A 42937-nucleotide genomic window follows, 5' to 3' on the forward strand; every position below is an offset into this window, starting at 1 on the left:
TTTATGCCCCCGCGCGCCCCCCCCCCACCCCCCCCACTAACCCGGGCGGGGGGGGGGGGGCGGCCCGGGGGGGGCGGGGCGGCCTCTGCCGCCCGTCCGCCCTCGGCGGTCGCGACCGTGAATTCCCTGAATGCCCGAACGGGGCTACTCGCCGCCCTTTTGCACGAATTGGCGCACGAAATCCTCCGCGTTGGACTCGAGGACCTCGTCGATTTCGTCGAGAACCGCGTCGACGTCGTCGCTCAGCTTTTCCTGGCGCTCCTTGAGGTCGTCGGAATTCTGCGCTTCCGCAGCCTGCTCCTCGACCTCCTCGGAGGAGCGGTTCGCCCGCTGCTGGCCGCCGTCGGTGTCCTTGCTCGCCATTTCCCTCACCCCGCTCGATCGTCTGGCACGGTTTGGTCGCTGCTTGCTGCACCGACCCTATACACAGGGTGCGACTACCGCTTCCGGTTTGCCGGTGGCGCTTCCTGTCCAACACCCGCTGTCACCCCGGATGATTCCCATTCGGCGGACGTTCACCCGTGGTGATCGAAAAGTTACCCGCCGGACAGCACCCGGAGCAGGTCCTCCGCCGTGCGGCAGCGGTCCAGCAGCTCCTTGACGTGGTTGCGGGTGCCGCGCAGCGGCTCCAGTGTGGGGACCCGCTGGAGCGAGTCCCGGCCGGGCAGGTCGAAGATCACCGAGTCCCAGGAGGCGGCCGCCACGTGATCCGCGTACTGCTCCAGACAGCGCCCGCGGAAATAGGCCCTGGTGTCCTCCGGCGGCTTGGAGACGGCCCGCTCGATCTCCGCGTCGGTCAGCAGCCGCTCGAACCGGCCACGGGCCACCAGACGGTTGTACAGCCCCTTCTCGGGCCGTACGTCGCTGTACTGCAGGTCGACCAGGTGCAGCCGGGAGTTGTCCCACTCCAGTGCGTCGCGGCTGCGGTAGCCCTCCAGGATCTCCCGCTTGGCGATCCAGTCCAGCTGCCGGGAGAGCGACATCGGATCGCGCTCCAGCCGCCCCAGCACGTCCTCCCAGCGCGCCAGCACGTCCACCGTCTGCTCGTCGGCGTCGGTGCCGAAGCGGTCCTCGACGTACTTGCGGGCCAGCTCGAAGTACTCCAGCTGGAGCTGGACGGCGGTGAGCCGGCGCCCGTTGCGCAGCGTGATCAGGTGCTTCAGGGACGGGTCGTGGGAGATCCGGTGCAGGGTGCGCACCGGCTGGTCGACGGCGAGGTCGGAGGCGATGAAGGAGTCCTCGATCATCGCCAGCACCAGCGAGGTGGTGCCCAGCTTGAGGTAGGTGGAGATCTCGGAGAGGTTGGCGTCCCCGATGATCACGTGCAGTCGGCGGTACTTCTCGGCGTCGGCGTGCGGCTCGTCCCGGGTGTTGATGATCGGCCGCTTGAGCGTGGTCTCCAGGCCGACCTCGACCTCGAAGTAGTCGGCGCGCTGGCTGATCTGGAAGCCGTTCGCCGAGCCGTCCTGGCCGATGCCGACGCGGCCGGCGCCGGTGACCACCTGGCGGGAGACGAAGAACGGGGTGAGGTGGCGGACGATGTCGGCGAACGGCGTCGCCCGTTTCATCAGGTAGTTCTCGTGGGTGCCGTAGGAGGCGCCCTTGTTGTCGGTGTTGTTCTTGTAGAGGTGGATGGTCTGCCCGTTGGGCAGTTCCAGGGCGCGCTGGGCGGCGGCCGCCATGATCCGCTCGCCGGCCTTGTCCCAGAGCACGGCGTCGCGCGGGTTGGTCACCTCGGGCGAGCTGTACTCGGGGTGCGCGTGGTCCACGTAGAACCGCGCGCCGTTGGTGAGGATGATGTTCGCGAGGCCGATGTCCTCGTCGGTCAGCTGGCTGGCGTCCGCGACGTCGCGCGCGAGGTCGAAGCCCCGGGCGTCGCGCAGCGGATTCTCCTCCTCGAAGTCCCAACGGGCCCGCCGTGCCCGGTGCATCGCCGCCGCGTACGCGTTGACGATCTGGGACGAGGTGAGCATGGCGTTGGCGTTGGGGTGCCCGGGTACGGAGATTCCGTACTCGGTCTCGATGCCCATCACGCGCCGTACGGTCATGCGGCCCTCCTTGCCCGGTGTGCCGCCCCCCACGGGCGGGACACGCTGACGTACCGCTGAACAACACCGACGCCGGCGGTGTGCCCGCGAACGGTGGGTCGAGCCTAGAACGCGGCACCGACAGGCGGGCCCCGAGACGCGCCGTCCGGCTGCGGGGCCGCGAGGCGCCACAGCCGGACGGGGTGCGTGCTGTTCCGGGGGCCGCCGCCGGCGGCCCGGAATGGTTCGGTTACAGGTACTGCCCGGTGTTGGCGACCGTGTCGATCGAGCGGCCGGACTCGGCGCCCTGCTTCCCGGTGACCAGCGTGCGGATGAAGACGATCCGCTCGCCCTTCTTGCCGGAGATCCGGGCCCAGTCGTCCGGGTTGGTGGTGTTGGGCAGGTCCTCGTTCTCCTTGAACTCGTCCACGCAGGCGGCGAGCAGGTGGGAGACGCGCAGACCGCGCTGACCGTGGTCGAGGAAGTCCTTGATGGCCATCTTCTTGGCACGGTCGACGATGTTCTGGATCATCGCGCCGGAGTTGAAGTCCTTGAAGTACAGGACCTCCTTGTCACCGTTGGCGTAGGTGACCTCCAGGAAGCGGTTCTCCTCGGTCTCGGTGTACATCCGCTCGACGACCGCCTGGATCATCGCCACCACCGTGGCCTCGACGGAGCCGTCGTGCTCCTTGAGGTCGTCCGGGTGGAACGGCAGCGAGTCCTTGAGGTACTTGGAGAAGATGTCCTTCGCGGCCTCGGCGTCCGGGCGCTCGATCTTGATCTTGACGTCCAGACGGCCGGGCCGCAGGATCGCCGGGTCGATCATGTCCTCGCGGTTCGAGGCGCCGATGACGATGACGTTCTCCAGGCCCTCCACGCCGTCGATCTCGGCGAGCAGCTGGGGGACGATGGTGTTCTCGACGTCCGAGCTGACGCCCGAGCCGCGGGTGCGGAAGAGCGACTCCATCTCGTCGAAGAAGACGATGACGGGGGTGCCCTCGCTCGCCTTCTCCCGGGCCCGCTGGAAGACCAGGCGGATCTGCCGCTCGGTCTCGCCGACGTACTTGTTGAGCAGCTCGGGGCCCTTGATGTTGAGGAAGTAGCTCTTGCCCTGCGGCCGACCGGTGACCTCGGCGACCTTCTTCGCGAGCGAGTTGGCCACCGCCTTGGCGATCAGCGTCTTGCCGCAGCCGGGCGGGCCGTAGAGCAGCACGCCCTTGGGCGGGCGCAGCTCGTACTCCTTGAAGAGCTCGGCGTGCAGGTAGGGCAGCTCCACCGCGTCGCGGATCAGCTCGATCTGGTTGCTGAGACCGCCGATCTGGCGGTAGTCGATGTCCGGGACCTCTTCGAGGACGAGCTCCTCGACCTCGGACTTCGGCACGACCTCGTACACGTACCCCGAACGGGGTTCGAGCAGCAGGGCGTCCCCCGCCCGGATGGTGAGCTCGCGCAGCGGTTCGGCGAGGCGCACCACCCGCTCCTCGTCCGTGTGGCCGACGACCAGGGCGCGCTCGCCGTCCTCCAGGACCTCCTTGAGGGTGACGATGTCGCCGATGCGCTCGAAGGCCATCGCGTCCACGATGTTGAGGGCCTCGTTGAGCATCACCTCCTGGCCGCGCCGCAGCTCGTCGAGGTCGACGTTGGGGCTGACGTTCACGCGGAGCTTGCGGCCCCCGGTGAAGATGTCGGCGGTGCCGTCCTCGTTCTGGCTGAGGAAGGTGCCGAATCCGGCCGGGGGCTGTGCCAGCCGGTCCACTTCCTCCTTGAGGGCCACGATCTGGTCGCGGGCCTCGCGCAGGGTGGAGGCGAGCCGTTCGTTCTGGGCGGACACGCCGGCCAGGTTGGTCTGGAGCTCGACGATCCGCTCTTCGAGGATTCTCGAATTGCGCGGCGAGTCGGCGAGCTTGCGGCGCAGCACGGCGATTTCCTGCTCAAGGAACGAGACCTGAGCGGCCTCGTCGGAACCACGAGCGGGCCTGCCGGTGCTGCGGTTGTAGTCGTCATCGTGGGCTGCCACGGTCCTCACCTCCTCCGGGGAGCTGGACGCTTCCAGACCCTACCTGGGACCAGGGGTCCGTAAACCCCTAGATCAAGAAAGATGGAACGGGCGTGTCCGATCTTCGCCCTCGCGTGCTTCCCCTCTGCTAAGGAGATACCCAGCGCGCACCACCCAAAGCCGACCAGATGTATCGTCGAACGAGTCGATATCCGATCGCGACCGTCGGTCGCGGTCCGATCGTTGTACGAATGGCGGGATTGCCTCCCAATAAGGGGCGACCCGGGACAGAAACGGCAGGGGACCATGTCGGTGACCGAAGAGGCGACGACCGGCGAAGCGCTGGAGGTGTGGATCGACCAGGATCTGTGCACCGGCGACGGCATCTGTGCGCAGTACGCGCCGGAGGTCTTCGAGCTCGACATCGACGGCCTCGCCTACGTGAAGGGCTCGGACGACGAACTGCGCCAGCAGCCGGGCGAGACCGTGCCGGTGCCGCTGACGCTGCTTCAGGACGTGGTGGACTCGGTGAAGGACTGCCCGGGCGACTGCATCCACGTGCGCCGGGTCTCCGACCGGGCCGAGGTCTACGGCCCGGACGCCGAGTAACCCTCCCTCAGGCCTGCGCCAGCGGGGCGGCGGTCTGGGAGCGGTCCCAGCCGCCGCCCTTGCGCGTCCAGGTGAGGTCCAGTGAGATGTCCGGGCTGAACCGCGGCACGTCGTCGCTGGAGTACCCCTGCGCGTGCCCGGTGATGACGCCGTCGCTGCGCAGGCCGAGCCGGCCGACGGTGAGGTTCTCGCGCTCGGAGAGCAGGGTGGCCACGACGGCGGGCCGGCCGTCGGCGCCGGGGCCGAGCAGGTAGACGGCGTCCGGCGGGGTGCCGTTCTCGGCCGCGCAGTGCGCGGCGGCGACGGTGCCGGGTCGGCCGTCACCGAGGTCGGCGGCGAAGCTGACGGATATCTTGACCGGGAACGGGCCGCAGTCCAGCGGGAGTTCGGCCTTGGCCGGATCCGGCGCGGCGGCGGCCGGGAGCGCCTTCGCGGTGGGCCGGGCGGGCTTCGGGGTACCGGTGGCCGGGTCCGCGGCGAGCGCGGTGGCCACCACGGCGGCGCAGCCGCCGATCGCGAGGGCCCAGTGCCAGGGGGCCGACCGGGCGTGTCCGGGCCCGCTGCGGGCCTGCGGTGTCTGCTGCTCAACCGTCGCCGTGACCGCGGTCTCCACCAGGCGTCCCCTCCAGTGGGTCGTGTGAGCGAGCATCGTCCCACACCGGGGTGGCCGGGAGGCGGCCCGGGTGCGGAGGTAGCACGAAGGGGTGGTACGCGGGCGTGGAGCCCGCCGTACCACCCCTTGCCGACGTACGGTCAGCCGAGCTCGGACTGCTCCGGCTGGTCGGTCCCGCCGGAGCGGGCGGCGGCCCGGGCGGCGGCGCGCTCCTGCAGGCTCGGCTCGGTGCCCGAGCCGTTGTCGTAGTCCTCGCCGTACGCGCCCTTGGCCGGGCGGCGGCGGCGCAGCGGCGGCTCGACGCCGTCGGCGAGGCGGCGGGAGGTGAGGAGGAAGCCGGTGTGGCCGATCATCCGGTGGTCCGGGCGGACGGCGAGGCCCTCCAGGTGCCAGGTGCGGACCATGGTCTCCCAGGCCTGCGGCTCGGTGAAGGTGCCGTGCTCGCGCAGCGCCTCGACGGTCTTCGACATCTGCGTGGTGGTGGCCACGTAGCAGCAGATGAGGCCGCCGGGGACGAGCGCCTTGGAGGCGACGTCCAGGCACTCCCAGGGGGCCAGCATGTCGAGGATGACGCGGTCGACGTCGGACTCGACCAGGTTGTCCTGGAGGTCGCCGACGGTGAGCTTCCACGCCGGGTGGGGCCCGCCGAAGTAGCGCTCGACGTTGCCCTGGGCGATGTCGGCGAAGTCCTGCCGGCGCTCGTAGGAGGCCAGCATGCCGGTGTCGCCGACGGCGCGCAGCAGGTAGGTGGAGAGCGCGCCGGAGCCGACGCCGGCCTCGACGACGCGGGCGCCGGCGAAGATGTCGGCCATGGCCAGGATCTGCCCCGCGTCCTTGGGGTAGATCACGGCGGCGCCGCGCGGCATGGACAGGACGTAGTCGGGGAGCAGGGGGCGCAGCGCGAGGTACGGGACGTTACCCGTGGTGCGCACGACCGTGCCCTCGGGGGCGCCGATCAGCTCGTCGTGCGGGAACGCACCCTTGTGGGTGTGGAACTGGTTCCCGGCCTGGAGCGTGAACGTGTAGTGGCGGCCCTTCGGGTCGGTCAGCTGGACCTGGTCCCCGACCTGGAAGGGCCCGCGTCGGCGGGTGGCACCGGTCGGTTCGGACATGCGGACAATCCTAAGGGAAGCGGGCGCTCCGCCCGACCACGATGATCACCGGCCGGCGATGGCGGCGGTCAGCCGCTGCTCGATGTCGCTGAGCGTGGCGACGCCGTAGACCCGGCCGTCGGCCTCCACGACCAGGTACTCGGTGGCCGGGTTGGCGCGGATGGCGCGCAGCAGGTCCTCGCCGGCGAGTTCGGCGGGCAGTCGCAGGCCCGGTTCGAGGTCGCGGGCCAGCGCGCCGACGGCGACCCAGGGCCGGCGGTGCTCGGGGACCTCGCGGACCTGGGACTCGCGGACCAGGGCGATCGGGTCGCCGCGGCCGTCGATCACGACGAGGGCGCCGGCCTGCTCCTCGCGCAGGCGGCGCAGCGCCTCGCCGAGCGGGGTGTCGGAGGTGACCTCGACGACCCGGCGGACGAGGTCGCGCAGCCGCAGATCGGGCAGGACCTCCTTGAGCCGGGCCTGCTGCACGCCGGCGCCGGCGCCGTTCCAGATGATCACGGCGAGGACGGCGGCGAGGACGGCGTCGACCAGGGTGTCGGTGGTGGTGCGCTCGACGTCGCGGGCGGCGCCGAGCAGCGGCAGGCCGATCAGGACGGCGACGGCCAGCACGCGGCCGGCCCAGGCGGCGGCGACCGTGCCGGTCATCGGCCGGCCGGTGACGGCCCAGACGACGGCGCGCAGCATCCGCCCGCCGTCCAGCGGGAGGCCGGGCAGCAGGTTGAAGGCGGCGACGACGAGGTTGGAGACCATCAGGCCGGTGAGCAGCACTCCCGGGACGCTGGAGAGCTCGACGGCCTGGACGCCGAGGTAGAAGACGCCGCCGAGCAGCAGCGAGAGCAGCGGGCCGACGAAGGCCAGCCAGAACTCCCGCCAGGGGCTCTCGGCCTCCTTCTCGATCTCGGAGACGCCGCCGAGGAACTGCAGCCGGATGCGGCGCACTCCGAGCCGGTAGCGGAGCGCGACCACGGTGTGGGCGAGTTCGTGGATCAGGACGGAGCCGTAGAAGGCCACCGCGAAGAAGAACGCGACCAGGTAGCGGGTGGCACCGAGCCCGGGCAGGACGTGGTCCAGCTGGCCGCCGAAGACCCAGGTGATCAGCGCGGCGATGACGAACCAGGAGGGGGTGACGTAGACCGGCACGCCGAAGGGCCGGCCCATCAGGATGCCGTTGCCCCGCTCCGGCTCCTCGGGCGGGTGGGGGCCGGACCGGGCGCCGCCGTCCTGCGGTGGCTGGTCGGAGGTCTGTCGACCCCTGCTGTCGCTCACCGTGATCCCTTCGGTCGGTTCCCCCGTCGTGCACCGTTCGCCCACGCTACGTGATCAGGGCGGCGTACCGTCGCGCGCCCCTCTCGCAGGCTTCATACCCACTGGGAGGGCGGTGTGGCAGCAGCGTGGCAGCGGGATGACAGCTCAGGGCAATAGGGTCGGGGTATGCAGCAGACCGACACCAGCAGCGCCGTCGCGGCCCCGGCGCGTCCTCCCGCGCCGCCGACCGGGCTGTCCCCGTCCCGCGCGGGGGACTTCCTGACCTGCCCGCTGCTGTACCGGCTGCGGGTGATCGACAAGCTGCCGGAGCCGCCGAGCTCGGCGGCGACCAGGGGCACGCTGGTGCACGCGGTGCTGGAGCGGCTGTTCGACAGCCCCGCGGTCGAGCGGACGCCGGAGCGGGCGCTGGGCCTGCTGCGGCCGCAGTGGGAGCGGCTGCTGGGCGAGCGCCCGGAGCTGGTCTCGCTGTTCCCGGAGGACCCGGACGGCGCGGCGCTGACCCGCTGGCTGGCGGACGCCGAGAAGCTCGTCGAGCGCTGGTTCCGGCTGGAGGACCCGACCCGGCTGCACCCGGTGGAGCGGGAGCTGTACGTGGAGACGGCCCTGGAGTCGGGGCTGCTGCTGCGCGGCTACATCGACCGGGTCGACGTCGCGCCCACCGGCGAGGTGCGGCTGGTGGACTACAAGACCGGCCGGGCGCCCTCGCGGGACTTCGAGGGCAAGGCGATGTTCCAGATGAAGTTCTACGCGCTGGTGGTGTGGCGGTGGAAGGGCGTGATCCCCAAGCGGCTGCAGCTGGTCTACCTCGGCGGGGGCGGGGACGTGGTCAGCTACGACCCGGACGAGGCGGACCTGCTCGCGGTGGAGCGCAAGCTGCAGGCGCTCTGGGAGCGGATCTCCGAGGCGGTGGCCACCGGCGACTTCCCCGCGACCCGCAACCGGCTCTGCGACTGGTGCGACCACCAGGCCAGCTGCCCGGAGTTCGGCGGCACTCCCCCGCCGTACCCGCTGCCACGCCAGCACGTGGCCCGTACGTCTGACGAGGACGATCCCACGGGGGATCCGATGAGCAAGGAGTCCTAGGTGACGATCCGAGTGCTGCTGGTCGACGACCAGCCGCTGCTTCGCACCGGTTTCCGGATGATCCTGGAGGCCGAGGCCGACCTGGTGGTGGTCGGTGAGGCCGGCGACGGCCAGCAGGCGCTGGACCAGGTCCGGGCGCTGCAGCCCGACGTGGTGCTGATGGACATCCGGATGCCCCGGATGGACGGCGTGGAGGCGACCCGCCGGATCGCCGGCCCGGGTCGGGACGGCCCGGCGAAGGTCCTCGTGCTGACCACCTTCGACCTGGACGAGTACGTGGTGGAGGCGCTGCGCGCGGGCGCCAGCGGCTTCCTGCTGAAGGACGTGCCGGCCGAGGAGCTGGTGCAGGCGATCCGGGTGGTCGCGGACGGCGCGGCGATGCTGGCGCCCAGCATCACCCGGCGGCTGCTGGACATGTACGCCACCAAGCTGCCCTCGGGCGAGGAGGCGCCGCCGCAGGCGCTCAACGCGCTGACCGAGCGTGAGCTGGAGGTGCTGAAGCTGGTGGCGCGCGGCCTGTCCAACGCGGAGATCGCGGCGGAGCTGTTCGTCAGCGAGACCACGGTGAAGACGCACGTCGGCCACGTGCTGACCAAGCTCCAGCTGCGGGACCGGGTCCAGGCGGCGGTGTACGCGTACGAGAGCGGGCTGGTGCGCCCCGGCGCGCTCTGAGCCCGCCGGGCCCGGATGTGACGGTGGCCCGTCCGCTCCCCTTGCACCCTGGGGGGAGTGGACGGGCCACCGTGCTGAGGGTCGCCCGGTCGCCCGGGTTACTTGCCGAGCCGGCCGATCTCCCAGAAGCGGAAGAAGCCGGTGGTGTCGACGGTCGACTCCACGCCGGTGATGTTCGAACGCGAGGCGAAGAAGGCCTTGTTCTGGAACAGCGGGATCAGCGGCGCGTTCTCGGCGACGATGCCCTGGATCTGCGCGTAGGTGGCGGCGGCGGCCGCGCGGTCGGCCTGCTTGAGGCTCTCGGGCACCAGCTTCTGGCTGATCCGCGGGTCGTCCCAGCCGTGGTGGTAGGACCCGCCGTCGACGATCAGCGGCGCGACGTAGTTGTCCGCGTCCGGGTAGTCGGCGAACCAGCCGATGGTGTAGGCCTGGTACTTGCCCTCGACCCAGCCCTTCTTGTAGACGTCCCAGTCCGCCTCGTGCTGGACGGTCACCTGGAACACGCCGCCGGCCTCCAGCTGCTTCTTCAGCGCGTCGGCCTCGGCGCCCTGGGCGCGCGAGCGCGACCAGGTGAGGTTCAGCTTGACCGGCATCTGGACCTTGGCCGCCGTCAGGATCGCCTTGGCCTTGTTGACGTCCTGGTCGCCGTACTTGTCGAAGAAGGCGGTGTTGTGGCCGGCGACACCGGCCGGGACCATCGAGTAGAGCGGCTGGACGGTGCGCGCGAAGACGTCGCGGGCGAGCGACTTGCGGTCGATCAGCTGGGCGGCGGCCTGCCGGACGGCGACGTTGCCGCCGGTCGCGTCCTTGGTGTTGAAGACCAGGTAGCGGGTGTCGTTGCTGTCGCCCTCGACGACCTTCAGGTCGCTCTTGCCGCTCTGCTGGTCGGACAGGACCTGGGCCGCGGTGTTGGGCTCCAGGCTGTTGTCGGCCAGGTCGAGGTCGCCCTTGTCGAGCGCGGCCTTCAGCTCGGCCGGCTTGTCGAAGTACCGGAGGGTGAACTTCTTGTTCCGGAGCTTGGCGTCGCCGGTGTACTTGTCGTTGGGCGACAGCACCACCTTGCCGGGGACCTTGGCGCCGCCCTCGACGGCCGTGGTCTCGATCGAGTCGATCTTGTACGGGCCGGAGCCGACCAGCTTGTCGTTGGACAGCAGCTTGTCGGCCGGGAAGACCTCCTGGTCGACGATGGCGCCGGCCGGGCCGGCGAGCTTCGCCGGGAGCGTCGCGTCGGGCGCGGAGAGGTGGAAGAGCACCTCGGTGTCGCCCTTGGCCTCGACCGACTTGATCGACTCCAGCAGGCCCGACGGGCCGCTCGGGTCGGCGATCTTCTTCGACCGCTCGATGGAGTGGACGACGTCGGCGGCGGTGAGCGCGTGGCCGTTGGAGAACTTCAGGCCGCTCTTGAGCGTGCAGTGGTACTGGGTGGCCTCGCCCGCGGTGAACTCGCAGGACTGCGCGGCGTCCGGGCCGGGGGTGCTGGAGGCGGCCGGGTAGGACAGCAGCGACTGGAAGGTGTTGCGCAGCAGCAGCCAGGAGCCGGCGTCGTACGCCCCGGCCGGGTCCAGCACGTTGGTGACCGAGGTGGTGCCCATCGTGATCGCCTTGTCGCCGTCCCCCTTGACGGCGTCGGTGACCGAGCCGCAGCCGGCCACCGAGACGGCCACCAGGCCGGCGCAGCCGAGAACTGCCAGTCGTTCAGCTGAAGTCTTCACGGGTCGCGTCCTTCGGGTGCGGTCCGGCCGGGGGCCGGCGGCCCGCGCTCGGTTAGTCCTCCGGGGTCGTGGAGGTCGCGCACGGACCGGGCGCCGTGCGACCGCGGGCAGGACGGGGTTGCCCGTCAGCGGCGATGGCAGGGCTCGGGGGTGGGGAACGAACTGGAGTAGCGTGCCATATCGAACACACCCCACCGATACCCGTACAGGTGACAGTTGGGACACGAGGGGACGGTGTGGGCGCCGCCGTCCGACAAGTTGTCAGGCAATGCCCGATTTCTCCCCGGGGACTTGCCGTGAGCGGACGGCACCTCCCACGTACCGGTCGGTATGACTTCTCCGCAATGAGACGACAATCACACTCGCGAGGCGACCAGCGAGCGGAGCAGTTCAAGATCGACGCGCTCCAGCGAGGGCAGCACCAGCCGCCCGGGGGCCGGCTCGATCGGCGCCACCGACGGCACCGCGATCACCGGGCAGCCGGCCGCCTCCGCCGCGCGGACGCCGGTCGGCGCGTCCTCCACCACCACGCAGCGACCCGGCTCCGCCCCCAGCCGGCGTGCCGCCTCCAGGTACGGGTCCGGGTGCGGCTTGGTGCGCGGCACCTCGTCCCCGGCGACGGTGAAGGCGAAGTGGTGGGCGCCCAGCGACTGCAGCACGATGTCGATGACGTGCCGGTGCGAGGCCGACACCAGCGCGGCCGGAATGCCGTGTGCGGCAAGGGTGTTGAGGAGCCGCTCGGCGCCCGGCATGAGCGGCACGCCGCCGCCCAGCAGGTCCACGAAGCGCTGGTTGATCAGGACGGTCAGGTCGGCCGGCGCGATGTCCACACCGGTGGCGGCCAGCAGGTAGTCGATCACCCGGCTCATCGGGCCGCCGACCACGTGGGCGCGGTCGTTCTCGTCCAGCGTGTAGCCCAGCTCGGCGAAGAGCGAGGCCTCGGACTGCCACCAGAAGTCCTCGGTGTCCACCAGGGTCCCGTCCATGTCCAGCAGCACCGCCTGCAGGCCCCGGCCCTCGCCGTGGTCGAGGGTACGGGTGGCGGTGGAGATGGTCGTCATGGTGGGTCCTTCCGTCCGTGCCCCGGGGCGCTGCCCCTGGGGATGGCACAGGCCGGCCCGCTGGTGAGCGGACCGGCCCGTTCAGGATGATCCAGGATACGCCCCGCCCTGACGAAAGGAGCGAACGGTGCGCGACGCGGGGGTTACCGCGCGTTGAAGTACTTGGCCTCCGGGTGGTGGATCACGATCGCGTCCGTGGACTGCTCGGGGTGCAGCTGGAACTCCTCCGACAGCACCACGCCGATCCGCTCGGGCCGCAGCAGCTCGGCGATCTTGGCGCGGTCCTCCAGCTCCGGGCAGGCCCCGTAGCCGAGCGAGAAGCGGGCACCCCGGTACTTGAGCGCGAACATGTCCTTGACGTCCTGCGGGTCCTCGCCGGAGAAGCCCAGCTCGAAGCGGACCCGGGCGTGCCAGAACTCGGCCAGCGCCTCGGCCAGCTGCACCGAGAGGCCGTGCAGCTCCAGGTAGTCGCGGTAGGAGTTGTTGGCGAACAGCTCGTTGGCGGCCTCGGAGACCCGGTTGCCCATGGTCACCACCTGCAGGCCGAGCACGTCCCGCTCGCCCGACTCCTCCGGGCGGAAGAAGTCCGCCAGGCACAGCCGCCGCCCGCGCCGCTGGCGCGGGAAGGTGAAGCGGGTGTGCTCGGAGCCGTCCTCGTTGTAGACGATCAGGTCGTCGCCCTTGGAGTTGGCCGGGAAGTAGCCGTAGATCACGGCCGGCTCCAGCCAGCCCTCGGTCTGCAGCCGGTCCAGCCACATCCGCAGGCGCGGCCGGCCCTCGGTCTCCACCAGCTCCTCGTACGAGGGGCCCTCCCCGGTGCGCGCGGCCTTCAGGCCCCACTGCCCCTTGAACAGCGCGTCCTCGTCCAGCCAGGAGGCGTAGTCGGCGAACGGGATGCCCTTGACGATCCGGTCGCCCCAGAACGGCGGGGCGGGCACCGTGTTGTCCACCGAGACGTCCGAGCGGATCTGGCCGAGGTTGACCTCCTCCGGCTCCTCGACCTCCACCCGCGCGTGCCGGCGCTGCTTGAGCTCCGGCAGGGTCGCGCCGGGCACGCCGCGCTTGACCGCGATCAGCGCGTCCATCAGCCGCAGGCCCTCGAAGGCGTCCCGGGCGTAGCGGACCTCGCCCTCGTAGATCTCGTGCAGGTCCTGCTCGACGTAGGCGCGGGTGAGCGCGGCGCCGCCGAGGATCACCGGGTAGTCGGCCGCCAGCTTGCGCTGGTTCAGCTCCTCCAGGTTCTCCTTCATGATCACGGTGGACTTCACCAGCAGGCCGGACATCCCGATGACGTCCGCCCGGTGCTCCTGGGCGGCGTCCAGGATCGCCGAGACCGGCTGCTTGATGCCCAGGTTGACCACGTTGTAGCCGTTGTTGGACAGGATGATGTCGACCAGGTTCTTGCCGATGTCGTGGACGTCGCCCTTGACGGTGGCCAGCACGATGGTGCCCTTGCCCTCGTCGTCGGACTTCTCCATGTGCGGCTCCAGGTGGGCCACCGCGGTCTTCATCACCTCGGCGGACTGCAGCACGAACGGCAGCTGCATCTGGCCGGAGCCGAACAGCTCGCCGACCACCTTCATCCCGGCCAGCAGCGTGCTGTTGACGATCTCCAGCGCCGGACGCTCCGTCAGCGCCTCGTCCAGGTCGGCCTCCAGGCCGTTGCGCTCGCCGTCGATGATCCGGCGCTGGAGGCGCTCCTCCAGCGGCAGCGCCGCCAGCTCCTCCGCCTTGGACGCCTTCATCGAGGTCGAGGAGACGCCCTCGAAGAGCTGGAGGAGCTTCTGCAGCGGGTCGTAGCCCTCGCTGCGGCGGTCGTAGACCAGGTCGAGGGCGACGTCGCGCTGGTCCTCGGGGATCCGGGCCATCGGCAGGATCTTGGAGGCGTGCACGATCGCGGAGTCCAGGCCCGCCTCGACGCACTCGTTCAGGAAGACCGAGTTGATCACCATTCGGGCGGCGGGGCTCAGCCCGAAGGAGATGTTGGACAGGCCCAGGGTGGTCTGCACGTCCGGGTGGCGGCGCTTGAGCTCGCGGATCGCCTCGATGGTCTCGATGCCGTCCCGGCGGGACTCCTCCTGGCCGGTGCCCAGGGTGAAGGCCAGGCAGTCGACCAGGATCGAGCCCTCGTCGATGCCGTACTCGGTGGTGAGCTGGGCGATCAGCCGCTCGGCGATGGCGACCTTGGTCTCGGCGGTACGGGCCTGGCCCTCCTCGTCGATGGTGAGGGCGATCAGACCGGCGCCGTGCTCGCGGGCCAGCGAGGCGATCCGGCCGAACCGGGTGTCCGGGCCGTCGCCGTCCTCGTAGTTGACCGAGTTGAGCAGCGCGCGGCCGCCGAGCGCCTCCAGGCCGGCCCGCAGCACGTCCGGCTCGGTGGAGTCCAGCACGATCGGCAGGGTGGAGGCGGTGGCCAGCCGGCCGGCGATCTCCTTCATGTCGGCGACGCCGTCGCGGCCGACGTAGTCCACGCAGAGGTCCAGCAGGTGGGAGCCGTCCCGGATCTGCTCGCGGGCGATCTCCACGCAGGCCTGCCAGTCGCCGGCCAGCATCGAGTCGCGGAACTTCTTCGAACCGTTGGCGTTGGTGCGCTCGCCGATCGCCAGGTACGAGGTGTCCTGACGGAACGGCACCGCCTGGTACAGCGAGGCCGCCGAGGGCTCCGGGCGCGGCTCGCGCGCGGTGACCGGACGGCCCTGGACGCGCTCGACCACCTGGCGCAGGTGCTCGGGCGTGGTGCCGCAGCAGCCGCCCACCAGCGAGAGGCCGTACTCGCGGGTGAAGGTGTCGTGCGCCTCGGCCAGCTCCTGCGGGGACAGCGGGTAGTGGGCGCCGTCCTTGCCCAGCACCGGCAGGCCCGCGTTCGGCATGCAGGAGAGGCCGATCTTCGCGTTCTTGGCCAGGTAGCGCAGGTGCTCGCTCATCTCGGCCGGGCCGGTGGCGCAGTTCAGGCCGATGTAGTCGACGCCCAGCGGCTCCAGCGCGGTCAGCGCCGCGCCGATCTCCGAGCCGAGCAGCATGGTGCCGGTGGTCTCGACCGTGACCTGGACGAGGACCGGGAGGTCCAGCCCGGCCTCGGCGAGCGCCCGCTTGGAGCCCAGGATCGCGGCCTTGGTCTGCAGCAGGTCCTGGCTGGTCTCCACCAGCAGCGCGTCGGCGCCGCCGGCGATCAGGCCGGCCGCGTTCAGCTGGAAGCCGTCGCGCAGCACCTCGTACGGGGCGTGGCCGAGGGTGGGCAGCTTGGTGCCGGGGCCGATCGAGCCGAGCACCCAGCGGGTGCGGCCGTCGTCGAAGGAGTCGGCGGCCTCGCGGGCGATCCGGGCGCCCGCCTCGGACAGCTCGAAGATCCGCTCGGAGATGTCGTACTCGCCGAGCGCCGAGAAGTTGGCGCCGAAGGTGTTGGTCTCCACGCAGTCCACGCCCACCGCGAAGTACGCGTCGTGGACGGAGCGGACGATGTCGGGCCGGGTGACGTTGAGGACCTCGTTGCAGCCTTCCAGGTTCTGGAAGTCCTCCAGGCTCGGGTCCTGGGCCTGGAGCATGGTTCCCATCGCCCCGTCGGCCACCACCACCCTGGTGGCGAGCGACTCACGCAAAGCGTTCGCGCGACTCTGCTGAGTGATGGACGGGTCGGCTGCAGTGGCCATGGGGCTTCTCCCTGGGTGCGACGGCTGTCGGCTTTGCGCGCCCGCTGAATCGGGCACGCACGTGGCCAGGGTATCCGGCCGACGGCGTGCACCGGTGGAGCATTTCGTATCCTGAGCACTCGGCCGCGAGGGGAGAGCGACTGCATGGCGGGGATCGGCGCACGAATACGACAGCTCGGAGGGGCCCTGGCGACCCCGCCACGAGCCCTGCGAAGGCGCTGGCGGGGGTGGTCGCGGTGGCGCCGGGCCCTTGCCGTGACGCTGGTCGCCCTGGCCGTCGCCCTGCTGCCGATCGGCTCGGCGGCACTCGCCCTGCGACTGCAGTACGCCGGAGACCCCTCCCCCGAGGCCCGCACCCGCGGCAAGGACGCCGTCTGGCTGGGCCACGCCTGGGTGGACGGCCGCAAGAGTGACGCCGACGTCGCCGACCTCGCCCGGCGGCTCGCCGGGACGGGCGTGCGCGACCTGTACGTCCACACCGGCCCGCTGGAGCACGACGGCTCGCTGCCGCCGGACGTCCACCCCCGGGCCCGCTGGTTCGTCGAGGCCGCGCACCGCGCGCTGCCCGGCATCCGGGTGCAGAGCTGGCTGGGCGACGAGGTCAAGCCCGAGAAGGACGCCCTGGACCTGGAGGACGCGCCCACCCGGGACCGGGTGACCGCCTCCGCCCGCCAGGTGCTGGACCTCGGCTTCGAGGGCGTGCACTTCGACATGGAGCCGATCCGCCCGGACTCGAAGGGCTGGCTCGCCCTGCTGGACCAGGTCCGCCCGGTCACCGCCGGCCGCGGCGCCCGGCTGTCGGTGGCCGCCCCGCAGATCGACCCGCTGCCCTTCCAGCACACCGTCGCCATCGCACTGACCGACCACGGCAAGTGGTGGGACCAGGCGTACTTCGCCGAGACCGCCCGCCGGGTCGACCAGATCGCGGTGATGACCTACGACTCCAGCATGCCGACCGAGTCGCTCTACGGGGGCTACAACGCCTACCAGACCGAACTGGCCCTGGAGGCCACCCCGGAGGACGTGGACCTGCTGATGGGCCTGCCGTTCTACTGGGAGGACAAGTGGGGCCACTGGGGGCACGCCGAGACGGTGGACGCCGGCATCCGCGGCATCCGGCTCGGCCTCGGCCGCCACGACATCGACCGGAAGAACTTCGGCGTCGGCCTGTACGTCGACTTCGCCGCCACCGAGCAGAACTGGGCCGACTACCGGCGCGGCTGGGTGCGCTGAGCCGCGGCGCGCGGCGGCCCCGGCGGGCGGCCGCCGCGCGGGCCCGGCCGGCTACGCCATCCGGTGCGCGAGGGCGCCCAGGTAGCGCCGGACGGTGGCGCTCTCGCCCAGGACGTAGTGCGAGACGGCGCGGTAGAACGGCTGGTACACCTCACCGCGCTCGGTGACCGTCAGGGAGCAGCCCCGGCCGGTCGGCGTCAGCACCAGCGTCCAGGTGCCGCCGTAGGGGAGGTCCGGGTCGGCGACACCGGTCACCAGACGGTGCGGGGCCTCGCTCTCCACCACCTCGTAGGTGGTGTGGCCGTGCCGGCCGTACTCGCGCCACCGCTGCCGGCCACCGGCCCCGGCCGGCAGCCGCTCGACATGGGACAGGCCCGGGCGCCACGCCGGATAGAGGTCGACGTCGGTCAGGACGTCCCACACCGCGCCCGGCGGCTGGGACAGCTCCAGCCCGCCCTCGGTCACGTGCTCCACCGGCAGGCGCCGTCCCGCCGCCAGGACCGCCGCCACCACCACCGCGGCCCCGGCGGCCATCACCGCGCCGGCACCGATCCACCGCCGTCCAGTCATCCGCCCGGCTCCTCACACCCGCCGTCCGGCCCCTTCCTCCATCATCGCGCCGCCCCGCCGCACGGGCGCGGCACGACCCTGCGTCACCGGTCCGATACGATCCGTGCCCGATGGGCCGTGGCGGACCGCGCCCGGCCGCCGGACCTCCGGAGAACCGCCGTGCAGCGCCACCCCTTCCTGGCCGCCCTGGCCGCCGTCCCGCTCGTCCTCGCCGCCGCCGCACCCGCCGACGCCCCGCCCCGCTACGCCGCCCTGGGCGACTCCTACGCCGCCGGGGTCGCGGCCGGCGACTACGACCCGGCCGCCGGCGACTGCCACCGCAGCGCCAACGCCTACCCGGCGCTGTGGGCCGCCGACCACGGCGCCACCGGCTTCCTCGCCGCCGCGTGCAACGGGGCCACCACCGCGGACGTCCGGAGCGGGCAGCTGCCCCGGGTCGGCGCGGACACCACCGTGCTCACCCTCACCGTCGGCGGCAACGACCTCGGCTTCGCCGGCGCCGCCGTCGACTGCCTCCAGCCGCTGACCACCGAGGCCCGCTGCGCCGCCGCGCTGGACGAGTCCGGCCGCCGGCTGCGCGAGGAGCTGCCCGGCCGGCTCTCCGCCCTCTACGACGACGTACGGACCGCCGCCCCGCAGGCCCGGGTGGTCGTCACCGGCTATCCGCACCTGCTGCGCACCGGCACCACCTGCCTGATCGGGACCGACCCGCGCCGCCTGCGGTTCAACGCGCTCACCGACGAGCTGGACGAGCTGATCCGCCGGCAGGCCGACGCGCACGGATTCGCGTTCGCGGACGTCCGGACGGCGTTCGAGGGCCACGGGGTCTGCGCCGGCGCCGGGCAGGAGTGGATCACCGGCATCGTGCTCCCCCGGGTCTGGGAGTCCTTCCACCCCACGCCCGACGGGCAGTCCCTCGGCTACCTGCCGGCCGTCACCGCCGCGACCGGGCCGCGCTGAGCCGCACCCGTCCCCAGGTGCCCCGACGCGTCCGGCGACCCGTCGGGGCGCCGCTCCGGGCGCCCGGGACCCGCCCCCGGCGATAACCGTTGGATCCCGGCGCCCCGCTCCCCCAGACTGTCCCGGTGCCCGGCCGAGAGGCGCATCAAAGCCCGTAGGCTGGGCAGGTAGGGACCATGGAGCGAGGCGTTCCATGGGTGACGAGAGGTTCGACAGTCGGCAGCCGGCCCGCCGGCGCCTCGGCAGGCCAGCCGGGGCGGGGTACGTCCGTCCGCCGACCGGAGGGAGACGCTGGGTGATCGAGTTGGAAGATGTTCCCGAGTTGATCGACCCGGTGATGGTCTGCGCCTTCGAGGGCTGGAACGACGCCGGGGACGCCGCCTCGGCGGCCGTGGCGCATCTGGACGAGACCTGGGGCGGCAAGGTGTTCGCGGCCCTGGACGCCGAGGACTACTACGACTTCCAGGTCAACCGGCCCACCGTCTGGCTGGACGGCGGCATCCGCCGGATCACCTGGCCGACGACCCGGCTCTCGGTGGTCCGGGTGACCGAGCCCACGACCCGGGACATCGTCCTGGTGCGTGGCATCGAGCCCAGCATGCGCTGGCGCTCGTTCTGCAACGAGCTGCTCGGCTTCGCGCACGAGCTGGGCATCGAGCTGGTGGTGATCCTGGGCGCGCTGCTCGGGGACACCCCGCACAGCCGCCCCGTCCCGGTCAGCGGGGTCACCTCCGACCCGGAACTGGCCCAGCGGCTGGACTTGGAGGAGAGCCGCTACGAGGGTCCGACCGGGATCGTCGGGGTGCTCCAGGAGGCCTGCACGCACGCCGGCGTGCCGGCCGTGACGCTCTGGGCGGCGGTGCCGCACTACGTCGCGCAGCCGCCGAACCCCAAGGCCACGCTGGCGCTGATCAACAAGCTGGAGGACCTGCTGGACCTGCGCATCCCGCCGGGCGAGCTCGGCGAGGACTCCCGGGCCTGGCAGCTGGGCGTGGACCAGCTGGCCGCCGAGGACACCGAGGTGGCCGAGTACGTCCAGCAACTGGAGGAGGCGCAGGACACCGCCGAGCTGCCGGAGGCCTCGGGCGACGCGATCGCCCGGGAGTTCGAGCGCTACCTGCGGCGCCGGGAGAACGTCGGGCCGGCCGGTGAGAAGCCGGTCGCCGGGCACGCCACGGCGGAGCGGCCGAGCGAGCCCGAGCCGCCGTCCGCCCGGGAGAGCCAGGAGGGCGGCGAGGAGGACTGACCCTCCGCGCGCCGGAACGACAGGAGGGGCGTCGGGACCAGTGGTCCCGACGCCCCTCCTCTGCGTTCGCGTCGTGTGCGGTCCTACAGCGCGATGCCGAGCAGCGCGTCCACCGTGCGCGAGACCAGGCCGGGCGCGCCGATGTCCGTGCCGCCCCCGGCCTCCTGGCCGGCGGCCCAGCGGTCGACCGCGGCCAGCGCCGCGGGCGCGTCCAGGTCGTGCGCGAGCGCCTCCCGGACCTCGGCGAGCAGTGCCTCGGCCGGCGGGCCGTCCGGGCGGGAGACCGCGGCACGCCAGCGGGCGAGGCGCTCGACGGCCTCGTCCAGGGTGGCCTTGGTCCACTCCCAGTCCTCGCGGTAGTGGTGCGAGAGCAGGGCGAGGCGGATCGCCGCCGGGTCGACGCCCTCGCGGCGCAGCGCCGAGACGAAGACCAGGTTGCCGCGGGACTTGGACATCTTGTGCCCGTCCAGGCCGACCATGCCCGCGTGCACGTACGCCTGGGCGTAGGGGTGGCCGCCGGTGGCGACCTGGGCGTGGGCGGCGCCCATCTCGTGGTGCGGGAAGGAGAGGTCGCTGCCGCCGCCCTGGATGTCGAAGGACATGCCGAGGAACTGCAGGGCGATCGCGACGCACTCGATGTGCCAGCCGGGGCGGCCGTGGCCGAGCTCGGTGTCCCAGGCGGGCTCGCCCGGGCGGGCGGCGAGCCAGAGCAGGGCGTCCAGCGGGTGGCGCTTGCCGGGGCGGTCCGGGTCTCCGCCGCGCTCGGCGAAGATCGGGCGCATGGCCTCCCGGGCCAGGCCGGACACCTCACCGAAGTGCGGCTCCGACTCGACCGAGAAGTAGATGTCGTCGTCCACCTTGTAGGCGGCGCCGCTCGCCAGCAGCTTCTGGACCAGCGGGACGATCCACGGGATCGACTCGACGGCGCCGATGTAGTGGGCCGGCGGGAGCAGCCGCAGGGCGGTCATGTCCTCGCGGAAGAGCGCGGTCTCGCGCTCGGCGAGGGCCACCCAGTCCTGGCCGGTCTCGACCGCCCGCGCCAGCAGCGGGTCGTCCACGTCGGTGACGTTCTGCACGTACAGGACGTCGTGGCCGGCGTCCCGCCACACTCGCTGCACCAGGTCGAAGGCGTTGTACGTGGCGGCGTGGCCCATGTGGGTCGCGTCGTAGGGGGTGATGCCGCAGACGTAGATCCGGGCGGTGCCGTCCTGCGGGACGACCTCCCGGATACAGCCCGCGGCGGTGTCGTGGATACGAAGGGGGAGCCCCTGACCAGGCAGGGCGGGAACCTCGGAGGCGGGCCAGGCATGCATGGGAATCACTTTAACCGCGCGAACATTTGAAAGCCTAACCAGTACGCAAGATCGACTGGATTCGCTTCTCATCGTTGCCTGAGCGCTTCTGGACTGATAGGGAGCGGAGCTTGACGTGATCCGCTCGCCGGAGCCGCTGTTTGCCGGAGCCCCCGATTCCGGGCATGCGGATGAGCGCCCGGCCGGCCCTGCCGCCGACCGGGCGCCCGACCCCCTGGGGGTGCGGCTGGAGCCGCTACAGCCGCTGCCAGAGGGCCGGCACGTTCGGCGGCTCCCAGCCGGTGATGGCGGTGTGCCCCTGGAGGCAGCGGTAGGAGGCGCCGGCGTAGGTGACGCGGTCGCCCGCGTTGTAGAGCGTGCCGACGGTCCAGGTGCCGCCGGGCGGGGTGGTCGGGGGCGTGCTGGTGGGGGGCGCCGTGGTGGGCGAGGTGGGGTTCGGGCTGGTCGGCGGCGTGGTGGGCGTCTGCGGCACGTTCAGGACGAAGTCGAAGGTGCCCTCCTTCGCCGAGCCGACCTGGCGGACGTTCATCAGCAGCCGCGCGTCGTAGATGGTGTCGGTGCTGTTGCGCGGCTCACCGGGGAAGTAGAGCTGGGTGGTGAGCACCGGGCGGCCGGGCGCCTGGAGCTTGACGTGGATGTGCCGGGTGCGGCCCGGGTACAGGCCCGGCACGATGGTGGTGAGGGTGAACGCACCCTGGGCGTTGGTGAACTGGTGACCGCGGAAGGCGAAGCCGGTGTTGTCGTAGGCGCCGTTGACGTCGGCCTGCCAGAAGTCGAGCAGCACGCCGGAGATCGGCAGGCAGGCCCGGCCGAAGACGTAGCCGCTCACGGTGAGCCGGGTGCCGGGCGTGCTGTCGGTGATCAGCGAGGTCCGCAGCGGGGAGTTCGGCTTGAAGTAGGGGCCCTCGGTCTGCTCGATCGTCGGTGCGTCGCCGTCGTGGCAGGCGGGGGTGAGGCCGGGTGCCTCGCCGGTGCCGACCCGGTCGCGGGCCAGCGCGACGCCGCCGCCGATCAGCAGCGGGGCGGTGCCGAGGACCGCGGCCGCCTTGAGGACGGTCTTGCGGCTGATCCGGCGGTCGATCAGGCCCTCCGGCCGGGTGGGCTCTTCGGACGCGGGCATGGGCCGACTCCTTCGGTGTGGGGGTGTGGGGGTGTGGGGGTGTGGGGGACGGCCCTTGCCATGGTGGGGGCATGACAAGGACCGGGCCGGCGGCCCACCCGTTCCGTACGGGTCGGCCACCGGTGGCCAGCAGCCAACCTACGGGCCCCCCGGAGCCCCCGCGATGGACATGATCCGGGGATCGTGGTGATTTCCTCCGACCCGGGCCCGGAACTCCCCCGGCGTCATCCCGGTCTCCCGCCGGAAGAAGCGGCAGAAGTACGCCGGATCGCCGAATCCGGCCTCCCTGGAGACCTGACGAATGGTCAGCTCGGTGGAGGCCAGCAGCCGTTTGGCCTCCAGCGTCTGCTGCTGCCGGATCAGCCGGCCGGGCGTGCAGCCGGTGGCCTGCTTCACCAGGGTCTGCAGATGGCCCGGTGAGACGCCCAACTCCTGGGCGCAGGAGGCCACCGAGCGGTGCAGCCCGCCCGGGTCGGCGATCAACCTGGCGAAGGCGGCGGCCAGTTCGCTCACCCGGCCGGGCGCCGCACCGTCCGCGCCCGGGGCACAGGCGCGCAACGCCCGGACGATCAGGATGTGCAGGCTGGCCCGCAGCACCCCCGGGTAGCCGGCCGGCCGCGTCCGGTACTCCTGCTCCATGTCGGCCAGCAACGCGGCGATCGGCCCGGCGTGTTCACCCAGCGCCAGCGCCGGCCGGGCGGACAGGGTGCGGAGTGCGGCGAGGTCCACGGGATGGGAGAGCAGGAAGTCCTCGTTGAACAGGACGACCTGGCCGGTCAGGCCGTCCGCGTCGGCCCAGTAGTGCACCTGGCCGGGCGCGATCACGCACAACTGCGGCGGCTGCAGCGTCCGGTGGACCAGGTCCAGGACATGGGCGCCGCGGCCGCCGGTGACGTAGACGATCTCGTAGAAGGAGTGTCGGTGGGGGAAGCCCGCGCGGGAGAGCGGGCCGATGGCGTCGAAGCTGCCGATCGCGAACGGGAGCAGATGCGGCAGCGGGACCTGTAAGCGATGCAGCGGCAGGTCCAGGTGGGGGGTGGTCCGTCGCTCGTCCATCGGAGCAGTCTGCGGCCGAGCCGCCGTAGCGGTCCAGACCATTGCAGGCCGGGTCGGGTCGGCGGACGTGAGGCGGCGCGGTCCGGGGCGGGCGGTGCGGCCGCCCCGGACGGACCTGGACCTAGATGGGCGGCCAGGGGATGGACGGCCAGTCCTGCGAGGGCAGCGGGTGGCGGCCGGTGCGCAGCAGCTCGGCCACCCGGGCGCGGGTGGCGGTCAGCTCGGCGGCGGTCAGGTGCGGGGCGAGCCGCTCGCCGAGTGCGCCGTCCAGCTGCTCGGCGAGAGCGCCCAGCACCTCCAGCGCCTCCGTCGGCAGCGGCTGATCGGCCCAGCCCCAGAGCAGGGTGCGCAGCTTGCCCTCGGTGTTGAAGGTGACGCCGTGGTCGATGCCGTAGATCCGGCCGTCGGCGGCGGCGATCAGGTGACCGCCCTTGCGGTCCGCGTTGTTGAGCACCGCGTCCAGCACGGCGAGCCGGCGCAGCCGCTCGTCGTCGGGGTGGACCAGCAGGGCGGTCCGCCCGCCGCCGACCTCGGCGCGCACGATCGGCAGCCAGCCGGCCTCCGGTCCCCGCGGGTCCTGCAGGGCGAGCAGCGGATCGGCGTCCGGGTCGGGCTCCACCCACAGCTGCACCATGCCGGGTCCGTGCGGGCCGTCGCGCAGCACGGTGGGCGGGATCGACGCCCAGCCGGTGGCGGCGGCGAGCTCGTACGCGGCGACCTCGCGGCCGGCCAGCGTGCCGTCCGGGAAGTCCCAGAGCGGGCGTTCACCGGCCACCGGCTTGTAGACGGCCTGTGCGGTCGGGCCCTCCGGCCCGTCCAGGGTGACGCTGCAGTACAGCGCGGCGTTGGAGGCGTCGGTGAGCCGGCCGTGGACGGTCAGCGCGCCCTCGCGCAGCAGGCGCAGCGCGGTCGGTACGTCGGCGGCCAGGGCGGCGCCGGCCACCGGGTCCGACTGCGGCGCGGTCTCGGTGTTCAGCGCCGGTACCCGTTCGCGCGCGGGCACAGGTGGCCCTCCGGGTCGAGCGGCAGGTTGCAGAACGGGCAGGGCTTGCGCCCGGCCGCGACGAGGTCCAGCGCCCGCTTGGCGAACACCCGGGCCATCGCGCCGGAGAGCCGCACCCGCAGCATGTCCGGGCCGTTCTCGTCGTCCTCGAAGACGGTCTCGGCGGCGTCCTCGGCCGCTTCCTCCTCCTCGATCACCGCCTGCGCCTCGACGACCAGGCAGCTGTCGATGCTGTCCCAGGCCAGTGCCATGGTGCCGACCCGGAACTCCTGTTCCAGCGGCAGGTCCAGCGGCGCGGTGTCGAGCAGGTCGACCGGGGCCGCGGCGGGGATGGCGGAGTCGCCGCCGCTGCGCCGCAGGGCCTCGTCGAGGACCTCCTCGATCCGCTCGGCGAGCGCGGCGACCTGGGTCTTCTCCAGCAGCACGCTGGTGATCCGCCCCCGGGCGCTGGCCTGCAGGTAGAACGCCCGGGCGCCGGGCTGGCCGACGGTGCCGGCGACGAACCGTTCGGGCTGGTCGTAGAAGAAGACCTGACGGGGCACGCTCTCGCTCCGGATCGTTTCGATCGTCGTATGTCGGGTGTGTCGTGTGCTGTCGTACGTCTGGCGGATCTGTGTCGTATGTCTGTCGTACGGGTCCGGACGCTCGGACGGCCGGACCATTCGGGCGCCGCCGACCGCCCGGACACCGCTGGGCCGGGTCACGGCAGGCTCGCTAGTCACCCTACGACCTCCGGGCCCGGCCCGGGGAGCCGAGCCGGTGACGGGGGGTCCGGCGGCATCGGCGAGCCGGCCCGCGGCGGGGCCGGGGGCCGTAGCGGCTCCCGGGCGACCGTCACCGGCGCGGTGGGGCCGTCGCCGGGGCGGTCGGTCAGGCCGTGCCGCCGACCACCGCGTCCCCGGCCGGGGTCGCGTCCCCGCCCCCGTGACCGCCGCGGCTCGGCCTGGGCGCGAGCGAGGTGAGGTCGCCGGTGTCGCCCATTCTCAGCACGAAGGGCCGCTGCGGGGTGTAGCGGATCGCGGTGACCGAGCAGGGCTCGACGCTGATCCGCTGGAAGTGGTCGAGGTGCAGGCCGAGTGCGTCGGCCACCACCGCCTTGATCACGTCACCGTGCGAGCACGCGACCCAGACCGCGTCCTCGCCGTGCTCGGCGGCGATCTTGGCGTTCCACTCGCGGACCGCGTTCACCGTGCGGTGGCTCAGCTCGCGCAGGGATTCGCCGCCGGGGAAGGCCGCGGCCGCCGCGTGGTCCTGGACGGTGCGCCAGAGCGGCTCCTTGGCCAGCTCGGCGAGCGGACGGCCGGTCCACTCGCCGTAGTGGCACTCCCCGAGGCGCTCGTCCTCGGCGAGTGCCGCGAGTTCGGGGCGGACGGCGAGCAGTGGTTCCAGGGTCTGCCGGCAGCGGTCCAGCGGGCTGCTGACGGCCTGCACCAGCGGGACGGCGGCGAGCCGGCCGGCCAGCGCGGCGGCCTGCTCGCGCCCGGTGTCGTCGAGATCCACTCCGGGTGTCCAACCGGCCAGGATTCCGGCGGTGTTCGCGGTGGATCGGCCGTGGCGGACGAGCAGCAGGGTGGGCATGGGGCCAGCGTAAGGCCTCGCGGGCGGGCCGTGGGGCCCGGTTGCCCTCGCCGGCCGGCTGCCCGGTCAACCGCCGTCGGGGGGCTCCCCCCGGTCGGGTGGCCGTGGGGGCCGGTGCCGTGGCCGGTGTGCCGCCCGGCGCGGCCTCCGAGGTGCCGTCGCCGTGGCCCCGAGGTGCCGTCGTCGCGCTCCCGATGTGCGGTCGTCGCGGCCGTCGAGGGGCCAGAATGGCCCGCATGATCGTCCATTGCGCCATCTACCGCGACGGCCGCCGGATCGAGGGCCCCGAGGACCACACCGGCGCCCTCGCCGCCGCGCGGGCGGCCGGCAAGGGCAGCTTCGTGTGGATAGGCCTCTTCGAGCCGACCGTCGAGGAACTCGACCAGGTCAGCGAGGAGTTCTCGTTGCACCCGCTGGCCGTCGAGGACGCCGTCAGCGCCCATCAGCGCCCGAAGGTGGAGGCCTACCAGGGCTCGCTGTTCGTCGCGCTCAAGACGCTCGGCTACCACCCCGGTGGGCACGCGGTGACCAGCGGCGAGGTGATGGTCTTCGCCGGCGAGGACTTCGTGATGACGGTCCGGCACGGCACCGACAGCCCGCTCGGCGAACTCCGGGAGGAGCTGGAGCGACAGCCCGAGCTGCTGAAGTACGGGCCGAGCGCCGTCCTGCACTCGGTCTGCGACACGGTGGTGGACGGGTACGTCGACGTGGCGGTCGGGCTCCAGGCCGACCTCGACGAGTTGGAGGCCGACGTGTTCGCCCCCACCCGGGTCGGCCGCGACACCGCCGGCCGGATCTACGGCTACAAGCGCCAGCTGGTGACGGTCCGCCGGGCCACCGGGCCACTGCTGGACCCGATGCTGCGGCTGGAGCGCGGCGGCGTGCCGTTCGTCCGCCCCGAGGCGCTGCCGTACCTGCGGGACGTCGCCGACCACCTCGCCAAGGCCAACGACCAGGTCGAGGGCATGGACCGGCTGCTCTCCGACATCCTGAGCGCCAACCTCGCGCAGGTCAGCGTGCAGCAGAACAACGACATGCGGAAGATCTCGGCGTGGGCGGCGCTGGCCGCCGTACCGACCATGATCGCGGGCGTGTACGGGATGAACTTCGAGCACATGCCCGAGCTGCACCAGCCCTGGGGCTACCCGGCGGCGGTGGCACTGATGGTGACGGTCTGCGCGGTGCTGCACCGGGTGTTCAAGCGGCACGACTGGCTGTAGGGCGGGGCGCGGGCCGGGGGCCCGCGCCCGCGAGCGCCCGGATCACGCCAGCCCGGCACGCTCCATCGCCTCGACGCCGGTGCGCAGCGCCCGGACCCGCTCCTCCAGGGTGAAGCCGGCCGGCGCCAGGGTGAGCGTGGTGACGCCCGCGTCGGCGTAGGCCTGCATCCGGTCCGCGATCCGGGCGGTGTCGCCGACCAGCGAGGTGGCGTCGATCAGGTCGTGCGGCACGGCGGCCGCGGCGCCCTCGTAGTCCCGGGCCAGGTACTTCTCCTGGATCTCGTCCGCCGCCTGCTCGTAGCCCATCCGCCGGGCGAGCTGGTTGTAGAAGTTCTTCTCCTTGCTGCCCATGCCGCCGATGTAGAGCGCGGCGTAGGAGCGCTGGGAGTCGACCCCGGCCTTGATGTCGTCACCGACCGCGATGGTGACGGTCGGGCAGAGGTCGAAGCCCTCGTCCAGGGTCTGCCCGACCTTGGCCCGGCCGGCCCGCAGCGGGTCGAGGGAGAGCGCGGCGTGCTCGGGCGAGAAGAAGATGCCGAGCCAGCCGTCGGCGATCTCGCCGGTCTGCTCCAGGTTCTTCGGCCCGATCGCGGCGATGTACAGCGGGATGTGCTCGCGCACGGGGTGCACGGTGAGCTTGATCGGCTTGCCGGGCCCACCGGGCAGCGGCAGCGTCCAGTTCGCCCCCTCGTGGACCAGCCGCTCGCGGGACATCGCCTTGCGGATGATCTCCACGTACTCGCGGGTGCGGGCCAGCGGCTTGTCGAACTTCACGCCGTACCAGCCCTCGGAGACCTGGGGACCGGAGACGCCCAGGCCGAGCCGGAAGCGCCCGCCCGAGAGGGTGTCCAGGGTGGCCGCCGTCATCGCGGTCATCGTCGGCGTGCGGGCCGGGATCTGGAAGATGGCCGAGCCGACGTCGATCCGCTCGGTCTTGGCGGCGACGTACGACAGCACGGTGGCCGCGTCCGAGCCGTAGGCCTCGGCGGCCCAGCAGACCGAGTAGCCGAGCCGGTCCGCCTCCTGGGCGACGGCGGTGTTGTCGGCGTCCATGCCGAGTCCCCAGTAGCCGAGGTTGATACCGAGTCGCATCTGCCATGCCTTCCAGTCGGGTTGTCCGTGAGGGTAACCGCACGTCCGGCGGCAATGCTACTGGCCGGTAGCTGTGGGCTGGGCCACATCCGGATCGGCCGGTCGGGTGGTGATCGTTCTGCGGGTCTGCACACCTGCCCGGGCACCGGCCGCTACGCTCAGCCGACGTGGGGACGCCTCTCCCCACCTGCGCGTTTGCCGGGCCCGCCGACACCGCCGGTTTCCGCCGCACCACCGGTGCGGGCGGCGCGGGCCGCGGGTGGTGCGGCCGCGCGGTCCGCGTGGCGCAGGCGGTGCCGGCGGTACGAGCGGTTTCAGCGGTTTCAGCAGGACGAGCGGTCCCGGCGGTTTCGGTGGGACGAGCGGTATCAGCGGTATCAGCGGTGTTGTCGGCCAGTGGAGGGCCCGTCCGATGGAAAAGCGTCACCTCGGCCGTACCGGGCTACAGGTCTCCCGGCTCGGTCTCGGCACCATGACCTGGGGCCGCGACACCGACGAGCACGAGGCCGCCGCGCAGCTCAAGGAGTTCGTCGACGCGGGCGGCAACCTCGTCGACACCGCCGACGTCTACGGCGACGGCGGCGCCGAGTACCTGCTCTCCCGGCTGACCGACAACCTGATCCCCCGCTCCGAACTGGTCATCGCCACCAAGGCGGGCAGCGTCCCCGACTCCGCCCGCCGCTTCGACGGCTCGCGCGGCCACCTGCTCGCCGCCCTCGACGCCTCGCTGCGTCGGCTCGGCACGGACTACGTCGACCTCTGGCAGGTGCACGCCTTCGACCCGGCGACCCCGGTCGAGGAGACGCTCAGCGCCCTGGACATCGCCGTCGCCTCCGGACGCGCCCGGTACGTCGGCGTCTGCGACTACAGCGGCTGGCAGCTCGCGCGGGCCGCCACCTGGCAGCGCGCCCACCACGGCCGGGTCCCGCTGGCCGGCGCCCAACTGGAGTACTCGCTGCTCCAGCGCGGCATCGAACGGGAGGCGCTGCCCGCCGCCGAGGAGGCGGGCGTCGGGCTGCTCGCCTCCTCGCCGCTCGGCCGCGGCGTGCTCACCGGCAAGTACCGGCACGGCGTCCCGCAGGACTCGCGCGGCGCCTCGCCCTACCTCTCCGGCTTCGTCCAGCCGTACCTCGGGGAGCGCTCGCGCCGGATCGTGGACGCCGTCGCCACCGCCGCCGACGGGCTGGCCAGCAGCCCGCTCGCGGTGGCGCTCGCCTGGGTGCGGGACCGGCCGGGCGTGGCGAGCGCACTGGTCGGGGCACGGACGGTGGCACAGCTGCAGTCGGCGCTGTCAGTGGAGGCGCTTACGCTTCCGGGTGAGATCCGCGGTGCGCTCGACGACATCTCGTCGCCGGTCCACCGCTATCCGGACCAGGGGTGGAGCGAGCTCTAGGGGTTCGCGCCGCCGCCCGGTGCGGCCGGATCTCGATGACCGATGACCGATGGCTGCTGACGACCGATGGCCGACGAGGACGTGACCGACCCGGCCCGGGCCCGATCCGGCCCCGACCACGCCGACCGCGCGTACCGCGGTGGCGGCCGCGAACCGGCCGTCCCCCCGGGCACGGCGAGGGCGGCGCCCCAGCAGTGGAGTGACCTTTTGGAGCGAACGATGAGTGACACGGAGAACGGCGCTCCGGAGGAGACCTCGGCGGCCCCCGGCACGGACGTCCCCGACAAGGCGGCCGCCGTCGCGGCGCTGGCGGAGGCGATCCGGGTGGTCGGGCAGCAGTCGAGCCGACCGGCCGGCCCTCCGGCCCCCGGGGGCACGGCGCAGGCCCCGGCCGGGGAGGCCGGTGCGGCGGGCGGTCCCGCCACGGCCGAGGCGCCTGCCGCCGCCCGCCCCGCCCAGCTCCGGGCCGAGACGGACGAACAGCGCGCGCAGGCCCTGCGGGCCACCGCCGAGGTGCTCGCCGCGGGCGGCGCACCCACCGACCTCGCGCCCGCCGCCGTGGCCGCGTTCGGCGACGCCGCCGCCGAGGAGCTGCGCGCCGACCCGTGGTCCGTGCTGACCCTGCCCGGCGTCCGCCCCGAGCACGCCGACGGGTTCGCCCGCGGGCTGCTCGGCCCCGCCGCCGGGCCGGGCGACCCGCGCCGGGCCCAGGCACTGGTGCCGTGGCTGCTGGAGCAGTCCGCCCTGCGCGGCCACTCCGCCGTGGAGATCGGCGAGGTGACGGCCGGGCTCGACCGCCTCGGCCTGCCGGACCCGGCCGCCGCACTGCAGTCCGCCGTGGTCGACGGCCGGGCGATGCCCTTCCAGGAGGAGCTGACCGGCCCCGAGGCGCACAGCGCGGGCGGCGACGAGGACGACGAGCCGCCGACCCGCACCGTGCTCGCGCTGGAGCGGCTGGCGCTGGCGGAGGAGAGCCTGGCCGACGGGCTGGTCCGCCTGATGTCCACCTTCGTCCCCGGGGTGGACGAGGCCGAGGAGGACGGCGACGACAACAGCGGCGACGACGACGACGCCGAGCCCGCCGCGGAGGGCGCGGAGGGCGCGTCGGCCGAGGACGCCGCGGCGGACGCGGCCGAGGACGGCCTCGATGCCGCGGTTACCCACGCCGCCCCCGGCCCGACCGCCTGGGAGGCGGCGGCCGTCGCGGCGCCGTCCTCCTCGGCGACCGCCCTCGTCCGGGCCGTGGCGGAGAGCGCCCTGGTCACCCACACGGGTGGCGAGGCGGCCCGCGCCGAGCCGGTCGCCCTGGTGCGCGCCGCCGCCGGCCTCGGCCTGCGCGCCTGGGCGGCCACCTGGACCGAGCAGGGCCGGGACACCGTCGCCGCGCTCGCCGACGGCCCGGTGTCCGTCGCCACCCTCGCCGAGCTGCTGTCCGGTACGGCCGGCCCCGGCCGCTCCTCCGACGGCACGCTCGCCCTCGACGTCCTGGTCGTGCTCGACGCCCCGCTGCTGGACGTCGAGCTGGCCGCCACCCTGCTGGAGTCGCTCGCCGACGGCACCCGGCTGGTCCTGAGCGGCGACCCGGGTCAGCTCTGGTCGGCCGGCCCGGGCCGGTTCTTCGCCGACCTGCTGGCCGCCAGGGTCTGCCCCTCCGTGGCCTCCCGCACCCCGGACTTCGGTCCGATCGGCGAACTGGTCTCCGGCATCGGGATCGGCGAGCTCCAGCCCGTGGAGGCGCCGGACAAGGAGGTGGTCATCCTGACCGCCAAGGACGGCGGCGAGGCCGTCCACCGCGCGATCCAGCTGCTCACCGACTCCATCCCGCGCGCGCTCGGCATCCCCGCCGAGCAGGTGGTGCTGCTGACCCCCGGCCACGGCGGCGCCGCGGGCACCCGGGTGCTGAACGCCGCCGCCAAGGCGCGCCTCAACCCGGGCCCGGGCCGCTTCGGCGGCTTCGATCCGGGCGACCGGGTGGTGGACTCCCCCGCCCCCGGTGTCGTCCGCCCCGCCCGGGTGCTCGACGGCGACGCCAACGGCCTGCACCTGGAGTACCCGGACGGCTCGCGCCGCAGCGTCCCGCCGGCCGAGGCCGGCCGGCTGCGGCACGGCTGGGCACTGACCGTCCACCAGGCGGTCGGCCGCCGCTGGCCGGGCGCGGTCGTCGTCCTCCCCGAGGACGCGGGCGCCGCCCTCACCCGCCAGTGGGTCTACACCGCGTTCGGCCGCGGCGAGCGCCACCTCTCCGTGGTCCACGCGGCCGGCCCGGCCCTCCCCCAGGCCGTCGCCGAGCGCCCCGCCCCGCCCCGCACCACCCGGCTGCGGGCGATCCTCGCCGAGAACGCCGCCCAGGCCTACTAGCGCCTGCCGGCACCCGGGTGGTCCGGTCCGCGAGGCACCTCGCCGACCGGACCACCCCGGCCCGCCGCCCGGCCGGCCCGGTGGCAGGGACCGGGCGGCAGGACGGGACGGAACGGGGCCGGGTCAGTCGTCGGGGTCAGTCGTCCGGGTCCTCGTCGTCGTAGACCTCGCTGACGTCGAACCGGCAGATCAGCAGCTGCGGGTCCGCGTGCTCGAACGGTTCCGGCAGCCACTCCCCCGGCTCGGTCGGCTCGGCGGCGGCGACCCAGAGCGTGGAGTCACCCTCCTCCAGACCGAACTCCTCGCTCCGTGCGGCGATCTCGTCCGGCTCGTACTCGCCGAACAGCACACCGATGGCCGCGTTCACCTCGCCCGCCCCGCCCCCGCCGGGGGTCAGCGTGTCGTCCAGCCGCTCGGCCTGGGCGCGCAGCCGCTTCGGGTCGACGACGTGGTAGTCGCGGCGGATCAGCACGCTGATCGCCTCGGGCTGCTCGGGGCCGTGGTACCCGCCCGGCCCCTCGTCCCCGGGGACCTCGAACGGGGTGACCTCGTCGTAGACCTCGTAGAGGAGTTGGTCGTAGGCGATGGCCGCCGTCGCGAGCTGCTCGTAGGCGGCGAACACAGCGGGATCGTCCGCTGCGCTGGGGCTTGACACCGCTTCCAGATGACGGTCGATGGCGGCCTTGACCGCCTCGGCGGCGGCGCGTACCTCGGCAATGGTGGGCTGCGCGGCATCAGACATGGTGCAGACGCTATCTCCCCGCGGTGTCGGTACGCACAGCGGTTGTCACCTACGCCCGCGATTTCACCGCAACTTCCCCCCTGATGTCCGATCCGCGTGGTTCTGTACCCGCGCACGCCCGCGCAGGGCGCACGCATCCGGTACCGCCGGGCCGTCCGCCCACCGCTTCCGCGAGCCGCGATCGGGGTATCCCGTCCACAGTGGAAGCTGAACTGATGCACTGTCAGGGGCGCGGGTGGCGGACCCGCCGGGAGGGCGGCCGAAAATACCCGGGCCCGTTGTCGGAGGCAGGCCGTAGGCTTGCCCGCAGGTGTCCCTCAGGAGGAGCGTTTTGACCCCACCGAAGCCGGTCCGGCAGCCGGAGTACGAGTACCAGTCCTTGCGCATGCCGCGCGGCACCTCCCGCAACGCGGCGCGCCAACTGCTCACCGACCATGCCGAATACGGGCATTGGGAGTTGGACAGACTGCGACTGTTCCCCGACGGAAGCCGAACGGTGCTGCTGCGGCGGCGGATCATCCGGCAGGTCCGGAGCTGGTGACGGGCCCCGCGCGCTGATCGGTTCGGACCGCCCCCGCGCCCCCGGATCCTCGCCCGTCGGATCGGTGCGCGGCCACGCGTGTGCCGAGCCCCCGCGCGGCCGTGCACGCTGCGCAGGTCCGTGGGTCGTCCTCGTGAGCACCCGCCGGCGCAGCACCGTCTCCGGTGCCCGCGACCGTCCGTTCTCCGACCGACGGCCGCGGGCACACGGCGTACACCGCCGGGCCCGCACGGTGCCTACCGAGGCGGGCGGTCGCCCCCGCCCGGGATCCGGCGGGGGCACGGGTGCCGCCTCAGGCGGCGACCCCCTTCGGCGAACGCCTCACCCGACGCGGGGATGCCTCGCCGGGCGCGGCCTCCGCTCAGCGTGCGCCGGCACGGGAGCGGCGGTAGAGCACGCCCCCGCCCAGCAGCAGCGCGAGGCCGGCCGCGCCGAGCAGCTCGGTGCCACCCGCGCCGGTCGAGGCCAGCTGGCTGCCCCCGGCCGCCTCGGGGGCGGCCGTGCGCGCCGATGCCGGCACGGCGCCCGCCGTGGTGGTCGCCGCGGGGGCGCTCGTCCGGGGGGTCCCCGCCGGGGTGGTGGCGGAGGGGCCGCCCGTCCGCGGGTTGCCGGGCGTGGTCTCACCGCCACCCGGGTGCTGCCACGGCGGCGTGGACGGCTGGCCGGTGCCGGGCGGCGGCGGGTTGTGCGAGCCGTGCTCCTCGGGGCAGTCCTCGTCCGGCTGGGCGGGCGGGGGCGACACGGCCGGGCCCTCGTTCCCGCAGGCGTTCCCGAAGGCCGGGTTGCCGACGCCGACCACGTCGACCGAGTTGCCACAGGCGTTGACCGGGATGTGCACGGGCGCCTGGACGTTGTTGCCGGAGGCCACGCCGGGCGAGCCGGCCGCCGCGCCGGAGGCGGCGGCGCCCGAGGCGCTCTGGCCGCTGCCGCCGCCGGGGTGCCCGCTGACGTTGGCGCAGTGGTTGCCGTACGCCGGGTTCAGCACGCCGATCACGTCGACGGTGTTGCCGCAGGCGTTGATCGGCACCTCGACCGGTACCTGCACCGAGTTCCCGGAGGCCACGCCCGGCGAACCGGCGGCACCTCCCTGCGCCTCGGCGCCCGCGTAGGCGTAGCCGGCGGTCGAGGCCAGGACACTGCCGGTGGCCACGGCCGTGAGGAGCCCCTTCTTGGCTACATTCCTCATGATTTCCCCTGACGTATCGAGACGACGTTATGACCTTCTGAAAGTCGGAATTTCCGAATAACGAGCAAGGTCTTCGAGTGCACAGGGGACAACGAGGCGCAAGCGGCGAGGTTGAGCCGAACGAACTCGCTTCACCCGATCGAGCGACACGTCACCGGGTGGTTGCCAACGGGCCGCTCGCGCGACCCCGGCCGGCTCCGGACACGCAAGCGCCCCCGGTGTGGCGCGTCCGCCACACCGGGGGCCAAGTGAGTCGATCCGATGATCAGCCCGTCGACCTGTCGGCCGGTGGAGCACCGGCCGGTCGACCCGTCGACCGATCACACGGTCATCGCGTGCTCAGCGAGCGGCGCGGCTCAGAAGTTGGCGCAGTTGTTGCCGAACGCCGGGTTCAGCACGCCGATCACGCTGACGGTGTTGCCGCAGAGGTTCACCGGGATGTGCACGGGAATCTGCACCTGGTTGCCCGCGACCACGCCCGGGGAGCCGGCGGCCACACCGTTGGCGGCGGCGCCGCCGTGGGCGGACGCGACACCGGCGGCGGCCAGCACCAGCCCACTGGTGGCAGCGGCGACAGCGGCGATCTTCTTGACCTTCATCATTCCTCCTGTATGAGCAACGCAACCCGTTCGGCGGGCTGCATAGGAGTGAACGACGGTGTGGCAAACGGGGTACGGAGACTTTTCTCCATTCACCCGCAACGGTGATGACTCGCACAGGCAGTCGATCAATGGATTCCTGCAGAATCGTTTCTCTCGATCTCCATTTCACTGTCCCAAATCATTAGCTCGGACAATGCGGACGGCCCGCCCCCGGTACCCCGGGAGCGGGCCGCGGTCCCGCGTGCGGGACGGTCGTTCAGCAGGCGTCGATGAAGCGGTCCAGCACTCGCACGCCGAACTTGAGCCCGTCCACCGGCACCCGCTCGTCCACACCGTGGAACATCCCGGCGAAGTCCAGCTCCGGCGGCAGCTTCAGCGGCGCGAAGCCGAAGCAGCGGATGCCGAGGTCCTGGAACGACTTGGCGTCCGTCCCGCCGGAGAGGCAGTACGGCACGGCACGCGCGATCGGGTCCTCGGCCTGCAGCGCGCTCTGCATCGCCTCGACCAGCGCGCCGTCGAAGCTGGTCTCGATCGCCTTGTCCGAGTGCAGGCTCTCGCGCTTCACGCGCGGGCCCAGCACGCTGTCCAGCTCGGCCAGGAACTCCTCCTCGTAGCCGGGCAGGAAGCGCCCGTCCACGTGGGCGGTCGCCTGCCCGGGGATCACGTTCACCTTGTAACCGGCGCCGAGCATCGTCGGCTGGGCGGTGTTGCGCAGCGTGGTGCCGATCATCTTGGCGATGCCGCCCAGCACCCGCAGCGTCTCGTCCATGTTCTCCGGGTCGAGCCGCACGCCGAGCGCGTCCGACAGCTCGTCCAGGAAGGCGCGGACGGTCTTGGTGATCCGCAGCGGGAACGTGTGCCGCCCGAGCCGGGCCACCGCCTCGCACAGCTCGGTGATGGCGTTGTCGTCGTTCTCCATCGACCCGTGCCCGGCCCGGCCCTCGACCGTGAGCCGCATCCAGTGCATGCCCTTCTCGGCCGTCTCCACCAGGTAGAGCCGCACCTGGTCGTTGACGGTGAAGGAGAAGCCACCGACCTCGCCGATGCCCTCGGTCACCCCTTCGAAGAGGTCCGGGTGCTTGTCCACCAGGTACCGGGCGCCGTACGTGCCGCCCGCCTCCTCGTCCGCCACGAAGGCCAGCACCAGGTCGCGCGGGGGCTTGCGCCCGGTCCGCAGCCGGTCGCGCACGACGGCCAGCGTCATCGCGTCCATGTCCTTCATGTCGACCGCGCCGCGCCCCCAGACGCAGCCGTCCGCGATCTCGCCGGAGAACGGGTCGTGCGTCCAGTCCGCCGCGTTGGCCGGCACGACGTCGGTGTGCCCGTGGATCAGCAGGCCCGGGCGCGAACGGTCCTCGCCCTCGATCCGGACCACCGTCGAGGCCCGCCCCTTGGCGGACTCGAAGATCTGCGGCTCGATGCCGAACTCCGCGAGCTGCTCCGCCACGTACTCGGCGGCCTTGCGCTCGCCCGGGCCCGAGCCGTCGCCGTAGTTGCTCGTGTCGATCCGGATCAGGTCGCGACAGATCTCGGCGACCTCCGACTCAGCCGTCACCTTCGGCGCCGCCGCCCGCCCCGCCGCCGACTCGCTCCGCTCGCTCACGGTCACTCCTCGTCTCAGCCCCGCACCGACGCACCAGCGCGCCACCCCCGGGACCTGCACCCGGGCCGTACGAGCACGTCCGCCCATCCTCCCCCAGCCCCCCACCCGTATCCACCCCGCGGGGGCCCGGGAAACGGCGCGAAACCCCCTGGTCACACCCCCGCCACAGAGCCCCCCTTGCCCTGGTCACCGCCCCCGCCCACCGGTCCACAGCCGTTTTGGGAGCGCAAGCCGATCTTTGCTACAGTTACATCTGTCAGCGCGGCCGACGAGGCCGAAGAGACAACACCCGGTCCGGGTGGCGGAATGGCAGACGCGCTAGCTTGAGGTGCTAGTGCCCTTTATCGGGCGTGGGGGTTCAAGTCCCCCCTCGGACACCAGCAGGGTCGTCGACGTGGTCGGCGAGAGCAATGCGGGTCAGGAGCAATCCTGGCCCGCATTTTGCGTTGCGCGAGACCCTGCGGCAGTACAGGCCGACGGTCACCCGAAGCCAGTGACGGCAGCGGCGGATCCGGGCGTGGCGCGCGGGGCCGGCCGGACGGATCTGCGCAGGTGGCGGGGTGTTTCGGGTGCTCGGATACCCTGGGGCGGTGAACGAGAACCTGCCCCCGTGCCCCCGCTGCTCCAGCGAGTACACCTACGCGATGGACGCGCTGATGGTCTGCCCGGAGTGCGGGAACGAATGGACGTCTGCCGAGAGCGCCGGCCCCGACGGGGTTGCCGCCGGGGAGCGGGTGATCAAGGACGCCGTCGGGAACGTGCTGAGCGACGGCGACACGGTGACGGTCGTCAAGGCGCTCAAGGTCAAGGGCAGCCCCTCGGGGATCAAGGCGGGCACCAAGGTGCGCAACATCCGCCTGGTCGACGGCGTCGACGGGCACGACATCGACTGCAAGATCGACGGGTTCGGCCCGATGCAGCTCAAGTCGAGCGTGGTCAAGAAGGCCTGAGCCGTCACAGGCCGTGCTGGTCGAGGATCCTCAGGAGCTTGCGCCTGCGCCGCTGCTCGGCCTTCAGGGCCGCGAGGTCGTCCGCGAAGGCCGCCTCCGTCCCCAGGGCCCGGTGGCAGGCCCGGGCTTCGAGCAGCAGCCGGGCCATCTCCCGGTAGGGGCCGTCGCCGGTCAGCGGCTTGAGCCGCTCGATCGCCCGGCGGTACCCCTCCAGCGCCTCGGCGGGCCGGCCGGCGCCGGCGCCGGCGCCGGCGCCGGCGCGGCCGAGCTGCGCCGGCAGGGACGGTTCGAGGCCGCGCTCGGCCTTGGCGAGCTGCCGCATCAGGTGCTTCTCGGCCCAGCCGGACGGATTGCTCCGGCTCGCCTCCTCCGCCCTCTCCCGGACCCGTCGCAGGCCCGGTCGGCCGAGGAGGTCGCGGTAGTCGCCGAGCTCGGCCTCCAGCAGGTGGTCGTGGTCGCCCAGCAGCCGGTCGACCAGCCACTCGGCCAGCTCGGTGCGGTCCGGCGGTGCCGCCCGGCACGCCTCCAGGTGGGCCTCGTCGAGATCGGCGGCGACACCGCCGACACACCCGGCGGAGTCGTCGATCCGGTCGTAGGACCGGCCGAGCAGCCTGATCGCCTCCCTGGCCAGGGCGACCGCCTGCTCGGCCTGCCCCTCCGCCGTCAGGGCGCGGACGGCCGCCACCGCCTCGCCGGCCTGGAGCGCGTAGGCCTGGGCGTCCGCGTACTCGACGTACCCGTGCCGGCTGAAGCGGCCGACCGCGAGCAGGTCGGCGATCCGGGCCCGTAGTTGGGCGGGATCGGCCTGGGCGGTCGCGGCCCGGAGCTCCAGGCGGCGGCGCAGGCTCCGGTCGCCGTCCATCAGTTCGCGCACCAGGAGCAGCAGGTCGTCCCGCGAGCGCGAACCGAGCCAGGACGCCAGGGCGCCGGCCCGGGCCTTCCCCTCGGCCTTGAGCCGGGGCAGCTCGTCCCACTTCTCCAGCACCACCAGACCCACCGCGACGCAGTGCTTGCAGAAGTTGCCGTCGAGCCCGTAGGGACAGTCGCACTCGCCCGACAGCCCGTACTCCTCGTCCAGCTCCAGCACGACCTCGTAGGCCTCGGTGCCGCTCACGACGGCGGTGAACCGCTGGGCCCCGACGTCGAGTTCGGCGACCGCGTCCCGGTAGCCCAGACCTCGTTCGAAGGAGCGCGGCCCGGCCAGCCCGCTCAGGTCGTCCTCGGTGAATCCGGCGCTGCTCGTCACACCGTCATTCAAGCAAACCGCAGCGGCCGACCGACGGGCTTCGGCCCGTCAACGGGCCGTCCAGACGGGGCAGGCCGGGTGGTGGCGGTGGGTGCGGATGATGGTGCCGCCGAGCGAACGGTGCTCGGTCGTGGAGACGGCGCAGCAACGCGGTGTCGCGGTGGCGGTGCCGGGGGCGGGACAGCGCGGGGACGCCGGCGCGGTCGAACCGGGCACGGTGGACGGGGCGGAGGTGTGCGTCGGGGCCGGCGTCCGGTGCGGGGCGGCCGGGCGGCGGCGCCGACGGCGGGGAGCAGAAGTGGTCACGCAGCGAGATTGCCCCGGCCGCGGCCGGTGAATCCGGGACTCACCCGGATGGGCGACCGCGGGCGGGGAGCCGGGGCAGGCCGGGACGGCGTCAGAAGGTGATCGTCCGGCCTTCGGCGGCGGCCTGGCGGGCGGTGTAGGCGACACCGTGGACCTTGAGCCCGCTCGGGTCGAGGAGAGTGATCGCTCCACCGTGGTTGCCGAGCGTGAGACCGCCGGCGGTGTGGACGGTGCGGGTGGCGCCGGCGGCCAGCGGTCCGGCGGGCAGGGCGAGGCGCTGCTCGGACTGGTCGACGAGGTGCCATCCGGTCAGGTCGACTGCCGCGGCGGAGGTGTTGAGGACGGTGACGGTCTCGTCCTCGGGCCCCGGGCCGACCGGGTTGACCAGGGCGGCGACGATCCGCAGCGGGGCGTCGTGGCCGGTCGGGTCGGTCGGACGGGGCGGTGTGCCGGGCAGGGGGTGGCCGGTGGTGTCGTCGGTGTGCCAGGCCTGGGACTGGAAGGCGAGGAAGACCGCGACCCAGCGGTTCTCGGCCGGCAGGTGGATCAGCAGGCCGCCGTCCTGGTAGACGCCGTTGTCGGAGCGGAACCGGCCGCCGTTGCCCTGGTTCATGTGGACGTCGTGGACGCCGTTGCCGGGCCGGAAGCCGAACACCTTGTCGGGGACGCCCGGTTCCGGACCGAAACGCTGGCCGATCACGTAGACGGCGGCGGCCGGGTCGTCGATCGCGCGCCCCACGTAGTGGTCCAGCAGGTCGGCGAGGTCGTTGTCGGCGCCCGGGAGGCCGGGCGGAAGGATCCGCAGCGCGGCCGGGTCGAAGAGGTTGCCGCGGATGAAGTCCAGCGCGGCGGTGCCGGGCTTCGAGGGCAGGTCGGTCCAGCCGCTGCCGGCGGCCGGGAGCAGCCCGGTGAGCGGGTGCCGGAAGTCGTCGACGACGACCTGGAGCAGTTCCGAAGGGGCCTGCTGGGATTCGACGTTGACCGCCGCCCGGTAGTCGGTGCCGGCCGCGTCGCGGAGGTGGATCTGGTAGTGCGGGGTGTCGGTGCTGTCCTCGCGGCGGCGGTCGACGGCGGTGGCGGCGAGCACGCCGTAGTTCTTGAGGGGCATGGGTGAGGTGTCCTTGGGCCGGTGGGTGGTCGGAACGCACTCCGTTGTCCCGCACCCGCGGCCGCCGGCACCGGCGAATCGACGGATGTTCACCTGTTGTCCGCCCGAGGCTTCGTTCACCGGGGATGTCGTCGGCCCGGACCGGCTGTCCGAACGCCGGCGGCCACAAGGAGACGGCCGGCGAGGGACGGCCGGCTCACCCTCCCGTCGCCGGCCCGGCCTCGGCCGGGGCCCGGCCGCCGAGCCGCGCGGCCGCCCGGCGGCGGCCGAGCGCGTGGAGCATCTCGGCGACGACGAAGGCCGTCACCGAGGCAACGATCAGCAGCGGCATCGCGTTCGCCGAGTCGGCGCCGAGCAGTACCGACGCGAGCACGATGCTGGTGACCGGCAACCGGGTGACCGCGGCGCCCGAGGCGGCGAGGCCGGCGGCCAGGCCCGGGGTGTAGCCGAAGCCAGGCAGCGCACCGCAGGCCACCCCGACGGCCGCGCCGATCAGGAGCGCCGGGAAGATCGGGCCACCGCGCAGACTGCCCAGCGCGATGCCCCAGCCGAGCGCCTTGCAGAGCACCAGCGCCAGCAGCGCGCCGACCGGCCAGGACGCCGGGTCGGCGGCCAGGTTGGCGAGGGTGATCTGCCCGGAGAGCGCGGCCTCCTCCGGCGAGCGCCCGGTGAGCAGCGCGTACGCGCTGATGCAGACGCCGACCGCGACGGCGCACAGCACCGTCCGGGCGGCCGTCGCCCGCACGGTCGGCGCGGGGCGGTCCGGCCGACCGGTGACGTACCCCTTGACCTGCCCGCCGAGGGAGCGGCCGGTCACGCAGACCGTCGCGACCACGATCGCGACCGGGAGGCCCCAGAGGAAGTCACCCGCGTCGGGAATGCCGGACGCGGGCACCGAGGGCAGCGAGAGGGCGCCGATCGACAGTCCGGTCCAGTGGCCGAAGCCGGTGAACACCAGTGCGCCGATGCCGCTCGCCAGCAGGCACGGCAGGATCAGCGCCGTCAGCTGCGGGCCGCCGAGCCCGGCCGCCTCGATGATCATCACGGCGGCGACCAGCGGGCTGCCGAAGATGGTGGAGATCGCCGCCGCCGAGCCGGCCGCGCCGAGCACGGGGCCCAGCTGGGGCTTGGCGGCCAGCCAGACGGACCGGACGGCGAGCAGGGCGAGGCCGCTGCCCAGGCCCATCAGCGGCGCCTCGGGACCGAGCACGACACCGAGCGGCAGACAGGCCAGCGCCGCCAGGACCACCCCGGGCACGGCCTTCGGCAGGATGGGCGGGCCGCCGAGTCCGTCCACCGGGATGTGGCCGCCCCGGCCCGGCAGCCAGGTGATCACCGGGACGACCAGCAGCCCGGCGAGCAGCAGCGCGGGCAGCGGCCACCACCAGGGCGCGCGGTCCAGGCCGAGCGCGTCCGGGAGGCTCTCCCAGACCCAGTGCTGGAGTTCGTGTTCGAGGCTGACGAAGCCGAACGCGGCCAGCGAGACCGGGATGCCGACGAGGGCCGAAATCAGCAGGAGGCCCAGGTAGCCCTTCTTCAGCGGCACCGCGCGCACGGCGTCGGGGCCGCTGCCCTGCTGCCCGGTCTGTTCGGGCATGCCCGCTCCTTCGCGCTCACCGGGGCCGGCCGCTGCCCGGTCCCGTCCTGGGACCGAGTCTCGCCCGGGGCCCCGGAGCCCGCGCCCCGGTACGGCGCGCCCCCGGGCGGGTTACGCCGTACGGGTGAGCCGTCGTCAGACCAGGTCGGAAGGCCCGCGGAACCGGCCGTCGCGGCCCGGCGGGCGCGCGGACGGGGCCCGGCGGACGGGTACGCGGGCGGCCGCTGGGGTGACTACGGGACCTGCCGGGACTCCTCCAGCGCGCTCTCGATGCCCTGCACCATCCGCCAGAGCGGTGCCCGGCGGCTGGCGACCAGCACCACGACGTCGTCCGCCTCGGCCTCGCCGTCCGCCGTGCCCTCGGCCGGCCGGTCGCTCCAGGTGCCGGTGACGAAGGCCATCGCCGCGTCCACCTCGGTGATCCAGTCGCTCTCTCCGCCGGAGCGCAGCCAGGTGCGCAGCGCGTGGTTGTGCGCGGAGACCACCGCGGCCGCGATCACGTCGGCGCGCAGCCCCCCGTCGGACCGCTCGGCGAAACGCCCGCGCAGATAGTGCGCGAGCATGTGCTCGTAGCGCCAGACCACCGACAGCTCGTACGCCCGCAGGCCGGGCACCTTGCGGGTGAGCCGGTAGCGCTGGACGGAGAAGGACGGCTGCTCGGCGTACATCCGCAGGACGAGGCGGGCGGCGTCGCAGGCGTGCCGGACCGGGTCCTCCTCGCCGGTGCCGGACTCCAGGAACTCCGTCATCTCGGCGAGGCTGCGCTCGTGGTCGGGGAAGACCACGTCCTCCTTGGCCGGGAAGTAGCGGAAGAAGGAGCGCCGGCCGACTCCGGCGAGCGAGACGATGTCGTCGACGGTGGTCTGTTCGAAGCCGCGTTCCAGGAAGAGCTCGAAGGCGGCGGCGACCAGCGCCTCGCGCATCGCCGGCTTCGGCGGACCGTCGTTCATGGGCTGGTCCTGCTCTTCCTTCTCGCTCATTCCCGGAACATAGCACCGGCTTCGAACAGCCGAGCCAACGTGTGCGGCGGGGTGCCCGGGGGTGCCCCGCCGGTGCCCGCTACGGCAGGTTGCGGGCCATCACGATGCGCTGGACCTGGTTGGTGCCCTCGTAGAT

General features: G+C 73.0%; 37 protein-coding genes and 1 tRNA gene. 12 read left to right on the forward strand and 26 right to left on the reverse strand.

Annotated elements, in window-relative coordinates; genetic code table 11:
• Nucleotides 1–144: 144 nt before the first annotated feature.
• The 3 genes from ACFVYI_RS18935 to arc all read right to left on the reverse strand — a co-directional run bounded on the left by ACFVYI_RS18935 (nt 145) and on the right by arc (nt 4044).
• Nucleotides 145–363, reverse strand: a complete 219-nt coding sequence (locus ACFVYI_RS18935; RefSeq protein ID WP_360626972.1) for a ubiquitin-like protein Pup — start codon at nt 361–363, stop codon at nt 145–147.
• Nucleotides 364–536: 173 nt separating this feature from the next.
• Nucleotides 537–2048, reverse strand: coding sequence for a depupylase/deamidase Dop (gene dop, locus ACFVYI_RS18940; RefSeq protein ID WP_387886799.1), 1512 nt, complete (start codon nt 2046–2048; stop codon nt 537–539).
• A gap of 229 nt (nt 2049–2277) precedes the next feature.
• On the reverse strand, nt 2278–4044 hold the full coding sequence (gene arc / locus ACFVYI_RS18945) for a proteasome ATPase (protein ID WP_387886801.1): 1767 nt from the start codon (nt 4042–4044) through the stop codon (nt 2278–2280).
• Between the two features lie 285 nt (nt 4045–4329).
• Between arc and ACFVYI_RS18950 the strand changes: the two genes are divergently transcribed.
• Nucleotides 4330–4632 carry a ferredoxin gene (locus ACFVYI_RS18950; RefSeq protein ID WP_360626963.1) on the forward strand — a complete coding sequence of 101 codons (303 nt, stop codon included), beginning with the start codon at nt 4330–4332 and terminating at the stop codon, nt 4630–4632.
• 7 nt (nt 4633–4639) lie between these two features.
• On the opposite strand, the gene ACFVYI_RS18955 is transcribed toward ACFVYI_RS18950, so the two are convergent.
• The 3 genes from ACFVYI_RS18955 to ACFVYI_RS18965 form a co-directional block, all read right to left on the reverse strand.
• On the reverse strand, nt 4640–5245 hold the full coding sequence (locus tag ACFVYI_RS18955) for a hypothetical protein (RefSeq protein WP_387886802.1): 606 nt from the start codon (nt 5243–5245) through the stop codon (nt 4640–4642).
• Between the two features lie 140 nt (nt 5246–5385).
• Nucleotides 5386–6357 (reverse strand): tRNA (adenine-N1)-methyltransferase, encoded by a 972-nt coding sequence (locus ACFVYI_RS18960; RefSeq protein WP_387886804.1) that lies wholly within the window; start codon nt 6355–6357, stop codon nt 5386–5388.
• 45 nt (nt 6358–6402) lie between these two features.
• The gene (locus ACFVYI_RS18965; protein WP_387886806.1) at nt 6403–7623 is read right to left on the reverse strand and encodes a site-2 protease family protein; all 1221 of its coding nucleotides are present in this window, start codon (nt 7621–7623) and stop codon (nt 6403–6405) included.
• Nucleotides 7624–7788: 165 nt separating this feature from the next.
• Here ACFVYI_RS18965 and ACFVYI_RS18970 point away from each other — a divergent pair, with 165 nt between their 5' ends.
• Together ACFVYI_RS18970 and ACFVYI_RS18975 are read left to right on the forward strand one after the other, a co-directional pair.
• Nucleotides 7789–8706 carry a RecB family exonuclease gene (locus tag ACFVYI_RS18970; protein WP_387886809.1) on the forward strand — a complete coding sequence of 306 codons (918 nt, stop codon included), beginning with the start codon at nt 7789–7791 and terminating at the stop codon, nt 8704–8706.
• A complete protein-coding gene (locus ACFVYI_RS18975) occupies nt 8707–9378 on the forward strand; it encodes a response regulator transcription factor (protein ID WP_329486940.1) in 672 nt (223 codons plus the stop codon).
• Between the two features lie 98 nt (nt 9379–9476).
• On the opposite strand, the gene ACFVYI_RS18980 is transcribed toward ACFVYI_RS18975, so the two are convergent.
• From ACFVYI_RS18980 to metH, 3 genes are all read right to left on the reverse strand, one after another.
• Nucleotides 9477–11090: an ABC transporter substrate-binding protein gene (locus tag ACFVYI_RS18980; protein ID WP_387886812.1), complete on the reverse strand. Its 1614-nt coding sequence runs from the start codon at nt 11088–11090 to the stop codon at nt 9477–9479.
• Between the two features lie 356 nt (nt 11091–11446).
• Nucleotides 11447–12151 carry an HAD family hydrolase gene (locus tag ACFVYI_RS18985; RefSeq protein ID WP_387886814.1) on the reverse strand — a complete coding sequence of 235 codons (705 nt, stop codon included), beginning with the start codon at nt 12149–12151 and terminating at the stop codon, nt 11447–11449.
• Nucleotides 12152–12294: 143 nt separating this feature from the next.
• Nucleotides 12295–15798, reverse strand: a complete 3504-nt coding sequence (metH, locus tag ACFVYI_RS18990) for a methionine synthase (RefSeq protein WP_387886817.1) — start codon at nt 15796–15798, stop codon at nt 12295–12297.
• A 255-nt stretch (nt 15799–16053) separates the two neighbouring features.
• Between metH and ACFVYI_RS18995 the strand changes: the two genes are divergently transcribed.
• Nucleotides 16054–17031 (forward strand): hypothetical protein, encoded by a 978-nt coding sequence (locus tag ACFVYI_RS18995; RefSeq protein ID WP_387886819.1) that lies wholly within the window; start codon nt 16054–16056, stop codon nt 17029–17031.
• A gap of 51 nt (nt 17032–17082) precedes the next feature.
• Here the strand turns inward: ACFVYI_RS18995 and ACFVYI_RS19000 are convergent, their stop codons facing one another.
• A complete protein-coding gene (locus ACFVYI_RS19000) occupies nt 17083–17601 on the reverse strand; it encodes an SRPBCC domain-containing protein (RefSeq protein WP_387886822.1) in 519 nt (172 codons plus the stop codon).
• Nucleotides 17602–17760: 159 nt separating this feature from the next.
• Between ACFVYI_RS19000 and ACFVYI_RS19005 the strand changes: the two genes are divergently transcribed.
• Both ACFVYI_RS19005 and ACFVYI_RS19010 read left to right on the forward strand, forming a co-directional pair.
• Entirely contained in the window at nt 17761–18561 is an 801-nt protein-coding gene (locus tag ACFVYI_RS19005; RefSeq protein ID WP_387886824.1) for an SGNH/GDSL hydrolase family protein, read from the forward strand.
• 295 nt (nt 18562–18856) lie between these two features.
• Complete coding sequence (locus ACFVYI_RS19010; RefSeq protein WP_387886826.1) at nt 18857–19807, forward strand: PAC2 family protein; 951 nt, start codon at nt 18857–18859, stop codon at nt 19805–19807.
• Between the two features lie 83 nt (nt 19808–19890).
• Here the strand turns inward: ACFVYI_RS19010 and mshC are convergent, their stop codons facing one another.
• From mshC to ACFVYI_RS19040, 6 genes are all read right to left on the reverse strand, one after another.
• Nucleotides 19891–21120, reverse strand: coding sequence for a cysteine--1-D-myo-inosityl 2-amino-2-deoxy-alpha-D-glucopyranoside ligase (mshC, locus tag ACFVYI_RS19015; protein WP_387886828.1), 1230 nt, complete (start codon nt 21118–21120; stop codon nt 19891–19893).
• 235 nt (nt 21121–21355) lie between these two features.
• Nucleotides 21356–22240: a carbohydrate-binding protein gene (locus ACFVYI_RS19020; RefSeq protein ID WP_387886831.1), complete on the reverse strand. Its 885-nt coding sequence runs from the start codon at nt 22238–22240 to the stop codon at nt 21356–21358.
• Between the two features lie 138 nt (nt 22241–22378).
• Nucleotides 22379–23296, reverse strand: coding sequence for an AraC family transcriptional regulator (locus ACFVYI_RS19025; protein ID WP_387886833.1), 918 nt, complete (start codon nt 23294–23296; stop codon nt 22379–22381).
• Nucleotides 23297–23417: 121 nt separating this feature from the next.
• Complete coding sequence (locus tag ACFVYI_RS19030; RefSeq protein ID WP_387886835.1) at nt 23418–24299, reverse strand: SCO1664 family protein; 882 nt, start codon at nt 24297–24299, stop codon at nt 23418–23420.
• Entirely contained in the window at nt 24269–24841 is a 573-nt protein-coding gene (locus ACFVYI_RS19035) for a DUF3090 family protein (RefSeq protein ID WP_387886837.1), read from the reverse strand. Before ACFVYI_RS19035 ends, ACFVYI_RS19030 begins: the two co-directional genes overlap by 31 nt.
• A gap of 328 nt (nt 24842–25169) precedes the next feature.
• Nucleotides 25170–25877 (reverse strand): histidine phosphatase family protein, encoded by a 708-nt coding sequence (locus ACFVYI_RS19040; RefSeq protein WP_387886839.1) that lies wholly within the window; start codon nt 25875–25877, stop codon nt 25170–25172.
• 227 nt (nt 25878–26104) lie between these two features.
• Between ACFVYI_RS19040 and ACFVYI_RS19045 the strand changes: the two genes are divergently transcribed.
• On the forward strand, nt 26105–27097 hold the full coding sequence (locus tag ACFVYI_RS19045) for a magnesium and cobalt transport protein CorA (protein WP_387886840.1): 993 nt from the start codon (nt 26105–26107) through the stop codon (nt 27095–27097).
• 42 nt (nt 27098–27139) lie between these two features.
• Here ACFVYI_RS19045 and ACFVYI_RS19050 read toward each other — a convergent pair whose 3' ends face one another.
• Nucleotides 27140–28189, reverse strand: a complete 1050-nt coding sequence (locus ACFVYI_RS19050) for an LLM class F420-dependent oxidoreductase (RefSeq protein ID WP_387886842.1) — start codon at nt 28187–28189, stop codon at nt 27140–27142.
• Between the two features lie 412 nt (nt 28190–28601).
• On the opposite strand from ACFVYI_RS19050, the gene ACFVYI_RS19055 reads away from it, so the two are divergent.
• A complete protein-coding gene (locus tag ACFVYI_RS19055) occupies nt 28602–29582 on the forward strand; it encodes an aldo/keto reductase (protein WP_387886845.1) in 981 nt (326 codons plus the stop codon).
• Nucleotides 29583–29801: 219 nt separating this feature from the next.
• Nucleotides 29802–31940 (forward strand): helix-hairpin-helix domain-containing protein, encoded by a 2139-nt coding sequence (locus ACFVYI_RS19060; protein ID WP_387886847.1) that lies wholly within the window; start codon nt 29802–29804, stop codon nt 31938–31940.
• A 136-nt stretch (nt 31941–32076) separates the two neighbouring features.
• On the opposite strand, the gene ACFVYI_RS19065 is transcribed toward ACFVYI_RS19060, so the two are convergent.
• Nucleotides 32077–32682 (reverse strand): hypothetical protein, encoded by a 606-nt coding sequence (locus ACFVYI_RS19065; RefSeq protein WP_387886848.1) that lies wholly within the window; start codon nt 32680–32682, stop codon nt 32077–32079.
• A 331-nt stretch (nt 32683–33013) separates the two neighbouring features.
• Between ACFVYI_RS19065 and ACFVYI_RS19070 the strand changes: the two genes are divergently transcribed.
• Nucleotides 33014–33223, forward strand: a complete 210-nt coding sequence (locus tag ACFVYI_RS19070) for a DUF5703 family protein (RefSeq protein ID WP_037846781.1) — start codon at nt 33014–33016, stop codon at nt 33221–33223.
• 361 nt (nt 33224–33584) lie between these two features.
• On the opposite strand, the gene ACFVYI_RS19075 is transcribed toward ACFVYI_RS19070, so the two are convergent.
• The 3 genes from ACFVYI_RS19075 to ACFVYI_RS19085 form a co-directional block, all read right to left on the reverse strand.
• Nucleotides 33585–34409 (reverse strand): chaplin family protein, encoded by an 825-nt coding sequence (locus ACFVYI_RS19075; RefSeq protein WP_387886850.1) that lies wholly within the window; start codon nt 34407–34409, stop codon nt 33585–33587.
• Between the two features lie 356 nt (nt 34410–34765).
• Nucleotides 34766–35008 carry a chaplin gene (locus tag ACFVYI_RS19080; protein WP_387886853.1) on the reverse strand — a complete coding sequence of 81 codons (243 nt, stop codon included), beginning with the start codon at nt 35006–35008 and terminating at the stop codon, nt 34766–34768.
• A gap of 259 nt (nt 35009–35267) precedes the next feature.
• Nucleotides 35268–36614, reverse strand: coding sequence for a M20/M25/M40 family metallo-hydrolase (locus ACFVYI_RS19085; protein ID WP_387886854.1), 1347 nt, complete (start codon nt 36612–36614; stop codon nt 35268–35270).
• Between the two features lie 292 nt (nt 36615–36906).
• Between ACFVYI_RS19085 and ACFVYI_RS19090 the strand changes: the two genes are divergently transcribed.
• A tRNA-Leu gene (locus tag ACFVYI_RS19090) sits at nt 36907–36994 on the forward strand.
• 210 nt (nt 36995–37204) lie between these two features.
• Nucleotides 37205–37564, forward strand: a complete 360-nt coding sequence (locus tag ACFVYI_RS19095) for a zinc ribbon domain-containing protein YjdM (protein WP_387886856.1) — start codon at nt 37205–37207, stop codon at nt 37562–37564.
• A 4-nt stretch (nt 37565–37568) separates the two neighbouring features.
• On the opposite strand, the gene ACFVYI_RS19100 is transcribed toward ACFVYI_RS19095, so the two are convergent.
• The 5 genes from ACFVYI_RS19100 to ACFVYI_RS19120 all read right to left on the reverse strand — a co-directional run bounded on the left by ACFVYI_RS19100 (nt 37569) and on the right by ACFVYI_RS19120 (nt 42744).
• Complete coding sequence (locus ACFVYI_RS19100; RefSeq protein WP_387886858.1) at nt 37569–38810, reverse strand: SWIM zinc finger domain-containing protein; 1242 nt, start codon at nt 38808–38810, stop codon at nt 37569–37571.
• Nucleotides 38811–38858: 48 nt separating this feature from the next.
• Nucleotides 38859–39116: a hypothetical protein gene (locus ACFVYI_RS19105; RefSeq protein WP_387886861.1), complete on the reverse strand. Its 258-nt coding sequence runs from the start codon at nt 39114–39116 to the stop codon at nt 38859–38861.
• A gap of 91 nt (nt 39117–39207) precedes the next feature.
• On the reverse strand, nt 39208–40224 hold the full coding sequence (locus ACFVYI_RS19110) for a DUF2278 family protein (RefSeq protein WP_387886863.1): 1017 nt from the start codon (nt 40222–40224) through the stop codon (nt 39208–39210).
• Nucleotides 40225–40420: 196 nt separating this feature from the next.
• Complete coding sequence (locus ACFVYI_RS19115; protein WP_387886866.1) at nt 40421–41821, reverse strand: chloride channel protein; 1401 nt, start codon at nt 41819–41821, stop codon at nt 40421–40423.
• A 233-nt stretch (nt 41822–42054) separates the two neighbouring features.
• Nucleotides 42055–42744, reverse strand: coding sequence for a TetR family transcriptional regulator (locus tag ACFVYI_RS19120; RefSeq protein ID WP_387886882.1), 690 nt, complete (start codon nt 42742–42744; stop codon nt 42055–42057).
• Nucleotides 42745–42937 lie beyond the last annotated feature (193 nt).

This window comes from Kitasatospora sp. NPDC058218 (assembly GCF_042882445.1).
Taxonomy (GTDB): domain Bacteria; phylum Actinomycetota; class Actinomycetes; order Streptomycetales; family Streptomycetaceae; genus Kitasatospora.

Coding starts and splice junctions, on each gene's coding strand:
- ACFVYI_RS19040 (WP_387886839.1), bottom strand. CDS start 25,877: ATGCCCACCCTGCTGCTCGTCCGCCACGGCCGATCCACCGCGAACACC.
- ACFVYI_RS18970 (WP_387886809.1), top strand. CDS start 7,789: ATGCAGCAGACCGACACCAGCAGCGCCGTCGCGGCCCCGGCGCGTCCT.
- ACFVYI_RS19025 (WP_387886833.1), bottom strand. CDS start 23,296: ATGGACGAGCGACGGACCACCCCCCACCTGGACCTGCCGCTGCATCGC.
- ACFVYI_RS19080 (WP_387886853.1), bottom strand. CDS start 35,008: ATGAAGGTCAAGAAGATCGCCGCTGTCGCCGCTGCCACCAGTGGGCTG.
- ACFVYI_RS19055 (WP_387886845.1), top strand. CDS start 28,602: ATGGAAAAGCGTCACCTCGGCCGTACCGGGCTACAGGTCTCCCGGCTC.
- mshC (WP_387886828.1), bottom strand. CDS start 21,120: ATGCATGCCTGGCCCGCCTCCGAGGTTCCCGCCCTGCCTGGTCAGGGG.
- ACFVYI_RS19020 (WP_387886831.1), bottom strand. CDS start 22,240: ATGCCCGCGTCCGAAGAGCCCACCCGGCCGGAGGGCCTGATCGACCGC.
- ACFVYI_RS19120 (WP_387886882.1), bottom strand. CDS start 42,744: ATGCGCGAGGCGCTGGTCGCCGCCGCCTTCGAGCTCTTCCTGGAACGC.
- ACFVYI_RS19065 (WP_387886848.1), bottom strand. CDS start 32,682: ATGTCTGATGCCGCGCAGCCCACCATTGCCGAGGTACGCGCCGCCGCC.
- ACFVYI_RS19000 (WP_387886822.1), bottom strand. CDS start 17,601: ATGACTGGACGGCGGTGGATCGGTGCCGGCGCGGTGATGGCCGCCGGG.
- ACFVYI_RS18950 (WP_360626963.1), top strand. CDS start 4,330: ATGTCGGTGACCGAAGAGGCGACGACCGGCGAAGCGCTGGAGGTGTGG.
- dop (WP_387886799.1), bottom strand. CDS start 2,048: ATGACCGTACGGCGCGTGATGGGCATCGAGACCGAGTACGGAATCTCC.
- ACFVYI_RS19060 (WP_387886847.1), top strand. CDS start 29,802: ATGAGTGACACGGAGAACGGCGCTCCGGAGGAGACCTCGGCGGCCCCC.
- ACFVYI_RS19050 (WP_387886842.1), bottom strand. CDS start 28,189: ATGCGACTCGGTATCAACCTCGGCTACTGGGGACTCGGCATGGACGCC.
- ACFVYI_RS19075 (WP_387886850.1), bottom strand. CDS start 34,409: ATGAGGAATGTAGCCAAGAAGGGGCTCCTCACGGCCGTGGCCACCGGC.
- ACFVYI_RS19045 (WP_387886840.1), top strand. CDS start 26,105: ATGGCCCGCATGATCGTCCATTGCGCCATCTACCGCGACGGCCGCCGG.
- ACFVYI_RS18960 (WP_387886804.1), bottom strand. CDS start 6,357: ATGTCCGAACCGACCGGTGCCACCCGCCGACGCGGGCCCTTCCAGGTC.
- ACFVYI_RS19115 (WP_387886866.1), bottom strand. CDS start 41,821: ATGCCCGAACAGACCGGGCAGCAGGGCAGCGGCCCCGACGCCGTGCGC.
- ACFVYI_RS18985 (WP_387886814.1), bottom strand. CDS start 12,151: ATGACGACCATCTCCACCGCCACCCGTACCCTCGACCACGGCGAGGGC.
- ACFVYI_RS18935 (WP_360626972.1), bottom strand. CDS start 363: ATGGCGAGCAAGGACACCGACGGCGGCCAGCAGCGGGCGAACCGCTCC.
- metH (WP_387886817.1), bottom strand. CDS start 15,798: ATGGCCACTGCAGCCGACCCGTCCATCACTCAGCAGAGTCGCGCGAAC.
- ACFVYI_RS19110 (WP_387886863.1), bottom strand. CDS start 40,224: ATGCCCCTCAAGAACTACGGCGTGCTCGCCGCCACCGCCGTCGACCGC.